At 73.0% G+C, this 55,155-nt stretch carries 51 protein-coding genes (2 of these 51 only partly in view); 29 read left to right on the plus strand and 22 right to left on the minus strand.

Annotation, left to right across the window (positions count from 1 at the left end; translation table 11 throughout):
• Positions 1–217, plus strand: the final stretch of a protein-coding gene (locus tag ACWENQ_RS31615) for a sigma-70 family RNA polymerase sigma factor (protein WP_452417447.1). The gene continues 890 nt to the left of window position 1, outside the view; only the last 217 of its 1,107 coding nucleotides appear in the window; its start codon lies beyond the left edge, outside the window; its stop codon occupies positions 215–217.
• A 173-nt stretch (positions 218–390) separates the two neighbouring features.
• The gene (locus tag ACWENQ_RS31620) at positions 391–663 is read left to right on the plus strand and encodes a hypothetical protein (RefSeq protein WP_452417449.1); all 273 of its coding nucleotides are present in this window, start codon (positions 391–393) and stop codon (positions 661–663) included.
• Between the two features lie 61 nt (positions 664–724).
• On the opposite strand, the gene ACWENQ_RS31625 is transcribed toward ACWENQ_RS31620, so the two are convergent.
• The 5 genes from ACWENQ_RS31625 to ACWENQ_RS31645 all read right to left on the minus strand — a co-directional run bounded on the left by ACWENQ_RS31625 (position 725) and on the right by ACWENQ_RS31645 (position 4,826).
• Positions 725–1,411, minus strand: coding sequence for a TIGR00266 family protein (locus ACWENQ_RS31625; protein ID WP_449925101.1), 687 nt, complete (start codon positions 1,409–1,411; stop codon positions 725–727).
• 42 nt (positions 1,412–1,453) lie between these two features.
• The gene (locus ACWENQ_RS31630) at positions 1,454–1,618 is read right to left on the minus strand and encodes a hypothetical protein (protein ID WP_452417451.1); all 165 of its coding nucleotides are present in this window, start codon (positions 1,616–1,618) and stop codon (positions 1,454–1,456) included.
• Between the two features lie 127 nt (positions 1,619–1,745).
• A complete protein-coding gene (locus ACWENQ_RS31635) occupies positions 1,746–3,119 on the minus strand; it encodes an RNA polymerase sigma factor (RefSeq protein WP_452417452.1) in 1,374 nt (457 codons plus the stop codon).
• 171 nt (positions 3,120–3,290) lie between these two features.
• Entirely contained in the window at positions 3,291–3,623 is a 333-nt protein-coding gene (locus ACWENQ_RS31640; protein ID WP_452417454.1) for a hypothetical protein, read from the minus strand.
• Positions 3,624–3,674: 51 nt separating this feature from the next.
• Positions 3,675–4,826, minus strand: a complete 1,152-nt coding sequence (locus ACWENQ_RS31645; protein ID WP_452417456.1) for an AMP-binding protein — start codon at positions 4,824–4,826, stop codon at positions 3,675–3,677.
• Between the two features lie 51 nt (positions 4,827–4,877).
• Here ACWENQ_RS31645 and ACWENQ_RS31650 point away from each other — a divergent pair, with 51 nt between their 5' ends.
• Both ACWENQ_RS31650 and menD read left to right on the plus strand, forming a co-directional pair.
• Positions 4,878–5,804: an o-succinylbenzoate synthase gene (locus ACWENQ_RS31650; protein ID WP_452417457.1), complete on the plus strand. Its 927-nt coding sequence runs from the start codon at positions 4,878–4,880 to the stop codon at positions 5,802–5,804.
• Entirely contained in the window at positions 5,801–7,459 is a 1,659-nt protein-coding gene (gene menD, locus ACWENQ_RS31655) for a 2-succinyl-5-enolpyruvyl-6-hydroxy-3-cyclohexene-1-carboxylic-acid synthase (protein ID WP_449925086.1), read from the plus strand. The genes ACWENQ_RS31650 and menD overlap by 4 nt, the downstream gene beginning before the upstream one ends.
• Before the next feature lie 38 nt (positions 7,460–7,497).
• Here menD and ACWENQ_RS31660 read toward each other — a convergent pair whose 3' ends face one another.
• Entirely contained in the window at positions 7,498–8,037 is a 540-nt protein-coding gene (locus ACWENQ_RS31660; RefSeq protein WP_452417459.1) for a hypothetical protein, read from the minus strand.
• Between ACWENQ_RS31660 and ACWENQ_RS31665 the strand changes: the two genes are divergently transcribed.
• On the plus strand, positions 8,027–8,365 hold the full coding sequence (locus ACWENQ_RS31665; RefSeq protein WP_452417461.1) for a hypothetical protein: 339 nt from the start codon (positions 8,027–8,029) through the stop codon (positions 8,363–8,365). The genes ACWENQ_RS31660 and ACWENQ_RS31665 overlap by 11 nt on opposite strands.
• A 100-nt stretch (positions 8,366–8,465) precedes the next feature.
• Here the strand turns inward: ACWENQ_RS31665 and ACWENQ_RS31670 are convergent, their stop codons facing one another.
• Together ACWENQ_RS31670 and ACWENQ_RS31675 are read right to left on the minus strand one after the other, a co-directional pair.
• Positions 8,466–9,431, minus strand: coding sequence for an MBL fold metallo-hydrolase (locus tag ACWENQ_RS31670; RefSeq protein WP_452417462.1), 966 nt, complete (start codon positions 9,429–9,431; stop codon positions 8,466–8,468).
• Positions 9,431–10,081: a TetR/AcrR family transcriptional regulator gene (locus tag ACWENQ_RS31675; RefSeq protein ID WP_452417464.1), complete on the minus strand. Its 651-nt coding sequence runs from the start codon at positions 10,079–10,081 to the stop codon at positions 9,431–9,433. The genes ACWENQ_RS31670 and ACWENQ_RS31675 overlap by 1 nt, the downstream gene beginning before the upstream one ends.
• Before the next feature lie 177 nt (positions 10,082–10,258).
• Here ACWENQ_RS31675 and ACWENQ_RS31680 point away from each other — a divergent pair, with 177 nt between their 5' ends.
• The gene (locus ACWENQ_RS31680) at positions 10,259–10,846 is read left to right on the plus strand and encodes a TetR/AcrR family transcriptional regulator (protein ID WP_452417466.1); all 588 of its coding nucleotides are present in this window, start codon (positions 10,259–10,261) and stop codon (positions 10,844–10,846) included.
• A gap of 232 nt (positions 10,847–11,078) precedes the next feature.
• Here ACWENQ_RS31680 and ACWENQ_RS31685 read toward each other — a convergent pair whose 3' ends face one another.
• The gene (locus ACWENQ_RS31685) at positions 11,079–11,474 is read right to left on the minus strand and encodes an NUDIX hydrolase (RefSeq protein WP_449925068.1); all 396 of its coding nucleotides are present in this window, start codon (positions 11,472–11,474) and stop codon (positions 11,079–11,081) included.
• 135 nt (positions 11,475–11,609) lie between these two features.
• Between ACWENQ_RS31685 and ACWENQ_RS31690 the strand changes: the two genes are divergently transcribed.
• Entirely contained in the window at positions 11,610–12,263 is a 654-nt protein-coding gene (locus tag ACWENQ_RS31690; protein ID WP_449925065.1) for a DedA family protein, read from the plus strand.
• Here the strand turns inward: ACWENQ_RS31690 and ACWENQ_RS31695 are convergent.
• The 6 genes from ACWENQ_RS31695 to ACWENQ_RS31720 all read right to left on the minus strand — a co-directional run bounded on the left by ACWENQ_RS31695 (position 12,207) and on the right by ACWENQ_RS31720 (position 19,555).
• Positions 12,207–12,947, minus strand: a complete 741-nt coding sequence (locus ACWENQ_RS31695) for a GntR family transcriptional regulator (RefSeq protein ID WP_449925062.1) — start codon at positions 12,945–12,947, stop codon at positions 12,207–12,209. The genes ACWENQ_RS31690 and ACWENQ_RS31695 overlap by 57 nt on opposite strands.
• A 261-nt stretch (positions 12,948–13,208) precedes the next feature.
• Positions 13,209–14,267, minus strand: a complete 1,059-nt coding sequence (locus ACWENQ_RS31700; RefSeq protein ID WP_449925059.1) for a DUF917 domain-containing protein — start codon at positions 14,265–14,267, stop codon at positions 13,209–13,211.
• Positions 14,260–15,777, minus strand: coding sequence for a hydantoinase/oxoprolinase N-terminal domain-containing protein (locus ACWENQ_RS31705; RefSeq protein WP_452417468.1), 1,518 nt, complete (start codon positions 15,775–15,777; stop codon positions 14,260–14,262). Before ACWENQ_RS31705 ends, ACWENQ_RS31700 begins: the two co-directional genes overlap by 8 nt.
• Before the next feature lie 14 nt (positions 15,778–15,791).
• The gene (locus tag ACWENQ_RS31710; RefSeq protein ID WP_449925054.1) at positions 15,792–17,102 is read right to left on the minus strand and encodes a purine-cytosine permease family protein; all 1,311 of its coding nucleotides are present in this window, start codon (positions 17,100–17,102) and stop codon (positions 15,792–15,794) included.
• Between the two features lie 51 nt (positions 17,103–17,153).
• Positions 17,154–18,455, minus strand: coding sequence for a hydantoinase/oxoprolinase N-terminal domain-containing protein (locus tag ACWENQ_RS31715; RefSeq protein WP_452417469.1), 1,302 nt, complete (start codon positions 18,453–18,455; stop codon positions 17,154–17,156).
• On the minus strand, positions 18,452–19,555 hold the full coding sequence (locus tag ACWENQ_RS31720; RefSeq protein WP_452417471.1) for a DUF917 domain-containing protein: 1,104 nt from the start codon (positions 19,553–19,555) through the stop codon (positions 18,452–18,454). Before ACWENQ_RS31720 ends, ACWENQ_RS31715 begins: the two co-directional genes overlap by 4 nt.
• Positions 19,556–19,642: 87 nt before the next feature.
• Here ACWENQ_RS31720 and ACWENQ_RS31725 point away from each other — a divergent pair, with 87 nt between their 5' ends.
• Positions 19,643–20,956 carry a PucR family transcriptional regulator gene (locus ACWENQ_RS31725; protein WP_452417472.1) on the plus strand — a complete coding sequence of 438 codons (1,314 nt, stop codon included), beginning with the start codon at positions 19,643–19,645 and terminating at the stop codon, positions 20,954–20,956.
• Between the two features lie 3 nt (positions 20,957–20,959).
• Positions 20,960–21,724 (plus strand): inositol monophosphatase family protein, encoded by a 765-nt coding sequence (locus tag ACWENQ_RS31730; protein ID WP_449925044.1) that lies wholly within the window; start codon positions 20,960–20,962, stop codon positions 21,722–21,724.
• Positions 21,725–21,842: 118 nt separating this feature from the next.
• Here ACWENQ_RS31730 and ACWENQ_RS31735 read toward each other — a convergent pair whose 3' ends face one another.
• Entirely contained in the window at positions 21,843–22,478 is a 636-nt protein-coding gene (locus tag ACWENQ_RS31735; RefSeq protein ID WP_452417473.1) for a GntR family transcriptional regulator, read from the minus strand.
• A gap of 21 nt (positions 22,479–22,499) precedes the next feature.
• On the opposite strand from ACWENQ_RS31735, the gene ACWENQ_RS31740 reads away from it, so the two are divergent.
• Together ACWENQ_RS31740 and ACWENQ_RS31745 are read left to right on the plus strand one after the other, a co-directional pair.
• Positions 22,500–23,687 (plus strand): CaiB/BaiF CoA transferase family protein, encoded by a 1,188-nt coding sequence (locus ACWENQ_RS31740; protein ID WP_452417475.1) that lies wholly within the window; start codon positions 22,500–22,502, stop codon positions 23,685–23,687.
• Complete coding sequence (locus tag ACWENQ_RS31745; protein ID WP_449925036.1) at positions 23,684–24,637, plus strand: HpcH/HpaI aldolase/citrate lyase family protein; 954 nt, start codon at positions 23,684–23,686, stop codon at positions 24,635–24,637. The genes ACWENQ_RS31740 and ACWENQ_RS31745 overlap by 4 nt, the downstream gene beginning before the upstream one ends.
• Before the next feature lie 184 nt (positions 24,638–24,821).
• On the opposite strand, the gene ACWENQ_RS31750 is transcribed toward ACWENQ_RS31745, so the two are convergent.
• Positions 24,822–25,460: a TetR/AcrR family transcriptional regulator gene (locus ACWENQ_RS31750; RefSeq protein ID WP_449925033.1), complete on the minus strand. Its 639-nt coding sequence runs from the start codon at positions 25,458–25,460 to the stop codon at positions 24,822–24,824.
• A gap of 131 nt (positions 25,461–25,591) precedes the next feature.
• On the opposite strand from ACWENQ_RS31750, the gene ACWENQ_RS31755 reads away from it, so the two are divergent.
• From ACWENQ_RS31755 to ACWENQ_RS31810, 12 genes are all read left to right on the plus strand, one after another.
• A complete protein-coding gene (locus ACWENQ_RS31755; RefSeq protein WP_452417476.1) occupies positions 25,592–26,929 on the plus strand; it encodes a purine-cytosine permease family protein in 1,338 nt (445 codons plus the stop codon).
• A gap of 41 nt (positions 26,930–26,970) precedes the next feature.
• The gene (locus tag ACWENQ_RS31760; protein ID WP_449925027.1) at positions 26,971–28,548 is read left to right on the plus strand and encodes a hydantoinase/oxoprolinase N-terminal domain-containing protein; all 1,578 of its coding nucleotides are present in this window, start codon (positions 26,971–26,973) and stop codon (positions 28,546–28,548) included.
• Complete coding sequence (locus tag ACWENQ_RS31765) at positions 28,548–29,666, plus strand: DUF917 domain-containing protein (protein ID WP_452417478.1); 1,119 nt, start codon at positions 28,548–28,550, stop codon at positions 29,664–29,666. Before ACWENQ_RS31760 ends, ACWENQ_RS31765 begins: the two co-directional genes overlap by 1 nt.
• 238 nt (positions 29,667–29,904) lie before the next feature.
• A complete protein-coding gene (locus tag ACWENQ_RS31770; RefSeq protein ID WP_354916298.1) occupies positions 29,905–30,894 on the plus strand; it encodes a sugar ABC transporter substrate-binding protein in 990 nt (329 codons plus the stop codon).
• Positions 30,891–31,919 carry an ABC transporter permease gene (locus ACWENQ_RS31775; protein ID WP_452417479.1) on the plus strand — a complete coding sequence of 343 codons (1,029 nt, stop codon included), beginning with the start codon at positions 30,891–30,893 and terminating at the stop codon, positions 31,917–31,919. The genes ACWENQ_RS31770 and ACWENQ_RS31775 overlap by 4 nt, the downstream gene beginning before the upstream one ends.
• Positions 31,916–32,674 (plus strand): ATP-binding cassette domain-containing protein, encoded by a 759-nt coding sequence (locus ACWENQ_RS31780; protein WP_449925015.1) that lies wholly within the window; start codon positions 31,916–31,918, stop codon positions 32,672–32,674. Before ACWENQ_RS31775 ends, ACWENQ_RS31780 begins: the two co-directional genes overlap by 4 nt.
• Positions 32,675–32,764: 90 nt before the next feature.
• Complete coding sequence (locus ACWENQ_RS31785) at positions 32,765–33,451, plus strand: polysaccharide deacetylase family protein (RefSeq protein ID WP_449925012.1); 687 nt, start codon at positions 32,765–32,767, stop codon at positions 33,449–33,451.
• 70 nt (positions 33,452–33,521) lie between these two features.
• Entirely contained in the window at positions 33,522–33,890 is a 369-nt protein-coding gene (locus ACWENQ_RS31790; RefSeq protein WP_449925009.1) for a nuclear transport factor 2 family protein, read from the plus strand.
• 140 nt (positions 33,891–34,030) lie between these two features.
• Positions 34,031–35,338 (plus strand): MFS transporter, encoded by a 1,308-nt coding sequence (locus tag ACWENQ_RS31795; protein WP_452417481.1) that lies wholly within the window; start codon positions 34,031–34,033, stop codon positions 35,336–35,338.
• A gap of 632 nt (positions 35,339–35,970) precedes the next feature.
• A complete protein-coding gene (locus ACWENQ_RS31800) occupies positions 35,971–36,771 on the plus strand; it encodes a hypothetical protein (RefSeq protein WP_449925004.1) in 801 nt (266 codons plus the stop codon).
• A gap of 85 nt (positions 36,772–36,856) precedes the next feature.
• Entirely contained in the window at positions 36,857–37,930 is a 1,074-nt protein-coding gene (locus ACWENQ_RS31805; RefSeq protein WP_449925001.1) for a DUF917 domain-containing protein, read from the plus strand.
• Positions 37,931–38,081: 151 nt separating this feature from the next.
• Positions 38,082–40,187 (plus strand): helix-turn-helix domain-containing protein, encoded by a 2,106-nt coding sequence (locus ACWENQ_RS31810; RefSeq protein ID WP_452417483.1) that lies wholly within the window; start codon positions 38,082–38,084, stop codon positions 40,185–40,187.
• Positions 40,188–40,248: 61 nt separating this feature from the next.
• Here the strand turns inward: ACWENQ_RS31810 and ACWENQ_RS31815 are convergent, their stop codons facing one another.
• Positions 40,249–43,185 carry a BTAD domain-containing putative transcriptional regulator gene (locus ACWENQ_RS31815; protein WP_449924996.1) on the minus strand — a complete coding sequence of 979 codons (2,937 nt, stop codon included), beginning with the start codon at positions 43,183–43,185 and terminating at the stop codon, positions 40,249–40,251.
• Positions 43,186–43,237: 52 nt separating this feature from the next.
• On the opposite strand from ACWENQ_RS31815, the gene ACWENQ_RS31820 reads away from it, so the two are divergent.
• The gene (locus tag ACWENQ_RS31820; protein WP_452417484.1) at positions 43,238–44,080 is read left to right on the plus strand and encodes an NAD(P)-dependent oxidoreductase; all 843 of its coding nucleotides are present in this window, start codon (positions 43,238–43,240) and stop codon (positions 44,078–44,080) included.
• A 37-nt stretch (positions 44,081–44,117) separates the two neighbouring features.
• Here ACWENQ_RS31820 and ACWENQ_RS31825 read toward each other — a convergent pair whose 3' ends face one another.
• Together ACWENQ_RS31825 and ACWENQ_RS31830 are read right to left on the minus strand one after the other, a co-directional pair.
• Positions 44,118–45,734: a hydantoinase B/oxoprolinase family protein gene (locus tag ACWENQ_RS31825; RefSeq protein WP_452417486.1), complete on the minus strand. Its 1,617-nt coding sequence runs from the start codon at positions 45,732–45,734 to the stop codon at positions 44,118–44,120.
• Between the two features lie 8 nt (positions 45,735–45,742).
• Positions 45,743–47,764 carry a hydantoinase/oxoprolinase family protein gene (locus ACWENQ_RS31830; protein WP_449924987.1) on the minus strand — a complete coding sequence of 674 codons (2,022 nt, stop codon included), beginning with the start codon at positions 47,762–47,764 and terminating at the stop codon, positions 45,743–45,745.
• Positions 47,765–47,931: 167 nt separating this feature from the next.
• Here ACWENQ_RS31830 and ACWENQ_RS31835 point away from each other — a divergent pair, with 167 nt between their 5' ends.
• Complete coding sequence (locus tag ACWENQ_RS31835) at positions 47,932–48,870, plus strand: RNA polymerase sigma-70 factor (protein ID WP_452417487.1); 939 nt, start codon at positions 47,932–47,934, stop codon at positions 48,868–48,870.
• A gap of 308 nt (positions 48,871–49,178) precedes the next feature.
• Here ACWENQ_RS31835 and ACWENQ_RS31840 read toward each other — a convergent pair whose 3' ends face one another.
• A complete protein-coding gene (locus ACWENQ_RS31840) occupies positions 49,179–49,826 on the minus strand; it encodes a TetR/AcrR family transcriptional regulator (protein ID WP_452417489.1) in 648 nt (215 codons plus the stop codon).
• 349 nt (positions 49,827–50,175) lie between these two features.
• Here ACWENQ_RS31840 and ACWENQ_RS31845 point away from each other — a divergent pair, with 349 nt between their 5' ends.
• From ACWENQ_RS31845 to ACWENQ_RS31855, 3 genes are all read left to right on the plus strand, one after another.
• Entirely contained in the window at positions 50,176–51,702 is a 1,527-nt protein-coding gene (locus tag ACWENQ_RS31845) for an alpha/beta hydrolase family protein (RefSeq protein ID WP_452417491.1), read from the plus strand.
• A gap of 535 nt (positions 51,703–52,237) precedes the next feature.
• Positions 52,238–52,993 (plus strand): SDR family oxidoreductase, encoded by a 756-nt coding sequence (locus ACWENQ_RS31850; RefSeq protein WP_452417492.1) that lies wholly within the window; start codon positions 52,238–52,240, stop codon positions 52,991–52,993.
• A gap of 19 nt (positions 52,994–53,012) precedes the next feature.
• Positions 53,013–53,423 (plus strand): cupin domain-containing protein, encoded by a 411-nt coding sequence (locus tag ACWENQ_RS31855; protein ID WP_449924979.1) that lies wholly within the window; start codon positions 53,013–53,015, stop codon positions 53,421–53,423.
• Between the two features lie 203 nt (positions 53,424–53,626).
• Here ACWENQ_RS31855 and ACWENQ_RS31860 read toward each other — a convergent pair whose 3' ends face one another.
• Positions 53,627–54,571, minus strand: a complete 945-nt coding sequence (locus tag ACWENQ_RS31860; protein WP_452417573.1) for a LysR substrate-binding domain-containing protein — start codon at positions 54,569–54,571, stop codon at positions 53,627–53,629.
• 81 nt (positions 54,572–54,652) lie between these two features.
• Between ACWENQ_RS31860 and ACWENQ_RS31865 the strand changes: the two genes are divergently transcribed.
• Positions 54,653–55,155: the 5' portion of an NAD-dependent epimerase/dehydratase family protein gene (locus tag ACWENQ_RS31865; protein WP_449924976.1), read on the plus strand. The gene runs 394 nt beyond the window's last position; only the first 503 of its 897 coding nucleotides appear in the window; the start codon lies at positions 54,653–54,655; its stop codon lies off the right edge, out of view.

The following is a 55,155-nucleotide window of genomic DNA, read 5'->3' on the forward strand; positions in this document are numbered from 1 at the left end:
CTGGCTCCTCAAGGAGGTCGCGGCCAACGGCGGCCAGCCCGGATTCGCCGCCTATCAGCGCGTCGGCGACGGGTACAACCTGCACACGCTCCAGATCTTCACCGTCACCGACGAGGGCATCACCCGGAACTCGGTCTTCCAGGACCCCAACGTCTACGCGACTTTCGGCCTCGCGGCCGAGCTCGACGATCAGGGACTTCCCATCGCCGAGGCCTAGTACTACAGCCATAAGTCTGTCTTATCCGGCGCGGCCGCTCGGCGCGCTTGACCGGCTTGACGATCAAGCGCTGACGAGGGCCCGAGGGGAAGACCGGCGATGGCACGACGACGGACCCGCCAAACGCAGCCGCGCCGCATCGCGTCGGCCCGCTGCGCTTCGATGACTTCGAGTTGGCGGCGATCAGGATCGCCGCCAACCGCTCCGGTCTGAGCGTCATCGCCTACGTCGCCGAGACGGCGGTGGCGGTTGCTGAGGAGCGCCTGGTGCCCGTTCCCGTCGACCGGCGCGGGCAGATGGCCGAGTTCGTCCGAGCCCGCGTCGAGCTCAACCGGATCGGGCGGGCGCTCGAGTCCGGCCGCGACGCCGAGCTGCTGCAGTGCCTGGCGGACGTACGGGTGCAGGTGACGCCCGCCGTATGGCGTGTGGAGGCCGGCCGCTGCTGACACTGTGGCCGGTTTCCGCCGGTGAGCACCAGGGCTTCCCGGTGTGGCTCCGCCGGCCTGCTCAGTCGCGGCTGAACGGCAGCACGGCCGTCAGCCAGTTGGTCAGCTCGGTGGGATTCCTGGTCTGGGTGTAGACGCGTCCGGGCCCGGTGAACTCGAAGACCAGCCCCTCGCCCGACTTGAGCGACTGGATCGTCTTGCCCTCGACGGCACGGCGCAGATCGCTCCGCACCGTCTCCTCATAGGCCACGACGTGCCCCGAGTCGACGATCACCGACTCTCCAGTGGCCAGTTCGACGGCCTGAAGCGCTCCGTAGCAGCCGAGGATCACCTGTCCCGAGCCCTCGGCGCGGATGAGGAAGCCGCCCTCGCCGCCGATCAGGTTGGACATGCCACCCCATTTGGTCTTGATCTCGACCTGGTCGGTCGAGGCGAGCCAGGACCCTCGGGTCAGCATGAGGGCGACGTCGGGCCGGACGGGGACGGCCATGGTGTCGCCGGGTAGGTGGTGGGCCACATCGACCCAGCCGCCGCCGGGCGGCGCGATGTAGCGGGTGACGAACAGCGATTCGCCGCCGAAGGCGGAGCGCGCCAGGCCGCGCAGGAGGCCGCCTTCGACTTTGGCTTCGAGCTCGACGCCCTTGCTCGTCATGAGCATGGCGCCGGATTCGACGCGAATGGTTTCGCCGCTGGCGAGATGGCAGCGGGCGACGGCGAATGATCCAGGGAATCTGATATCGATCTGCATGCCGTCAATCTGGTGTGGCCGCCTAATGAGCGCGTTGACGATCTATATACAAGACATCGTCATCGCGGCGGCGATCGCCGGACTCATCCCCGAACGTCCAGACGGAAACCGCGTGACATAGCCCACCTCGACGCCCGGCACGTCGGTGATCGCGTTCCAGCGGCCGGGCCGACCGTCCAGGACGATCGGCAGGTCACGGGCTCTCATCCGGTTCGCCTCAGGTCCAGACCGGCGGGGCCGGTACGGGCGTCCGGGAAAACCGGTACGGGCGTCCGGGAAAAAGGGAACGCCCGGCACCTCACGGGTAGTGCCAGGCGTTCGCTCGTGGTGGGGGTCAGCTGGCCCAGTCGAGCAGGGGCCGGGTGTTGCTCGGGTGGCGCAGCTTGGACAGGGACTCCTTCTCCAGCTGGCGGATCCGCTCGCGGGTGAGGCCCAGGTGCTTGCCGATCTCGTCCAGGGTGTGCGGCTTGCCGTCCACCAGGCCGAAGCGCAGCGCCATGATGCGCGCCTCGCGCGGCGACAGGTTGTCCAGCACGCCGCGCAGCTGGTCGCCCAGGAGCTGGCGGTCGACGATCTCCGACGCCTCGGGAGAGTCGACGTCCTCGATCAGGTCGCCGATCGTCGTCTCGCCGTCCTCGCCGATCGTGGCGTTGAGCGAGATGGGCTGGCGGCTGGTGCGCAGCAGCTCCTCGATCTGGTCGGGCGTCTTGTCCAGCTCGACGGCCAGCTCCTCCGGCGTGGGCTCGCGCCCGAGACGCTGGTGCATGTCACGCTCGACGCGCGACAGCTTCGACAGCATCTCCAGCACGTGGACCGGCAGCCTGATGGTGCGCGCGGAGTCGGCGAAGCCACGCTGGATGGCCTGCCTGATCCACCACATCGCATACGTCGAGAACTTGAAGCCCTTGGTGTAGTCGAACTTCTCCACCGCGCGGATCAGGCCGAGGTTGCCCTCCTGCACCACGTCAAGCAGGGCCATGCCCCTGTCGGTGTACTTCTTGGCCACCGAGACGACCAGGCGGAGGTTGGCCTCCAGCATGTGGTCCTTGGCGCGCCTGCCGTCCTCGACGACCATCTCCAGGTCGGCGCGGTAGGCGGGGGGCAGGTCCGGCTCGCTGTCGAGCTTGTACTCGGCGTACAGGCCTGCCTCGATGCGCCTGGCCAGATCGACCTCCTCGGCGGCGGTCAGCAGCGTGCGGCGGCCGATCGACTTGAGGTAGGTGTGGACCGAGTCGCCCATCACCGACTGGTTGTCGTCGAGGTCGAGCGACTCCTCCTCCTCGAGCTCCACGTCCTCGGCGGCCAGCTCGAGGTCCTGCGGGGCGTCGAGCTCCTCGGCGGGCAGGTCGGCCTGCTCGGGCACGGCGACGGCCTGCTCGTCCGACGTGGCGGCCTTCGCGCGGGTCTTGGCGCCCGTCCTGGTGGTGCCGCTCTTGGTGGGGGTGCTCTTCGCGGTGGCGCTCTTCTTGCGCGTGGTGGTCGCCTTCTTCGCGGTGGCTGTCGTGCCGAGCGCCGGCTCGTTCTCGGCGGCCAGGCTCACCCCGGCCTCCGTGAGCCCGCGCAGGATGGAACGGCCCTCGTTCGGGCTGATCCCCGCTACGGCAAAAGCCTCCCGCAGCTCCGCCAGCGAAAGGTGACCCTGAGCTCGCCCTCGGTCAAGGAGCTGGTCGAGGGTCGCGGGCGAGGTCGCCACGGCGGTTCGGGGCATGAGGACACCTCCTCCATACGGAGTCGCAGTCAGTTCAAAGTTTGTGGTGGGGCGGCTCTGGCCGCTCTGCGCACCAGTATCAATAACGCCATCCCCGGCCATTTGTTCCCGCGAAGGAGGAAAAAACGGACGACCGCCGGAGCCGGCGGCCGCCCGTCGGACACCTATCGCCTAGTTGTCCACGTCGTTGAGCTGGCCGGTCGCCTCCGGCATGGGCATCGGCTCCGCGCCCTCCATGCGGCTTTCGGTCCAGTAGTCGACGGCCTCCTGCGGATTCTGCTCGACCTCGTGGGAGACCACCGTGTCGTCGGTCGTCTCGTTGGTGGTGTCGTTCGTCTCAGCGGGCCGGCCGGAGGGCGCCGGTGTGTTGTTCACCACGACCGTCGTCTCCTGACTCACCTTCTCGAGCCTGCCCGCGGAGGCGGCCGCCGCGATGGAGACGCCACCGGCGACGATCACGCCGACGGTCACCGCGGACACCCACGTCTTGCGGGATGGGTTCATGAAGGTCTCCTCCTTCTTCCAGCTGCTCCTATAAGACGCAGCCGGCAGGCGTCAGGTTCCGGTGCGAAGCGCCGCGAGATCGGTTTTACCATTCGGCAGCAGCGGAAGTGCGGACACAAGCCGCAGCTCGCGTGGCGCGGCGTAGGCGGGGAGCCGATCGCGGGAGAAAGCGCGCAACTCGGTGAGCGTCGGCGGCCGGCGAGGGTCGGCGGGCACGACGACGGCGACGACCGCCTGCCCCCACTCCGGATGCGGGCGGCCCACCACGGCCACGTCGGCCACCTCGGGATGCAGGGCCAGGACACCCGCGACCGAGGCGGCCACCACCTTCTCGCCGCCGGTGTTGATCACGTCGTCGGCCCGCCCGAGCACGCGGAGCCCGCCGTTCTCGATGGCGCCCAGATCGGAGGTGACGAACCAGCGCCCGTCGAGCGGGCTGTCGCCGAAGCGGTATCCGGCCAGCAGGACGGGGCCCGCCACGAGGATCCTGCCGTCCTCCCGGATCTTCAGATCGACCCCGTCGAGCGGCCGGCCGTCGTAGACGCAGCCGCCGCTGGTCTCGCTGCTGCCGTACGTCGTGACGACCCTGGCGCCCGACGCCCGCGCTGCCTCCAGCAGGCCCGGCCGCGGCGCGGCACCGCCCAGCAGGACGGTCTCGAAGACGCCCAGATCGGCGCCGAGCTCCAGCAGGCGGTGGAGCTGGGTGGGGACCAGCGAGACGTGCGCGGCGCCCGAACCGGCCACCGCCCCGGCGTCGAAGCGGTCATGGATGATCGGCTCGGTGCCGTTGAGCAGCGACCTGACGAGCACCTGCAGGCCGGAGACATGGGAGGGCGGCAGGCAGCACAGCCAGCGCCCGCCCGGCCCCGCCTCCAGCCTGCGCAGGGACGCGGCGGCCGAGGCCTGGAGCGCGGCGGCGGTCAGCATGACGCCCTTCGGCGTTCCGGTGCTGCCCGAGGTGGCGATGACGACGGCCACCTCGGCGGGCACGCCGGGGCCGTCCGCCTGCCGTACCCCGTCGACGGTCTCGATCTCGCTCGGCCGCAGGGCGGCCAGGGCCGCGCCCGCGTGATCGGGGGACAGGGGCAGCACGGCGGGCCCCTCGCCCGACAGCGCCGCGGCGACCGCCTCGAACAGCCTGCGCCCCGGCGGGAGCACGAGCGCCCGCAGGGGGCGGTCCGGATGCGACGGGTTCCTCCACATGCTCGTAAGGTTAGTGGCGACGAACGAGGTGACAGCGGGGAAGGTGCGTGGATGGGTTCTGGGCCGAGGGTCTTCCGGATCCCGATGCGCACCCGCTTCCGCGGCCAGACGGCACGCGAAGGCGTGCTGATCGAGGGCCCCGCCGGGTGGGGCGAGTTCTCCCCCTTCCCCGAGTACGGGCCGCGCGAGTGCGCCCGCTGGCTGGCCTGCGCCCGCGAGGCCGCCTTCGACGGCTGGCCCGCGCCCGTGCGTTCCCGTGTCCCGGTCAACGCCACCGTCCCCGCCGTCTCCGCCGAGCGCGCCCACGAGCTGGTACGGCAGGCGGGATGCCGCACCGCGAAGGTCAAGGTGGCCGAGCATGGCCAGAGCTTCGCCGACGACCTCGCCCGCGTCGAGGCGGTCCGCGACGCGCTCGGTCCCTCCGGCAGGATCCGCGTCGACGCCAACGGCGCCTGGGACGTGCCGACGGCGGTACGGCACCTGCGCGCGCTCGACGCCTTCGACCTGGAATACGCCGAACAGCCCTGCGCCACGCTCGACGAGCTGGCCGCCGTCCGGCGGGCCGTCGACGTGCCGATCGCGGCCGACGAGTCGATCAGGCGCGCCGACGACCCGCTGAAGGTGCGCGCCGCCGAGGCCGCCGACATCGCGGTGGTGAAGGTGCAGCCGCTGGGCGGCGTGCGCGCCGCGATGCGGGTCGTGGAGGCGTGCGGCCTGCCGGCGGTGGTGTCGAGCGCGGTCGAGACCTCGGTCGGACTGGCGGCGGGCGTCGCCCTGGCCGCCGCGCTGCCCAGCCTGCCGTACGCGTGCGGGCTGGGAACCATGTCGCTGCTGTCGGGAGACGTGGTGGAAGACTCCCTGACCCCCGTCGACGGGTTCTTGCCGGTCTCCCGCCCGTCAGTGGATCATTCGCTCTTGTCGAAGTTTGAGATCGAGTCGCCGTCGTGGCTGCGGCGGATGCAGGAGGCGGACCTGTGAACCCGGCTACCGCGCTCGCCACCGTGCTGGTGGACGAGCTCGTCCGGTGCGGCCTGACCGATGTCGTGATGGCACCCGGGTCCCGTTCGGCCCCCCTCGCGCTGGCCCTCCACGCCGAGTCGCGGGTGCGGCTGCACGTGCGCATCGACGAGCGGTCGGCGTCCTACCTGGCGCTGGGCCTGGCCCGCCGGTCCGAGCGGCCGGTGGCGCTCATCTGCTCCTCTGGCACCGCGGTGGCCAACTTCCACCCCGCCGTCATCGAGGCGAGCGAGTCCGGCGTGCCGCTGCTGGTCCTGACCGCCGACCGGCCGCCCGAGCTGCGCGGCACCGGCGCCAACCAGACCATCGACCAGCTGAAGGTCTTCGGCGCCGCCGCTCGGTGGTTCGCCGAGGTCGGAACGCCCGAGGAACGCCCCGGGCAGGTCGCCTACTGGCGCTCGCTGGCCGCCCGCGCCTACCAGCGCGCGCTCGGGCCGTCCGACCCGGGCCCCGTGCACCTGAACCTCGCCTTCCGCGAGCCGCTCATCCCCGACGGCGACACCTCGTGGGTCGAGTCGCTCGACGGCGACACCGCCGGCTCGTGGGTGCGGGCCCGCGTCGCACCGCCGCCCGTGGCCCTGCACCTGCCGCCGACCAGGCGCGGCGTCCTCGTCGTTGGCGACGGGGCGCCCAACGTGCGGCGCTACGTCGCCGCCGCCGGCATGGCGGGCTGGCCGGTGCTGTCGGAGCCCAACGGCGGCGGCCGCTACGGCGACCACGCCATCTCCACCTACCACTTCCTGCTCGGCACGCCGTCCTTCGCCGACGCCCACCAGCCCGACGTGGTGGTGACGCTCGGCCGTCCGGGGCTGTCCAGGCCGCTGCTGTCGTGGCTGCGCCGGGCCGAGGAGCACATCGTCGTGGCCACCGACCTGGCGCGCTGGCCCGACCCCACCCGGTCGGCCACGCAGGTGGCGCAGGCCGTCGAGATCCCCGTCGCCGCGGGCGACGACGCCTGGCTGCACTCCTGGCGGCGCGCCGACGCCGCGGCCAGGACCGCCATCGACGCCCTCCTCGACGACAGCGGCATGACCGAGCCGCGCATCGCCAGAGACCTGGCCGACTCCCTGCCGAACGGCGCGCTGCTGTTCTGCGGTTCCTCCATGCCGATCAGGGACCTCGACCAGGCGATGCGGCCGCGGCGCGGGCTACGGCTGCTGGCCAACCGGGGCGTGTCGGGCATCGACGGGCTGGTCTCCACCGCCATCGGGGCGGCCTTGGCGCACAACGGGCCCTCCTACGCGCTGCTCGGCGATCTGACGTTCCTGCACGATCAGAACGGCCTGATCCTCGGGCCCCGGGAACCGCGACCCGACCTGTGCCTGGTCGTGGTGAACAACGACGGCGGCGGGATCTTCTCGCTGCTGCCCCAGGCGGGCATCCGCGACCCGTTCGAGCGGGTGTTCGGCACGCCGCACGGGGTCGATCTGGAGTACGTGGCCGCGGCCACCGCGACGCCGTACCAGCTGGTCGAGGACATCTCCGACCTGCCCAAGGCGATCCGCGGGGAAGGGCTGCGCGTGGTGGAGGTCCGCACGCGCCGGGAGGCGAACGCGGTGCTGCACGCGCAGCTGAGAGAGGTCGCGCAGGCGGCCGTCCGCGACGCCGTCGGCTGATCGGGTGCCGCGTGACGCCGTCCAAGGCCACCAGGCCGTCACCGCCGCGTCAGCCCCCGCACCACCGGCACACCCGTACCAGAATCGAGCACCAGGCGGTCGCCGAGCGGTCGCGCGAGCGTGACGGTGATCGTGGCCGTCTTGAGTATCGCGGGGCAGACCCCGCCGGAGCCCTCCTCGTCCACGTCAACCACCACCAGGTGGTCGGTCTCGTAAGCGCGCGCCCCGTGAATGCTGTCGCAGGCGCCGTAGCCGTACTGGAGCAGCAGTTCGTGCGGCCTGTCGGGCACGAGGTCGAACGCCGTCACCTCTTCGATCCCTCCCGGCAGGCGTTCGGGGCGGGCGGTGACGGCCGACGGGGCAACCGCGACGTGCACGTACTTCTGCTCGACCCCCTTGACGGTGAACAGCCAGGCCGGCACCCGGATCGTGCCGCGGCTGGTCTTCAGCGGCACCTCGCCCAGCTCCGCGCCGGTCACCAGGAGGGGGCGGCATCCGTCGGCCGGGCACTCCTCCTCGATGAGGTCGGCCGGCTTGCTGAACTTCGCGTACGCGCTCGCCGCCGTGATGAGTGGCACCTGCGAGAGCGAGCCGTCCGGCCATCGCACGCCGGCGTGGGCCGGGGAGCCCGCGGGTAGCGGGGTGCCGCCCCGCAAACTGCACCTCATCTACCGGACGCACGTCACTTCCGTGGTCCGCGCACGGATGGCCGGTGAGGAATACGACGAACTGCCTGATGGTGGGCGGGAGGTCGGCGTCATCGAATGGATCGACTACCGCGAGACCGCCGACCTGCCGATCTTCCCTCCGATCGGGCCGGCGCTGGCCGCGCTGCCCTCGCCGCGCGCCGCCGTGCCGGACGCTGCCCTGCCCGCCGTCGACGACGCCAACTACACGTGGGTCTGATCACCGCGACCTGGCCGTCGACGTCGACCACCCGACGGTCGCCGAGAATCGGCCTGCGCTTGCGCCGGTGGATCAGCCGCGGCGTGGCGGCGATGGTCGGTCAGGCGGCGACGCGGGCGATCTCGCCGGTGAGCCAGCGGTAGGTCAGCAGGATGTTGAGCCGGTGCAGGGAGCGCATCAGCGCGGTGAACGCCTCCGGCAGGCCGGGCAGGAAGTCGATGCCCCACAGCGGGGCGTCGTAAAGCGTCTCGATGGGCCGCCCGGCCTGGTGGTGACGGGTGACGGCGGCATTGAGCTGCTCCAGGTAGCCGATGAGCACGCCGATCCCGGGCTCGGCGGGACCGAGGAAACCGTGTCCAGGCACCAGGGTGTCGACTTCGAGGGTGGCGCGCATGGTGCGCAGCGACGTGACGTAGGCGGCCGGGTCGCCGACCAGGCACATGGGCACGATGCCGCCCGCGGGTCCGGCGAAGTTGCCGGTCCAGGCGATCTTGGCGTCAGGGACGTGCACGATGGTGTCGCCCGAGCCGTTGCCCGGTCCGAAGTGCCACAGGTGGACCACCCGGCCGCCCAGATCGATCTCGCAGAAGCGGTCGACGACCACGTCGGGCCGCCGCCAGGTGATGACCTCGTCGAGCGCGGCGGCGTCGCCGTACATGCTCTCGGCGCGGGCACGCTTGGCGGCGGCCAGGTCGGTCATGGCGGCCTTGTTGGCGCGCGAGGAGTAGATCGTCACCTCGTCGCCGAAGGCGGCGTTGCCGAAGGTGTGATCGCCGTGGTAGGTGGTGTTGACCAGGTATCGGATGGGCACGTCGGTCAGGCCCGCCGCCACCTCCTGGATGTGCCGGCCGATGCCCGGCGTGACGCCCGCGTCGACGACCAGCGCCGCCTTCTCGCCGACGATGAGGCCGTTGTTGTCCTTGGGCGGCTGGTTGGCCATCAGCGCGTACACGCCGCGGGCCAGTTCGGCCGGGTGCAGCCGCAGGCCGACGGGGCTGAGGTTGGGCGCGATGAAGCCGGGGGGACGTTCGGTGATCTCCTGGCTGATCACGGGGGCACAGAGCATTACCGCTCTCCTTCGTGCGTGGTGACGCAGGTGAGAAAGAAGCCGACATGGTCGGCGATCATGTCGCGGGCGGTGTCCGGGTCGGTGTCCGGTGTCTGGCCGCGCAGATAGAGCAACCGCACCACGTGCAGCGGGGCGAACAGTTCCCAGACCAGTTGCCTGACGGGCACGTCGGCCCGCATGAGGCCGTCCTCCTGCCAGCGGCGGAAAGGCTCTTCCAGCCCGGCGCGGGCCTCGTCGATCGCCGCGGCGAGGGCGCCGGTGCCGCCGGCGCCGGCGCCCTCGCGCGCCATGACGGCGGCGAAGAGCATGGCGCGCGGCTGCGTCCATGCCTCGACCAGGCGTTCGGCCAGCACGTGTACGGCAGCGCTCGGCCCCATCTCCGCCAGCGCCGCGGACTCCACGCCCAGCACGGAGAACGACAACGGGCCCATCCCCGCCAGCAGGGCGTCGTAGATGGCCTGCTTGCTGGAGAAGTGCGCGTAAATGGCGCTGTCACGCACGCCGACGGCCCCACCGATCTGCCGGACGGTGGTGGCGGCGAAGCCTTGCCTGGCGAACAGCTCCAAAGCGGCGTCCAGCAGCCGGTCACGTGTGGCCGGCCCCTGACTGCGGGGTGGCCGCCCTGGCCTGCGCGGTGCGGTGTCCATGCAATTAACTTAATTAGCGCTCATTTAATTAGTCAAGAGCCTCGCGATCACGGCGGGCGGAAGCCGTCGCTCGACCGAAGCGGACCGGATCTCCCATAGGTGGGGGTTAGGCGACGCCGTACAAACCCATCCTGTGCCGGTCAGCATAAGATGTGAGCGATAGCATAGGAGGGTGGCGTGACAACGCGACGAGAGCAGACTAGCCAGGAGAGCCGTGAGCTGATCCTCTCGGCCGCGGCGGAGTTGTTCGCCGAGAAGGGGTACCGGCAGACCACGTTCGCCGACGTGGCGGAGCGGTCGGGGATCAGCAGGGGCTCGATCCCGTGGCACTTCGGCAGCAAGGAGGGGCTGCTGCTGGCCGTGCTCGAACGCTCGGTGGACCTGGTCCGTAGCGGGTTCCCGGCGGAGCCGGAGAAGGGAGAGGTGGGCTTCGACCGCCTGGGTGAAGGCGTCGACCTGCTCCTACGGCTGCCCACCTCGAGGCTGTTCGTCACGCTGCTGGTGGAGGCGCTGGAGCCTGGGTCGCCGATCCAGGGCCGCTACGTCGAGATCCACGACACGTTGCGCGACCATTGCAGGAGATGGCTGGAGCGGTTGCCGTTGCCGCCCGGCATCTCGGCCGAGACGCTGGCCGTCACGCTGGTGGGCGCCGTGATCGGCATCCACCAGCAGTGGCTGCTCGCGCCCGACCGCGTCGACCCGCAGGCGGCCGTCGCCTGCCTCGGGCTGCTGGTCACCGGCATGCCGCCGGGGCCCTCCGCCTGAACCGGCACTCGGCATGGGTGAACCTCGAAGTCATGCTGTCCCACGCCGGTCTGGCCGATGACCTGCCTCGCCGGCGGACCCCGGATCGCGAAGACCCCTGGCGGCGCACTGTCGGGGCATGGCTTGACGGAGATCACGCTGCCGCGGCGCGGCGGCCGGCGCAGGCGGTCGGCGCGCACGCCGCCCTGTTCCGTGCCGTGCTCGGGCACGTGGGGTGGGCCGTGGTGGTCCGTCAGGGGATCAGCAGGCCCTGCGTGTGGAGGGTGTCGAGGACCAGCCGGTTGGCGGCGGAGACGCGGTCGCGGTCGGCGTGGGTGAGCCAGGCGATCTCCGCGATCTCTGCCTGCGGCGTGAGGGTGCCGGAGTAGTCGGCGGTGTAGCAGGTCATCCGTACGGTGACATCCGTCTTGCCGTGCGCCGGCGCCTCGTAGGTGCCCACGTGGTGAAAGGTCTCGGGGACCAGCGCGACGGTCAGCTCCTCGGCGATCTCGCGCAGGAGAGCGTCGACGTCGCTCTCGCCGGGCTCGCGCTTTCCGCCGGGCAGGTAGAAGGCGTCCATCCCGTGGGAACGGGCGCCCAGCAGCCTGCCGTCCTCCAGGAGGACCCACGCGACCTTGTCGATCACCATCTGTCCCCTCCCCGTGATCGTCGTGCTGCGAGGGTTTGCGCAGCTGGCCGACCTGTTCCGCTCGTCACCAGGGTAGTCCCTGCCCGGTGCGCCGGCCTGTGCCGACAAGTTCTCTCCACTGGTTAAGGTGGCCGGATGCATATCGACGAGTGGCTGCAGGCGATCCCGCCGGTGTGGATCTGTGCGTTGGTCGGCGTGGTGATCGGGCTGGAGAGCGTGGGCATCCCGCTGCCCGGGGAGATCGTCCTGGTCAGCTCGGCCCTGCTGTCGGCCAAGGGCGTGGTGGACCCCGTCTGGGTGGGAGCGTGCGCCAGTGTGGGGGCGATCGTCGGCGACTCGATCGGGTACGCCGTCGGCCGCAGGGGCGGCAAACGGCTCTTCGTCCGGCTCGGCAGACGCTTCCCCAAGCACTTCGGGCCGCACCACATCGCCAAGGCCGAGCACTACTTCCACCGGTACGGCATGTGGACGGTGTTCTTCGGGCGCTTCATCGCCCTCCTACGCATCCTGGCCGGGCCACTGGCGGGGGCCCTGCGCATGCCGTACTGGAAGTTCCTGGTCGCCAACGTGCTGGGCGGCGTCGTCTGGGCGGGCGGCACCACGGCGGTGATCTACTACCTGGGGATCGTGGCCGAGAAGTGGCTGAAGGGGTTCTCGTGGGCGGGGCTCGGCGCGGCCGTCCTGTTCGGGATCGCCACCACCTGGTACGTCAAGAGGAAGGCGAGCAGGGCGTCAGCGCTCGATGAGGGTGACCTCGAGGGAGTAGTGCGAGGCCCGGTAGACGTGTGAGCCGTGCTCGACGGCCTTGCCCTGGTCGTCGTAGGTGGTGCGGACCATGGTCAGCAGCGGCGCGCCCCTGCGCTCGTCGAGCAGCTTGGCCTCGGTCGTCGAGGCGGCGCGGGCGCCGATGCGCTGGTTGGCGACGCGCATGCGCACCCCCGCGGCGCGCAGCAGCTCGTACAGCCCGCGACCCTGCAGGTCGTCGGGAGTGAGCGAGGCCAGGCCGACGGGCAGCCAGTTGTGCAGCAGGGCCAGCGGCTCGCCCGCGGCGAAGCGGAGCCGTTCGAGATAGAGTGCCTCGTCACCGGGGGACAGGCCGAGGACCTGGGCGACCTGCTCGTCGACCGGTCGCGGCTCCAGGGCGAGGACCTCTGTCGCGGGCTCCTGCCCGGAGCGGCGCAGGTCGTCGTAGAGGCTGGTCAGCTCGACCGAGCGCTTGACCTGGCCATGGACGACCTGGGTGCCGACGCCGCGCTTGCGGACCAGCAGGCCCTTGTCGACGAGGTACTGGATGGCCTGGCGGATCGTCGGCCTGGACAGGCCCAGCCGGTCGGCGAGCAGGATCTCGTTGTCCAGCCGGGAGCCGGGGGCGAGGTCGCCTCGCCGGATGGCCTCGGCGATCTGCTCGGCTACCTGGAAGTACAGGGGGACGGGGCTGGAGCGGTCCAGATCGATCGCCAGGTTCGCGGTCATGTGATCAGGTTAGCGAGGTCAGAATGTCCTGACAAATCTTTCCTCGATAGCGCGGGCACCCGGCGGGTGCGCGCCCGGCCGGGGGCGCGCCTGGTGGTCCGGCGCGGGGCCGGGGTCGCGTGGAGAAGAAGCGGGCACGCGACCCCGGCTCCGACAGCCCCGGCCCTGACGGCACCGGCCCGCCACCGTCCGGCCCGGATGGTCCCGGTTCGGACGGTGGCGGGGCGGGGAGGGCGCCGAGCGGTAGTCCGGTGAAGGGGGTCAGGCGGCCGGCAGCGGCCGGTGGTCGCAGTCGTAGCCGAAGTAGCGCGGCCCCGCCAGCTCGAGCCCCGCGGGTGTGGTCCACCGCGGGTCGCAGGGGGCGCCGATCACGGTGACCCGCAGGCCGTACCGCATCGACTCGGTGGTCACCGGCTCGCCGGTGTCGGTGTCGAGGACGCAGATCAGGTCGGGGGTGGTCGCGACGATCTCGCCGTCCCTGCGCGCGAGCAGGTGCTCGTTCTGGAAGCTGAGCTCGAAGTCGCCCTCTCCCGACAGCAGCGCCCTGCCGCGGGCGAACCCGCCGGTGGTGCGCCGCTCGACGTCCACGACCTTGCCGGTGAACAGCCGGACGCCGCCGAGCGTGGACGTGGCCGCCGCGACGGGGTCGGTGTGGGCGGCCCGCGCCTGCCGTACGGCCCGCCCGAGGTCCTCCGCCAGCGTCAGCGTGGCGGGGACCAGACCGTCGGCGAGCTGGTCGCCGCGCAGCACCGTGTCGGCGGAGGAGATCTGGCAGCCCATCTGGACGCAGGCGGCGCGCGCGATGCGCTCGGCCCAGTGGTTGGAGACGGCGTCGAGCACCAGCGTGTTGCCCTTGTCGTCGGCGAGGGCCATGGGCGTGTTGGACACGCCGATCAGGGTGGGCAGCACCATCTGCGCCTCGGGGAAGGCGCGGCCCATGGCGTCGCCGTCGACCAGCGGCAGCCCGGCCTGGGCGGCCGCGGCGATGGGGATCATCGAGTTCACGCCGCCGATCTCGATGGGCACGATGTGGGTGGCGGGCCGGCCGATGACGGCCTCGAGGGCGCGTAGCGCGGCCAGCTCCTCGGTGCCCGCGGGCAGCTTCTCCAGCAGCACGGTGGGCGCGCCCATGCTGGAGACGGGCACGACCGTGGCGTCGGCGGGGACCTCGTCGATGTCGTAGAGCGTCACCGGGCCGTGGCGCCTGATCGCCTCCCTGGCCAGGAGCTTGCCGACGTAGGGGTCGCCACCGCCACCGGTGCCGAGGATGCCCGCGCCTCTGGCCATGTCGTCCAGCTGCTCGATGCCGATCTCACGCATTGATCTTCTCCAAGTCCAGGTCGCCGACGGCCTTCACCCTGATGCGGGTCGCGTCGCCGGGCAGGTAGGCCAGCGGGACCTCCTCCACCTCGGCGATGCGCACGCTGCCGGTCCGCGCGCCCGCCCGTTCGGCGCGGGCGACGGCCTCGGCCTTCGCCTCCTCGAGGACGACCTGGCGCGGGCCCGCGTAGACCTTGTCCACCTCGCCGCCGACCTGGGCGATGGCGGCGCCGACGGCGTTGGCCACGGCGAAGTGGTCGGGCCTGCGCACGTCGTCGAAGCCCGGCAGGTCGGAGATCAGGACGCTGCCGCCGCCGACCAGCACGACCGGCAGCGGCGCGGGGGAGGTGCGCATCCGGTCGACGGCGTCGGCCACCCGTTCCGCGATGACCTTCAGCGACCTGGTCGGATCGACGCCGGCCACCAGCGAGGGGTCGCCGATGTCGGCGTACCCGGCGGCGACCGCCAGGTCGGTGGCGGTCAGCGTGCCGCCGCCGAACACCAGCGCCTCCTCCGGCAGCCGGAAGCCGACGCTGCGCGGGCCGACGGAGCCGTCCCCGGCGACGACGGAGCCGCCACCGATGCCGATCGACAGCACGTCGGGGATGCGGAAGTTCGTGCGGACCTCGCCGACCATCGCCTCCCCGGCCGCCTCGCGGGGGAAGCCGCCGACCAGGATGCCGATGTCGGTGGTGGTGCCGCCGATGTCGACGACCGCGCAGTCGCTCAGCCCCGACAGGTACGCGGCGCCCCGCATCGAGTTGGTCGGCCCGGAGGCGAAGGTGGCCACCGGGTAGCGCAGCGCCCGGGAGACGTCCATGAGCGTGCCGTCGTTCTGCGACAGGAACAGCGGCGCCTCGATGCCCGCCACCCGCAGCGCCTGCCCGAAGGCGGCCACCGTCCGCTCGGCGAGCGGGCGCAGGGCGGCGTTGACGATGGTGGCGTTCTCCCTGGCCAGCATGCCCACGCGGCCGATCTCGCTGGACAGCGAGAGGTGGACGCCGGGGCCGAGCTCGGCGGCCAGGATGTCGGCCGCGGCCCGCTCGGAGGAATCGCTGACGGGGGAGAAGACCGAGGAGATCGCCACCGAGCGCAGGCCCCTGTGCCTGATGTCGGCCGCGACCCGCTTCAGCTCGGCCGGGTCGAGGGCGGAGATCGGGCTGCCGTCGTACTCGTGGCCGCCGTGGCACAGGTGGACCGCGCCCTCGACGACCTTGCGCAGGCGCGACGGCCAGTCGACCATCGGCGGCAGCGCGGCCGTGGCGGGCAGGCCCAGCCGTACGGCGGCGACCGGTTCCAGGCGGGCGCCCTCGACCAGCGCGTTGACGAAGTGGGTCGTGCCGATCATGACCGCGGACACCTGGGTGGCGCCGAGGCCCGCGAGGGCCGCGGCGACCCCGCCGGTGACGTCCTCGGTGGTGGGGGACTTGACGGTGGCCAGCACGTCGCCGCCGTCTCCGATGAGGGCGGCGTCGGTGTTGGTGCCGCCGACGTCGATGCCGATGCGCATGGAGTGGGATTCCTTCAGACGGTGAGGAGTTCGCGGGTGCCCCGGACCAGGCCGAGCTTGCCCGCGACGATGTAGGCCAGACCGGCCAGCAGGAGGGAGTTGAGCGCGGGGATGCCGATCCACTGGTGCTGCTCGCTCAGCCAGCCGACCAGCGCCGCCGCCCCCCAGATGACCAGCGTCGCCGGCACCCAGGTCGGTTCGGTCGCCGGCAGCGCGCCCTCGTCCCGCGAGGCGTCGAGCGCCGGCCGCCAGCGCTTGACGACGAAGTACTCGGCCACCATGATCCCCGCGATCGGCGGGGTGATGACGCCGAGGACGAGCAGGAAGTCGGTGAAGCGCTCCAGGATGCCCATGGCGGCCAGGACGCTGCCGAGCACGCCGATGCCGACGGTCACGGCGACCCGGTTGAGCCTGACGCCGACCGTGGACTCGACGGCGCTGAGCAGGCCCAGCGCCGAGGAGTACAGGTTCCAGTTGTTGATCTTCACGGTGGCGGAGATCAGCACGATCACGCCGATCACGCCGGAGGAGGCGGTGATGATGGCGATCACGTCGGACGACTTCACCGCGTAGGCCAGCAGCACGCCGGCCAGGCCGAGCACGTACTCGCCGAGCGAGATGCCCACCAGCGTCTGCTTGATCACATCGCCAGTATTGCGGTTGAAGCGCGTCATGTCGGGCGTGGTGACGGCGCCGACGATGTAGGAGCCGGCCACGATCGTGGCGCCGGTGGCGATCGAGATCGGTTCGCCGAAGGGCGGCGACGCGACGAGGGTGCCCAGGTCGTGGCGGGAGATCTCCACCCACATCGCCCATCCGGCCAGGCCGAGGAAGGCGGGCACGGTGATGAACGCGGTCAGCCCCATGGCCTTGAAACCGCGGACGACCAGCGCGGTCACGCCCAGGCCCGCGATCAGCGACCAGGCCCACAGCGGCAGCCAGCTCATGATCGAGTGCAGCCCGGCGGCGAACACCGCGGTCTGCACGCCGAACCAGCCGAACAGGCTGAGGGTGATGATCACGCCGATCAGCGTCGCGCCGTAGCGGCCGAAGCCGGTCCACCGGGCCAGCATCGAGGTCGACAGGCCCTCGCGCATGCCGGCGATGCCGACGAAGATGCAGACGATCTCCAGGATCACCGAGCCGAGCGTGAAGGCCCAGAAGGCGTCCCAGAAGGACAGCCCCGCGCCCAGCGTGGCGCCGAGCAGGAACTGCGTCAGGTCCGACAGCTGGCCGAAGCGCTGCACCGCCACGTTGAACCAGGGGTAGCGGGCGCCCGGTGGCACCCGCTCCAGCGGGTAGTCCTCATCCGTCGTCGTTGCCATGGGGGAGACGCCTTTCACAGGGGGGTCACAGGGGCAGAGGGGGTCACAGGATCACAGCCGCGCGGGCGGGCCGGCGGCCCTGGCGCGCAGCCGTACGAAGGGGCCGGGCAGGTAGTCCAGCGGGGTGTCGGCCGCCTCGACGATCCGCACGTGGAGAGGGTCGGCCCCGGCACGGACAGCGCTGGCCCTGGCCTGCTCGACCACCGCCTCCATCGCCGCCGGCAGGTCCGCGCGGCCGGCCAGGCGCACGATGCGCTCGTACTGGCCACCCACGGGGCTGGTGGCCGCGCCGATCGCGCCGACCGCGGTCGCGTGCTCGGGATGCAGCCCGTCCGGTACGGCATGCGCCCCGCCGCCCACGACGACCAGCGGCAGCCGTCCCGCCCCGGGCTGCATCCGGTCGACGGCCTCGGCCAGTTCGGCGGGCTCGACCGGCCTGGCCACCCTGACCAGCTCGGGGATGCGCAGCCCGACGGGCACGCCGCCGATGAGGGCGCCCGCGACGGCCTCCTCGGGGAAGCCGCCGGCCAGCGCGCCCACCCTGACGCGGCGGGCGCCGACGTCCGCGACGACGGCGTCGGCCAGCCCGGTCAGCGCGCCCGCGCCGCGCAGCATGCTGGCCGGCCCGCTGCCGAGGCTGAGCCCCGGATGCCGGGCCAGGTGTTCCAGGCTCATCAGCGTGCCGTCCCCGCGGGTGACGTGGACGGCGGTGACGGGGGCCAGCGCCGAGGCGAGGCGCGCGGCCACGTCCGCGGCGAAACCGGACAGGGCGGCGTCGAGGACGGTGGCGTTCTCGCGTTCGAGCAGCCCGAGGCTGCCGAGGTCGGCCGACAGCGCGATCGGTAGGTCGCCGAGCTCGGCGCGGACGATCTCGGCCGCCTGCTGTTCCTGCTCGGCGTCGAGCGGCGAGAACAGGCCGGTGACGGCGACCGCCTGGGCCCGGCCCGCGACGGAGGCGGCGAAGCGGGCGACGGCGTCGCGGTCGAGCGGGGTCCAGTCGGCGCGGTCGAGGCCGCCGCCCCCGTCGACGACCGCGCTGCCCGCCTCGACGGCGCGGCGCAGGTCGTCAGGCCAGCCGAACAGCGGCCTGATCGCCTGCGCCTCCTGGCCGCCGATCCGCAGCGCGGCCACCCTGCACAGGCCGCGCCTGCCGGCGACGGCCGAGGCGGCGCCGTGCAGGCCGACGGCCACCTGGGCGAGCGGCGGGGCGGCCAGCCGGCCGAGGGCGGCGGTGACGCTGGCCACCGGGTCGCCGGCCACGGAAGCGACCTTGACGGTGGCCAGGACGGCGCCCGCGTCGTCGAGCAGGGCGGCGTCGGTGTTGGTCGGCCCGATGTCGACGCCCGCCTTCACCGCGCCACCTCCCCGGCCCCCGGCCGGCGCGGTCCGCCGGAGGCGGGCGGCGCGCCGACCGCCGACGAGCGCGCCCGGACGCGAGGCGCTCCGGGGGCGGCGCCCGGCCCGGAAGGGGGGAGACCGCGGGCGGGAACGGCCAGGCCGGTGAGGCCGAAGGCCTCGGGGCCGGCCAGGCGCAGCCCCTCCTCGGTGTACCAGACCGGGTCGCAGGGCACCCGCACCACCGACACCCGCAGGCCGTACCTGACGTGCTCGGTGTCCACGACCTCGCCGGTGCGGGCGTCGAGCAGCGCGATCACGTCGGGCACCACCGCCAGCGGCGCGCCGTCCTCCAGGACGGCCAGGAACTCGGTGCCCGCCTCGATCCGCACCAGCCGGCCGAGATCGGCGCCCAGGCCCTCGATGACGATCGAGCCGGTCTCGGCGATCTTCCCGGAGACGAGGGGCGCGGGCAGCTCGGTGCCCAGGCGCAGCGCGCGCGTGACCGAGCCGAGCGCGGTGGCCGACGCGACCTGGTGGCCGCGCATGACGTACTCGGTGGTGGCCGCCTGGCCGCCGAACGGCTCGAGCGCCGCGCGCACCAGCCGTTCCAGCCAGCGCCCGTCCACGTGCTCGATCACCACGGTCCTGCCCCGGCCGTCGCACATCACCGCGGGGGTGGCGGAGATGCCGCGCAGTTCCATCACGGTCTGGTTCATGCGGGGGAAGGCGCGGCTCATCCCGTCGGCGTCGACCAGCGGCAGGCCGAGGCGGGCGGCCCAGGCGAGCGCCAGGCAGCCGTTCGCGCCGCCGATCTCGCTGGCCAGCACGGCGCCGGCGGGCGTGCCGTACCGCTGCTCGATCTGCCGGCGCAGGTGCACGGGCTCGTCGGTGCCGCCGACGCGCTCGGACATCACCGCGGAGGAGCCCGCACTGCCGACCGGCATCACCAGCAGCTCGGGGTCGAGCTCGCCGGGCTGGACGACACGGACCGGCCCGTGGTCATACAGCGCCTGGAGCGCGGCGGCCCTGGCGATCGTCACGGGGCCGCCGCCGCCCGAGCCGAGGACGGCGCATCCCCTGGCGTAGGCGGGCAGTGACCCGGTGTCGATGCGCATGCCCCCACAGTAGGAACTCCCAGGCCATGCATGGTGTGCCGGCAGAACCTCATTGGATGGTCAGTGTGCCCGTGGCACACTTCAGGGATGGACGGGGTGGACGGCCTGCGGCATCTGGCCGGGCCGATGCGCGGCCGCCGGGCCACCGGTGTCCGGCTGGTGGAGGACCTGCGGCGGATCGTGTCGCAGCCGGCCGGAGCCGTGCTCGTGCTGACCGCCGCCGCGGCGCGCGAGGCGGCCGGATACCGCCTGGAGGTGGCGCTGCGGGACGCCGGCGCGGCCGGCGCGGCGGCGCTCGTGCTGACGGCGCCGGTGGAGGTGGGACGCGGCGCCGCCGCGCTGGCCGAACGGGCCGGGATCGCCCTGCTGGCGGCGGAGGGCGACCTGGCCGAGCTGGTGGTCGCCCTCGACAGGGCCATCGCGGGCGACGCCGCCGACGCGCTGGTCCGGGCCGACAAGGCGGTGCGCGGCGTGCTCGGCGCGGGCGGCGTGCCCGCCCGGATGGCCGAGGCGGCGGGGGCGGCGCTCGGCGTCGAGGTGGGAGCCGACTTCTCCGCGCCCGAACGGGACGACCACCTCGGGCGGGCGACCAGGATCGTGCTGCGGCTGGCCGAGCTGGCCGCCGCCGCCGGACCGGCCGAGGAGCCGCCCGCCCGCTCGCGTGCCCAGGTGCTGACGGAGCTGCTGATCGCCCCGGAGAAGCAGGCCCAGGAGCTGGCCCCCAGGGCGCGGACGCTCGGCCTGCCCGTCGACGGCTGGCACGTGGTGCTGCGTGTGGAGGGGCCCGAGCCGTACGCGCTGCTCGACACCGTCGCGGCGCGGGCCGGCCGCGTGGTGCGGGACCTGGTCGGTCCCGAATGGAGCGTCGCGATGGCCGACGGCGCGCTGATCGTGGTCCGCACCACGCCCCGCGACCAGGGGCGGGCGGGGCTGCGCGCCGCCGCCGCGGACGCCGCGCTGCTCCTCGAGCGGGTACCTCCGGCGGGCGCCCGGTTGCGCTGCGGCGTCAGCACCGCCCACCAGGGCCTGCTCGGGCTGCGCACCTCCGCCTCGGAGGCCCGTACGGCGCTGCGCCGCAGCCCGGCCGCGCTGGCCACCTACGACCTGGCGGGGCTGGACCGGATGCTGGAGGAGTGGTACTCCTCCGACGCGGCCCAGCAGGCGGTGCGGGAACTGCTGCAGCCGATACTGGAACAGAAGAGGGCGGGACTGCTGCTGGACATCCTGAGGGCCTACCTCGACCACCACGGCTCGCCGGCCAAGGCCGCAGAGGAGGTGCGCATGCACCGCAACGCCGTGAGCAGGAACATCAGGCGCATCGAGACGCTGCTGCAGGCCGACCTCGACGACCCGCAGCAGCGTCTGGCGCTGCAGCTGGCGTGCCGAGCGGCAAGGATATGAGACATGACCGAACTACTGGACATCGCGTCGGAGGCGGCCAGGGCGGTCGGCGGGCCGCTGCGCAAGGCGTTCCGCTCCCGCCCGCCCGTCGAGACCAAGCGCGACTTCCACGACCCGGTGACCGAGCACGACCGCGCCGCCGAGGAGACGATCCGCGAGGTGATCCTCTCGCACCGCCCCGACAGCGTGATCGTGGGCGAGGAGGGCGGCACCACCGGATCCGGCGAGGTGACCTGGTACGTCGACCCCATCGACGGCACCGCCAACTTCGCCGCCGGCATCCCGTTCTTCTGCGTGTCGATCGCCGCCGCGGTGGAGGGCGAGCTGGTCGCGGGCGTCGTCTACGACCCGGTGCGGGAGGACGAGTTCACCGCCTCCACCGAGGGCGCCTGGTGCAACGGGGTCTCGCTGCGCTCGCGCGGCGCCGTGCGCGACCGTGAGGCGATGCTGCTGAGCAGCTACCCCACCCCGCGCGACCTCGACCAGGACGGCCAGGCCGCGCTCGACCGCTACGCGGCGGTGGTCCGCTCCTTCGCCGCGGTCAGGCGGCTGGGGAGCGCGGCGCTCAAGCTGGCGCACGTGTCCGGCGGGTGGGCGGACGTGGCCTACGGGAGGCTGTCGAACCCATGGGACGTGGCGGCGGGGGCGCTCCTGGTACGGCAGGCGGGCGGCGTCTACCTCGGCGACCCCCTGGTGCCGGGGGACTACCTGGCCCACGTGGGCGGCTTCGACCTCGCCGCCTCGGCCCTCGCCGACGTGGCCGCCTGACCGCGCGGGCCCGGTCTTCTCCGGCGCGCGCCTCGCGGACCCGGACAGTGGCGACCGCTTCGGCGCGCGGGCTCCGGCCCCGCCCGTCCGCTCGACGCGGCGCCCGCCGGGCCCGCCGTCAGGCCCGGCGGTGGGCCGCACCCGCCTTCACGTGCTCGATCATGATCTGCTCGGCCGTCTCCCCGTCGCCGCGCTCCAGCGCCATCAGGATCCGCTCGTGCGCGTCGAGCTGCCGCTCGGCCACCTCGGGGTCCAGCCACAGCGACGCCCCCGGCGGCACGGGAAAGCTGGCCCTGACCCCCCTGGCGTGGCGGCCCAGGAAGGCGGGCCCGCCGATGTCGGCGATCCGCAGGTGGAACTCCTCCGACTGTCCGCCCAGCAGGTCGTGCCGCCCGGCCGCGGCGTCCGCGACCATCGACTCGTGCAGCCGCCTGAGCTCGGCCAGCTCCGCCGCGGCGATGCGCCCGGCCGCCAGACGTGCGCCCAGGCCCTCGACCACGGCCCGCACCCCGTAGAACTCCTCCAGCGCGTCGTCGCCGAGGTCGACCACGGTCGCCCCGTGATGGGCCTCGTAGCTGATCAGCCGGTCCTTCTCCAGGCGGCGCAGCGCCTCCCTGACGGGCGTCACCGACACCCCGAGCCGGGTGGCGACGGCGGCGGCGCGCAGGGCGGTGCCACCGGGGATCTGCCCGGTGCGGATCTCGTCCAGCAGGACCTCGTAGACGTAGTCCGCCTTGCTCAACGGGTGACGCATAACTTATAAGATATAGGACTTATGACCAGTCTTGCCGATATCCGGGTGATCGACGTCGCGACGTTGTTCGCGGGGCCGTCCGCCGCGATGATGCTGGGCGACTTCGGCGCCGACGTCATCAAGATCGAGCATCCCCGCCGCGGCGACCCCTCACGCGGGCACGGCGCCGCCAAGGACGGCGTCGGCCTGTGGTGGAAGTCGCTGTCACGCAACAAGCGCGCCGCCGCCGTCGACCTGTCCGCGCACGAGGGACAGGAGATCCTGCGCCGCCTGGCGCGCGGCGCCGACGTGCTGGTGGAGAACTTCAGGCCCGGCACGCTCGAACGCTGGGGCCTCGGGCCCGAGCACCTGATGGAGCTCAACCCGCGCCTGATCGTGGCCAGGATGACGGGGTTCGGGCAGGCCGGGCCGATGGCGGGGCGGCCGGGGTTCGGCACGCTGGCCGAGGCGATGAGCGGCTTCGCCGCGATGACCGGCGAGCCTGACGGCCCGCCGACGCTGCCGCCGCTGGCCCTCGCCGACGGCATCGCCGGCCTGGCCATGTCCTATGCGATCATGGTCGCCCTGCACGCCCGCGAGCGGACCGGCCGCGGGCAGGTCGTCGACATGGCGATCATCGAGCCGATCCTCGGCCTGCTCGGCCCGCAGATGACCGCCTACCAGGCGCTCGGCGTGGTCCCCCGGCGTACGGGCAACCGGTCGAGCAGCAACGCCCCGCGCAACACCTACCGCACCCGCGACGGGCGCTGGCTGGCCGTCTCCACCAGCGCGCAGACCATCGCCGAGCGTGTGGTCACCCTGGTCGGACGGCCCGACCTGGTGGCCCAGCCGTGGTTCGCCACCGGCGCGGGCCGGGTCGAGCACGTCGACGAGTTGGACGAGGCGGTCGGCTCCTGGATCGCCGAACGCGACGCCGACGAGGTCGTCGCCCGCTTCGAGGAGGCCCAGGCGGCGATCGCCCCGATCTACGACGTGCGCGACATCGCCGAGGATCCGCAGTACGCGGCGCTGAACACCTTCATCGAGCTGCCCGACGAGGAGCTCGGCTCGGTCACCGTCCAGAACGTGCTGTTCCGGCTGTCGGAGACGCCGGGCGAGGTGCGCTGGACGGGCCGCCGCCTCGGCCAGGACACCGACGAGGTGCTCGGCGAGCTCGGCTACGCGCTCGAGGAGATCGCGAAGCTGCGCGAGAACGGGGTGGTGGCGTGACGCTGACCTGGCTGTACGTGCCGGGCGACCGGCCCGAGCGGTTCGACAAGGCCATGGCGTCGGGGGCCGACGTGGTCATCGTCGACCTCGAGGACGCGGTCGCGCCCGCCCGCAAGGACGCGGCCAGGCGCAACGTCGTCGACTTCCTGCGTACCGGCCCGTCGTCCCCGCGAACGCGCGCCGACGATGCCGCCGGTGCCGCCGGGGACCGCGGCGGGCCCGGCGCGGGTGCGCGTGCCGGCGATTCCACCGGGGAGCAGGGCGCGCCGGTGGTGGGCGCGCGGGTCGACGGCGCCGGCTGGGATCAGGGCGGGCCGTCCGTGCACGTGCGGGTCAACGACCCCGCCACGGACCACGGGCGGCGGGACCTGCGGGCGCTGGCCGGCCTGCCGCTCGCCGCCGTGCGGGTCCCCAAGGTGCACTCGGTCGCGACCTTGGACCTGGTGGATCTCGACGTCCCTGTCCACGCCCTGCTGGAGTCGGCCGCCGGCGTGGTGAACGCGGCCGCCGTCGCCGCCCATCCCAGGGTGGCGGGGGTGGCGCTGGGGGAGCAGGACCTGATGGCCGAGCTGTCCATCACCGACGAGGCGGCCCTCGACCACCTGCGTGTGCAGGCGGTGCTGGCCGCGGCGGCGGCGGGGCTGCCCCCCGTGGCGATGTCGGTCTACGCCGATGTGGCCGACGAGGCCGGGCTGCTGGCCTCCACCAGGCGGGGCAGGGCGCTGGGGCTGTACGGCCGGGCGGCGATCCATCCCCGGCAGCTGCCGGTGATCCGCGAGGCGTTCACGCCCACCCCGGAGGAAGTGGCCAGGGCGCGGGAGATCGTCGCGGCCGCCGAGCTGGCCGGCGACGTGGGCGCGGTGGCGCTGCCCGACGGCAGGTTCGTCGACGCGCCGGTCGTGGCGCGCGCCCGCCGTACCCTCGACCTGGCCGACCGGCTGGCCCGCTGACGCCCCGCCGCGCCCGGACCCGTGCCCGCTGGCGCCCGGCCACGTCCCGGCCCGTGCCCGCTGACGCCCGGCCGCGTCCCGGCCCGTGCCCGCTGGCGCCCGCCCGCGTCCGCTGAACAGCCCGCCGCTCCCTGGCCCGCGCCCGCTGACGCCCCGCCGGGCCGGGGTCCGCGCTCGCCGGGCGTCAGGGGCGGGGGGCCCAGCGCCGCGACAGTTCCTCGTCCGAAGGGGCGGGGCCGGGCAGCGGCCGGTGGGCGGGCGGCAGCCGCATGGAGTCGAGCATCAACGTCAAGTAGCGGTGGCGCAGCTCCACCGTGCGCGGTTGCTCGCCCAGCTTGATCGAGGCCAGCTGCTCGAACAGCAGCGCGATGTCGGCGGTGGTGACGTCGGGGCGCAGCACCCCCGCCTCGACCGCCCGGCGGTGCACCGCGGTGGCCAGTTCCGCGGCCCGGGCGGCGTCGCGGTGGAGTTCCTCGGTGGGCTGGAAGGTGCCCGCGAGCGCGATGGTCAGCGAGCTGCTGTCGGCCTCGACGATGTCGCGCATGTAGGCCGCGAAGGCCTCCCACGGGTCGCCGTCCATCGCCAGCGACTTCTCGCAGGCGGCGATGTAGAGCTTGAGCCCGTCGCCGCAGAGCTTCTGCAGCAGCGTCTCCTTGCTGCCGTAGCGCCGGTAGAGGGCGCTGATCCCGACGCCCGCGCGCTCGGCCACGGCCGCGATCGGGGCGCCGGGGTCGGCGGTGAAGACGGCTCTGGCGGCCTGCAGGATCAGTTCGTCGTTGCGCGCGGCCTGCGCACGGCGGCCGCTCATGGGTGCTGCTGTCATGCCCCCAGCATATAGCGGAACATACAATTCCGTTCTAGATGGATGTGATCAAGCCTCTTCCCAATGATCGCCGGGGACCTTAGCGTCGCAGCAGACACCCCATACATCGCCTGACGGGAAGGGGCGGCTGGATGTCCGATGCGGCGATCACCCCCGCGTTATCCGACGAAGGCCTCGCACGTGACGACTACGCGCTCCAGCGGGTGCCCGCCTCGGCCCGCTACGGCTGGCTGACGGTCGCGGTCCAGCGCTTCGGCATGCTGAGCGCGCTGAGCCAGTTCCTGCTCGGTGCCACCCTCGGCATGGGGATGACCTTCTGGGACGCCGTCCTGGCCATCACCGTGGGCGCCGTCATCCTCGAGATCGTCGCGATCGCCGTCGGCATCGCGGGCATGCGCGAAGGTCTCTCGACGACCGTGCTGGCCCGGTGGGCCGGGTTCGGCCGCTACGGCGCCGGCATCGTGGGCATGGTCGTCGCCGTCTGCCTGCTCGGCTGGTTCGGCGTGCAGTCGGCGGTCCTGGCCCAGGGGCTGGCCTCGCTGCTGGGCGGGCCGCCGGTGTGGGTCTGGTCGATCATGGCAGGGCTGGCGGTGACGGCGATCGTGGTGCACGGCTTCGCCGGGATGGCCTGGACCGCGTGGATCACCGTCCCGGCCTTCCTGGCCCTGGCCGGCTGGGCGATCGCGGTCGAGCTGTCGAAGCAGCCGCTGGGCGCGCTGGTCGCCTCGGCCCCGCCGGGACCGGCCCTGAGCCTGGCCGAGGGCGCCACCATCGTCGCGGGCGGCTTCATCGTCGGCGCGGTCATCTCGCCCGACATGTGCCGGTGGAACCGCAGCGCCGCCGACGTGGTCAAACAGACCGTGCTCGGCATCACGCTGGGCGAGTACGCCGTGGCCCTGGTCGGCGTGCTGCTCGCGCACGCGCTGCGCACCGGCGACGTGATCGCCATCGTCACCAGCACGTCCGGAGCGGTGGGCACGATCGTCCTGGTCACCGCCACCCTGAAGATCAACGACTGGAACCTCTACGCCGCCTCGCTCGGCATGACCAACACCCTGTACACCGCCTTCGGCCTGCGCACCGGCAGGGCCGCGGTCACCGTGGCGCTCGGCGTGATCGGCACCGGCCTGGCCGCCGCCGGCATCCTCGACCATCTCGTCGACTTCTTCGTCCTGCTCGGCGTGGCCATCCCGCCGGTGGCGGGCATCATGGTCGCCGAGTACTTCGTGGTGCGCCGCTGGCGTCCCGCGCTGGACGCCTCCCGGCAGGCGGGCACGCTGCCCGAGACGGCCCCGGGGTGGGCGCCCGCCGCCCTGGCCATCTGGCTCGGCGCCGCGCTGGTCGGCAAGTACGTCGCGTGGGGCATCCCCGCGCTCAACGCCCTGCTGGTGGCCTTCGCCGCCTACGCGATCGCGGGCAGGCTCGGTCTCACCGCCGCCGCCCCGAAGGGCACCACCGGCCCCGCCTGACATCCCCTCCCACCCCTCTCCGCGTAGACAGGAGCTCCTCTGTGCGTGTCGGGATCGACGTGGGCGGCACCCACACCGACGCCGTCCTCATGGACGGGACCACCGTCCTGGCCGAGATCAAGACCGCGACCACCGTCGACGTGACCGGCGGCGTCGTCACCGCCCTGCGCGAGCTGCTGGCCGCCTCGGGCGTCGACCGCGCCCGCGTGACCGCCGTGATGATCGGCACGACGCATTTCACCAACGCCCTGGTGACCGGGCGCCGGCTGGCCCGCACCGCGGTGGTACGGCTGGCCCTTCCGGCGACGGCGGCGCTGCCGCCGCTGGCGGACTGGCCCGAGCGGCTGGTGCGAGCCGTCGATCCCAGCGTCCACCTGTGCGACGGCGGGCACGAGTTCGACGGCCGGCCGATCTCCCCGCTCGACCCGGACCAGCTCAAACGCGTCGCGGCCGAGCTGGCGGCCCAGGAGATCGACACCGTGGCCGTCACCTCGGTGTTCTCGCCCGTCAACGCCGAGGTCGAGGAGACGGCGGCGGGCATCCTGCTCGCCGAGCTGCCCCACCTGCGGATCAGCCTGTCCCACCGGATCGGCAGGGTGGGCTTGCTGGAGCGTGAGAACGCCACCGTCGTCAACGCCTGCCTGCGCGACCTGGCCGACGAGATCGTCGACGCCTTCACCGGGGCGCTGCGGGCCGTCGGCATCCACGCGCCCCTCTACCTGTCGCAGAACGACGGCACGCTGATGGACGCCGAGCACACCCGCCGCTACCCGGTGCGCACCTTCGCCTCGGGGCCGACCAACTCCATGCGCGGCGCGGCCTTCCTGGCCGACCTGGCCGACTGCGCCGTGGTCGACATCGGCGGCACGACCACCGACGTCGGCGTGCTCAGCGGCGGCTACCCCCGCCAGGCCACCGGCGAGGTCGACATCGGCGGCGTGCGCACCAACTTCCGCATGCCGGACGTGCTGTCGATCGGGCTGGGCGGCGGCAGCCGCGTCACCGCCGAGCCCGCGCTGCGGATCGGCCCCGACAGCGTCGGCTACGAGCTGACCGGCCAGGCGCTGGTCTTCGGCGGCCGGGTTGTCACCGCCACCGACCTGGCGGTCGCCGCGGGCATGGCCGAGATCGGCGACCCCTCCCTTGTCCGGCACCTCGACCGCGAGCTGGTCAGGCGCGGCGTGGCCTGGATGGCCGGCCGGGTGAGCGAACTGGTCGACCGGATGCGCGTCTCGGCCAGCCCGCTGCCGGTCGTCGTGGTCGGCGGCGGCAGCGTGCTGATGCCCGACCGCCTGGAGGGCGTGCCCGCCGTCCACCGGCCCGAGCATCACGCGGTGGCCAACGCCATCGGCGCGGCGACCGGCCAGATCGGCGGCGAGGTCGACCGGCTGTTCGCCATCACCGCCACCTGCTCGCGCGCGGACGTGCTCGATCAGGCCCGCGCCGAGGCCGTGGAACGGGCGATCGCGGCGGGCGCCGACCCCGGCACCGTCGAGGTGGTCGACATCGACGAGATCCATGTGGCCTACCTGCCGGGCAACGCCGTACGGGTCAGGGTCAAGGCGGTCGGCGAGCTGCGCCTGAGCGGCCCGGCCGGCATCGAGGAGGTGCGGGTGTGATGGGCGAGAACCTGACACTGGAGGGGCTGCGGGACCTGGCTGAGGGGGCGGCGGTGCTCGGCACGGGCGGCGGCGGCGACCCCTACATCGGCAGGCTGCTGGTCGAGCGGCAGTTGCGGGCGGGTCGCCAGGTGACGATCATCCCGGTCGACGAGCTGCCCGACGACGCCCTGGTGCTGCCCTCGGCGATGATGGGGGCGCCCACCGTCTTCGTCGAACGGCCGCCGTCCGGCCAGGGCAACGTCGCCGCGCTGCGGGCGCTGGAGAAACACCTCGGCCGCACCGCCGCGGCGACCATGCCCATCGAGTGCGGCGGCCTCAACAGCATGATGCCGCTGCTGCTGGGCGCCCAGCTCGGGCTGCCGGTCATCGACGCCGACGGGATGGGCAGGGCCTTCCCCGAACTGCAGATGGAGACCTTCGCCGTGTACGGCGTGCCGGGCTCGCCCATGTCGATCGCCTCCGACCACGGCGACGTGGCCATCATCGACGCCCGCGACGACAACGTGCGCATGGAACGGCTGGCCCGCGTCATGACGGTCGAGATGGGCGGGGCCGCCTACATCTGCGACTACCCCATGGACGCGGCCACCGTGCGCCGCACCGCCGTACCGGGCACGCTCGGCCTGGCCGAACGGATCGGGGCCGCGCTCCGGCAGGCGCGCGCCCGGCACGACGACCCGTTCGAGGCGCTCACCGCGGCGCTGGCCGGCACGATCTACAGCCACGGCCTGGTCCTGTTCCGCGGCAAGGTCGTCGACATCGACCGCAGGACCGTCGCCGGGTTCGCCCGCGGCCAGGTGACGCTGGCCAGTCTGGACGATCCGGGCGACCGGATGGTGATCACCTTCCAGAACGAGCACCTCGTCGCCCGCCGCGACGGCGAGGTGGTGGCCATCGTCCCCGACCTGATCTGCACGCTCAACACCGACACCGGGGCGCCGGTGACCACCGAGGCGCTGGCCTACGGGCAGCGCCTGACGGTCTACGCCATCTCCACGCCCGAGATCATGCGCACCCCGGCGGCGCTGGACTGCTTCGGCCCCGGCGCGTTCGGGCTCGGCGAGCCGTACGTGCCGGTCGAACGGCTCGCCGCCAGGTCGGCCGCGGGAACGTGATCCGTACCCCGGTGTAGGTGCCGGCGGACCGGAGCCGGCGACCGCGATCGCGGTGGCGGCTTCGGTCCGCAGCAGGTCACGGCGGAGAATGGCGACATAGGGGACGACGATCCGAGGCCGCCGAGGCAACCCGGGGTAACAAGAACATCTATAAGTCCTAATGTCACGACAAAGTGTTGACGCAGGGGTAATGCGGCGGTTACATCGAGGACGAGCCAGATGGTCATGGAGGTGTCGCATGAACCGGACCCCGATAGTGCTGGCCCTGCTGGGGGCGCTGACCCTCACGGGATGCTCGGCAGGCGGCGACCAGGCCGCCGCCACCGCCTCGGCGAGCGCCTCGCCGACCACCGCACCCGCGCCCGCCGGCGGGATGAACTTCGCCGTCATCACCCACGCCGGACCCGGCGACGCCTTCTGGGACGTGGTCAAGAACGGCGCAGAAGCGGCCGGCAAGCAGTACGGCGTCACCGTGACCTACCAGGGCGACGGCGACGCGGGCAAGCAGTCGCAGCTCATCGACCAGGCCGTCTCCCAGAAGGTGGACGGGCTCGTGGTCTCCATGGCCAACCCCGACGCGCTGAAGGAGTCGATCGGCAAGGCGGTCGCCGCCAAGATCCCCGTGATCACCATCAACTCCGGCCTCGAGCGCTCCAAGGAGTTCGGCGCCCTCACCCACGTCGGCCAGTCGGAGGACGTGGCCGGCCGCGGCGCGGGCGAGCAGCTCAAGGCCGCGGGCGTCACCAAGCTGCTGTGCGTGATCCACGAGGCCGGTAACGTCGGCCTCGACCAGCGGTGCAAGGGCGCCGAGGCGACGCTGGGCGGCTCGGTCGAGCGGCTGCAGGTCGACGGCTCCAACCAGGCCGACGTCAGCTCCAAGGTGGCCGCGCGCGTCCAGGCCGACGAGTCCATCAACGGCGTCCTGACGCTGAACCCCGGCGTGGCCGTCGCCGCCCGCGACGCGCTCAAGGACGCGGGCTCGCAGGCCAAGCTGGCCACCTTCGACCTGTCGGGCGACGTGGTGACCGCCATCGAGGACGGGGAGATCCTCTTCGCCGTCGACCAGCAGCAGTACCTGCAGGGCTACCTGCCGATCACGTTCCTGTACCTGTACAAGACCAACCTCAACACCGTCGGCGGCGGCCTGCCCGTCAACACCGGGCCGGGGTTCGTCACCAAGGACAACGCCGCGCAGGTCGCCAAGCTGGCAGAGAGCGGCACCAGATGAGTTCGGTCACCGCCGACGAACGGCTGGGCGAGGTCGGCCGGGTCCGCCGCCTGCTGATCAGGCCCGAGCTGGGCGCGGTGGTCGGCGCGATCGTGGTCTTCTCCTTCTTCGCGAGCCAGTCGGCGGTCTTCCGCTCGGTGCGCGGCATCGCCAACTGGCTCGACCCGGCCGCCACGCTCGGCATCATGGCGGTGGCGATCGCGCTGCTGATGATCGGCGGCGAGTTCGACCTGTCGGCGGGCGTGATGACCGGCACCACGGGGCTGGTGCTGGTCACGCTGGCCACCCGCTTCGGGTTCAACGTCTGGCTGGCGATGCTGGCCGGCCTGGTCGTCGCGCTGGCCGTCGGCTTCGCCAACGGCCTCATCGTCACCAGGACCAGGCTGCCCAGCTTCATCGTCACGCTGGGCACGTTCCTCATGCTGCAGGGCATCAACCTGGGCGTCACCAAGATGATCACCGGTACCGTGCAGGTCAGCGGCCTGCGCCGGGCCTCCGGCTACGAGTCGGCGCGGACGGTGTTCGGCGGCACCATCGGCGACAGCGGGTTCAGGGTCGCGATCCTGTGGTGGATCCTGGTCACGATCGTGGCCACGTGGGTGCTGATGCGCACCCGCGCCGGCAACTGGATCTTCGCCGTCGGCGGCAACGAGCAGGCGGCCAGGGCCGTCGGCGTGCCGGCCGCCCGTACCAAGATCGCCTTGTTCATGACGACGGCGTGCGCGGCCTGGCTGGTCGGCTCGATCATGGCGCTGCGGTACACCTCCGTGCAGGCCAACGCGGGCATCGGCCAGGAGTTCATCTACATCATCGCCGCCGTCATCGGCGGCTGCCTGCTCACCGGCGGGTACGGCTCGGCGATCGGCGCCTCCATCGGCGCGGTCATCTTCGGCATGGCCGACAAGGGCATCGTCTTCCTCGGCTGGGACGCCGACTGGTTCATGTTCTTCCTCGGCGCGATGCTGCTGCTGGCCACCCTCGCCAACAACATGGTCCGCCGCTACGCGGAAGAGGTGAAGCATTGATCCTGGAAACACGGGACATCGGCAAGAGCTTCGGCAGCGTGCTCGCGCTGCGGAACGTCTCGATGGGCGTGACGGCTGGACAGGTGACGTGCGTGCTCGGCGACAACGGCGCGGGCAAGTCGACGCTCATCAAGATCCTGTCGGGCGTCCACCAGCACGACTCGGGCACCCTGCTCATCGACGGCCGCGAGACGCGGCTGACCAGCCCGCGCGACGCCCTCGACCGGGGCATCGCCACCGTCTACCAGGACCTGGCGATGATCCCCCTGATGTCGGTGTGGCGCAACTTCTTCCTCGGCTCCGAGCCGGTCAAGTCGCTGGGCAGGTTCGACGTGGCCACCGCCAGGAGCGTCGCCCGTGAGGAGCTGCGGGCGATGGGCATCGACATCCGCGACGTCGACCAGCCGGTCGGCACCCTGTCGGGCGGCGAACGCCAGTCGGTGGCCATCGCCAGGGCCGTCCACTTCGGCGCCAGGGTGCTCATCCTCGACGAGCCCACCTCCGCGCTGGGCGTCAAGCAGGCGGGGGTGGTGCTGCGCTACATCGCCAGGGCCCGTGACCGCGGCCTCGGCGTGGTGTTCATCACCCACAACCCGCACCACGCCTACCCGGTCGGCGACCGCTTCCTGCTGCTCAACAGGGGCACCAGCCTCGGCGAGTACGGCAAGGCCGACATCAGCCGGCAGGAGCTGACCTCCCTCATGGCCGGAGGGGCCGAGCTGGAGCAGCTGGAGCATGAGCTCACCAGAGAGTGATACACCTGATGCGGTAATAGAGATCTTATGCCCCGTTCGTATGCGACAGGATGGATAAGCGAGATACGTAACTGGGGGCGAGGGGGGACGATGGTGGGCTGGCGTGCGCTGGTGCCGGTCGTGGCCATGACGACGATGGCGACGACGATGGTGACGGCGGGACCGGCGGTGGGCCTGGGCCCGGCGCCCGCCGCGCACGCCGCGGTGGCGCCGGAGCAGAAGGTGGTCTACCTCACCTTCGACGACGGGCCGTCGGAGTACACGGGCAAGGTGCTCGACATCCTGCGCGCCAACGACGTGCACGCCACCTTCTTCCTGCTCGGCGCCAACATCAAGGAGCACAGGGCGCTGGCCGGGCGGATCTTCAGCGAGGGGCACAGCCTGCAGAACCACAGCTGGTCGCACCCCGACCTGCGGCTCCTGCCGTGGCCCGTCTTCAAACGCCAGGTGCTCCGCACCGACGCCGAGATCAGGAAGCAGACCGGCTACACGCCGGGATGCCTGCGCCCGCCGTACGGGGCGGTCAACAAGAAGGTCCGCAGGGAGGCCGCGGCGCTGGGCAAGCGGGTGCGGCTGTGGACCGTCGACCCGCAGGACTGGGCCAGGCCCGGCGCCAAGGCCATCGCCAGACGGGTGTTGAAGCAGGTCGAGCCGGACGGGATCGTGCTGCTGCACGACGGCGGCGGCGACCGGCGGCAGACCGTCGCCGCCCTCCCCAAGATCATCAAAACGCTGAAGGAACGCGGCTACGTCTTCCACCGCCTGTGGTGCGGGTGACCCGCCGGTTCCCGGGTCGCTCTAAAGTGTCTGGGTCTACCGGATACCGAGCAGGAATGAGAGGCCAACGATGACACGCCAGGCAGTGTGGGCGGTTGTGACCGGCATGTACGACGCCTACACCAGAGGCGACAGGGCGGGCATCGACCGCCTGCTGCACCCCGAGGCGACGATCTTCGACTCGGCCGCGCCGGACCTGATCACCAGCAGGGCCCAGCTGGAAAAGGTGCGCGACGCCCGGCCCACCGACGGCCCCCAGGAGACGGGCGTGACCGCCTACGACGAGGTGGTCGACGTGTGGGGCGACACCGCGCTGGCCCGCTACCTGCTGCGCGTCGACTACGCCACCGGCGCGTCGGAGACCGTGCGCACGACCACCGTGCTGCGGCGCTCCGACGACGAGTGGCTCATCGTGCACGTCCACGAGAACACCCTCTGACCTGGGCGTATCCTGAAGCGCGAGGGCGTGGTGCACAGGCCGCGCCCGCCCGCATGGGCGTCGTGCACACGGAGAGCGAGAGGGGGCGGTCCTATGGTGCGCCATATCCGTGCAGCGCCCCCCTCCTCCGAGGAGCACCCATGACCGCCACCGACGCCCGGACCCTGCCCATCGGGTCCGCGTTCGACCGCATGCCGTTCACCCGACGGCACGTGCTGATCGCCCTGGCCCTGTTCATCGCCTTCGTCATCGAGTCGTGGGAACAGCTCGCGCTCATCTACGTCTCCGGCGACCTCGGCGAGGAGTTCGGAATCGGGCAGGCGGGCGTCGGCGTCGTCCTGTCGGCCGTGGCGTTCGGCATGATCCCTGGCGCGCTGGTGTGGGGTCCGCTCGCCGACCGCATCGGCCGCAAGCCCACCTGCTTCTGGTCGCTGCTGTCCTACGGCGTGATCGCCCTGGCCTCCGCCTTCGCCCCGAACCTGGCCACCCTCGTCACGCTGCGCGTCGCCTCCGGGCTCGCCCTCGCCGGCGTCTACACCGTCACCTTCCCCTACTTCCTCGAACTGCTGCCCACCAGGAGCCGCGGCAGGGCGGCGGTCTACCTGTCGATCGGCTGGCCCGTCGGCATGCTCGCCGCCATCGGCGCCTCGGTCGCCCTCGGCGACCTCGGCTGGCACGTCGTCGTCATCGCCAGCGCGGCGGCCGGGCTGTGGGCGTTCGCGATCAGGGCGTGGGTGCCCGAGTCGCCGTACTGGCTGGCCGCCCGCGGCCGCCAGCACGAAGCCCGCCAGGTGCTGCGCACCCTCGGCAGCCCCGACACCGACGCCACCTTCACCGTCGCCGCCCGGCGTGTGGGCAACCCGCTCGACCTGCTGCGCGGCGGGCTGACGAAGATCACCGTGGCGATGCTGCTGCTGAACTTCGCCTTCAACTGGGGCTACTGGGGCCTGCAGACCTGGCTGCCCACGCTGCTGCAGGAGAAGGGCCTCACCCTCGACGCCTCGCTCGGCTTCGCCGCGCTCAGCGCGCTGATGATGATCCCCGGCTACGTGAGCGCCTCCCTGCTGACCGGCCGCTTCGGACGCAAGAAGGTCTTCCTCGTCTACGTCGTGGCGGCGGCGCTCGGCGGCCTGTGGTTCGCCCTGGCCGACTCCACCTTCGAGCTGTACGCGGGCAACTTCGTGCTGTCGTTCTTCAGCCTGGGCGCGTGGGGCGTCTGGAACACCTGGAACGGCGAGTTCTACCCGACGGCGCTGCGCGGCACCGGCTACTCGTGGGCGACGGCAGCCCAGCTGATCGCCACCACGCTGGCGCCCTCCGCGGTGGGCGCGCTGCTGGCCAACGCCACCGGGTTCACCGCGACGATGCTGGTGATCAACGCGTTCATGGTGGTCACGGCGTTGCTGGCGGTGCCGCTGCCGGAGACCGAGGGGCGCGAGCTGGAATGATCCTCGGCGTCGCGCTCGGGCGGCACGCGACCACCGTCGTGGCCGTCCGCGACGGCGTCCCGATCGCCTCGTGGTCATCCTCCGGTACGGCCGGCCCCGATCCCCGCGTTGTCGCCCCCCACGTTGTCGACCCTCACGCTGCCGGCCCTCACGTTGTCGACCCTCACGCTGTCGATCCCCCCGCTGCTGGCCCTCACGCTGTCGGCTCTCACGAGTTCGGCCCCTTCCTGCCCGGTCTTGCGGACGTCTTCGTGCTGTCCGGTCTTGCCGGCGCATCCGGTCTTCCGGGCGGGCCCGGCCCTGCTGGGGCATCCGGTCTTGCCGGCGCCCCTGGTCCTCCTGGCACCTCCGGTCTTCCTGCCGCGCCCGGTCTTCCTGGCAGGCCCGGTCTTCCCTGGACGCCCGGCCTTCCAGGGGCTCCCGCTGATCGGGGGACGCCCGGCCGGGCCGGCGATCCCGGCCGTCGCGCCGCGTCCGGCCCGACCGGCGCCGGAGGCTCCCCCGGCGGGCGCCGCGGGAACGAGCGCCCTGGAAGCCGGACGGGCCACCCCGAGACCCGTATCACGATCCGACCGGAAGAGATCCGCGCGGCCTGCCTGGCCATCGACCTCGCCGACGTCCCGGCCGCGCCGGTGGCCGCCATCAGGGTCGGCGGACCGTGCCCGCCCGTCCTCGGCCCGCACGTCCCTCACCCCAGAGGCAGGGCGACGATCGTCCGCGGCGGCCACAGCCTGACCGGCCGCCCACTCGCCCCTCTCGACACCGACGCCGTCCGCCTCTTCGCCGCCGGCTGCGGTCTGCTCGACTTCGCGGTGACGGCGACGGGCTCGCCCACTCTCGCCGACCACGAGCTGGCCGTCGCCGACCTCGTGGCCGCCGAGGTTCCGGGAGCGCGCATCACGCTGTCGTACGAGTTCGGCAGGCCGGGGCTGCGGGAGAGGGAGCGCGAGGCGATACTCAACGCGTCGCTGCGACCCGAGGCGGAACGGGTGGCCGACGCGCTGGCCGCATGGCTGCCCGGCATCCCGCTGTACGTGGCGCGGACCGGCGAGGGGCTGGTGTCCTCCTCCTACTTCCGCCGCTACCCGCTGGTGTGCGCCCGTGGGGGCACCGCCGCCGCCCTGCGCGGCCGGCCGGCCCCGCCCACGGTCGCCGGTGGTGACCCGTCTCCGGACCCCGCAGGGGAGGCGGCGGCCTACGGGGCGACGCTGGCGGGTCCCGTGGCCGGGGTGGAACGGATCGTGCGGGCACGGGGCCGGGCCGAACTGGACCGGGAAGTGGACGACGCCCGCGACGAGGCGCTGACACGGGTGGTGAGCGCCGGGGCCGCCCCGGGTTCGGCGCGGATCGAGGCGCTGACGGTGAACCCGCTGTCGTACCTGCCCGACGGCCTCTACCGGGTACGCGTCACCGCCGAGGGGACCACCCCATGACCGCCGCGCCGTCCGCCCTCGGCCGGCGGCTGCGAGCTCGGGCGGGTCGTGCCTCGCACGTCCGGCCCTCCGTGCAGTTCTTGGGTTGGCAGCGGACCGCGTGGCGGAGGCGGCCGTGATCGGGCGGTCGGACATGATCGGGCGGGCGGAGCTGCCGGTGTTCGCCGCGGGGTCGCGGCTGTTCGCCACCGGCGCCGCCGAGTCCGCCTTCCACCTGGCCGTCGACTGGGCCGGCGCCGTCCTCGACACGCCGGTGCGGCTCGTCCCGGCCACCGACCTGCCGCCCGACACCCTGTGCGTCGCTGTCACGCTGGTCGGCTCGACGACGGCCATGGGGGAGCAACTGCCCGAAGGCGGTGAGCCCGCGCGAGCCGTACAGGCCCTCGAACGCCGGCTCGGCACCCGCGCCGGCGCCGTCGTGGCGCTGAACCTGGCCGCCGAGAACGCCCTCCTCCCGCTGATCGCGGCGGCGGCGCTCGGCCTGCCGCTGGTGGACGGCGACGGTTCCGGCAGGGTGTTCCCGCTGGTGGAGCAGACCACCTACACCCTGGGCGGCATCAGCCCCACCCCGCTGGCGCTGGCCGGCCCCGCCGGGGAACTGGTGCTGCTGGAGACCGCGCCCGGCAGGGTGGAGGAGACGCTGCGGCCGCTGGTGTTGTCGTTCGGCGGGTGGGGGCTGGCCGCCTGCTACCCGATGCGGGCCGCCGACCTTTCCGGGGTGCTGGTTCCGGGCACGGTGTCGATGCTGATGGCGGCGGGGCAGCCGGGTGCGCCGCGTTCGGCCGCCGCCCCGTACGGCGTGCGCCGGTTGTGCGTGGGACGGATCGTCGCGGTCGAGGGCAGCAGCGGACATGGCGCGGACCTGGCGATGCCGTCGCTGCCGTCGAGCATCGTGGTGGAGGAGAGCGAGGGACTCGGCAGGCTGGTACGGCTGGAGGCGCACAACGAGATCGTGCTCGCGCTGGCCGACGGGGCGCCGGTGGCGATGGCGCCCGACCAGATCTGCATGATCTCCTCGGCCGACGGGATGGTGGTGGACGTGGACAAGGCCAGGCCCGGCATGCGGGTGGAGGTCCTGGTGCTGCGTGCCGCTCCTGCCTGGCACACCGACGAGGGGCGCGCGCTGGGCGGGCTGCGGGCGTTCGGGGTCCCGCTATGACGCCGTCGGCGTGCGTCACCGACTGCCCGGTGGAGGTGCTCGGGGTCGTGAAGGCGAGGTGCCCGGGGCCGGTGCTCAGGGTCGTCAGGGGCGCGGTGGGGTCGTGCGGGTACGAGGCGCACGGCGCCGGGCGCGGAGGCGGGAGATGCAGGTGAGTGGCTCTCAGGGGCGTGAGGTGCGGGGCTGGGAGGCGCCGGTCACCGTGGCCGAGCTGGTCAACGGCGGGCCGCTGGCGGGTGCCCGGATGTATGGCAGCGGCGAGCACCCCGTCCACCAGGTGCGCATCGTCGACGACCTGTCGGTGTTCTCCAGCGTGGCGCCGCACACGGCCGTGGTGCTCATCGGGGCGGCGGCCAGCGGCGGCTGGGCGGTGGAGATGGCGATGCGGCGCGCGTGGGAGCAGGCGGCAGCGTGCGTGATCGCGCCCGCCGAAGCGGCAGGGACGGGATCGAGCATGGGATCGAGCGCGGTGCTCGCCGAACGCCTCGGCATCACGCTGATCGTCGTGGCCGCCGATCCGCTGGTGACGGCCGTGGAGGTGGCGTCGGCGGCGGCGCGTCCCTCTGCCGCGCGTACCCAGCTCGTCGCCCGCTGCGCGACCAGACTGGCCGAGGCGGGTGCCTCGGCGCGCCGGGTGCTGGGCGTGCTCAACGCGGAGCTGCCCGGCACCTCCGTGGCCTTCGTCGACCCGTACGGCACGCGCCTGGCCGGGCGTGCCGCCGCGCTGGCGCCGGCCGGTCAGGGGCCGTGGCCGGTCGAGGTCGAGGTCACCGGCCCTGAAGGGACGGCGCTGGGCAGGCTGGTGGCGGCCGGGCCGGCACGGTCGGCGGGGTGGCCGGCGGTGGTGCGCGCGGTGCTCGGCCTCGCCGTCGCCCCAATGACGGCGTGGGCCGCGGCCGAACGGCTGGCGGCGTCGAGCGACTTCGCCCTCCAGTCGGCCCTCGCCGACCGTCTCCTGACCGAGTCCGCCATCACGGGCGCAGAAGGCGCGCCGGCGGGCACCGAGGCCGCCACGACGGCGACGGGTATCCAGGCCGCCATCAAGGGCACTGAGGAGGGCATGCGGACGGGCAGCGACGCCGCCACCACGGCGACGGGCACCGAGGCCGCCACAGGAGCGACGGGCACCGAGGCCGCCACCGGAGCGACGGGCACCGAGGCCGCCATCACGGGCATCGGGGGTGTCGCCACAGGCACCGAGGAGGCATTCCCTCGCCCCGAAGAACACGGCGCCGGTGGTGTCCGTCAGGAGGCCACGGGCAGAGCCGGTGCGTCTCCGGCCGGCGCGGGCCCGGGTCGTGGCATCCGGAAGGGCGAGGGCGGGAGTAGCGCCATCCGTAAGGACGAGAGCCCGGGTGGTGCCTGGCCGGCAGGCGAGAGCCCGGGTGGTGCCAGGTCGGCAGGTGCGGGCAGGGGTGGCGCCTGGTCGGCAGGTGCGGGCAGGGGTGGCGCCTTTCAGGGTGGCGCGGTCCGGGGAGACGCGGGTCGGGGTGACGCCTTCCAAGCAGGCCCGGGTAAGGGAGGCGCCGTCCAGGGAGGCGCGGGTCGCGGCGGTGAAGGGCAGCAGGAGCCCGCGGGTGAAGGGGTGTGGGCGAGGGCGGTGGCGCTGGGATGGGCCGTGCGTGGACCCATGGCGGCGTTCATGATCAGGCCGTCGGGCCGCGCGCCGAGCCCCGGCGACGCGGAACGGGCACGCGCCGTGATCGTCGCGACCGTCGGCCAGGTACCGGTCGTCGCCAGGGGCGGAGGCTGGGCGGGCTGGTCCGCGCTGCCTCCCGAGCACCTGGCCGAACGGCTCGGCCGGGCCGTACAGGCGCTGCCGTGGCCGTGCGCGGCAGGCGTCGGCACTCCTGTCGCCGACCTGCGGGCGATGGGGGAGTCGCTGCTCGGCGCCGAGGCGGCGGCGTTCCTCGCGCGGGCGGGAAGCGTCGCGCGCGCCGACCGGATGGGCCCCGCCGAGCTCCTGGCCGCCATCCCGGCCAGCGCGCTCATGGCCCCCGCGACGGTGGTGCTCCAGCCGCTGCTGGCCATGGACAGGGACGGCACGCTGCTGGAGACGCTCGGCGCGGTGCTGGGCGAGGGCGGCGCGGTGCGGGCCGCCGAACGCCTCGGTGTGCACCGCAACACCGTCACGGCCCGCCTCGACCGGATCAGGGAGGCGGGTTACGACCTCGACGACCGCGCCACGAGGCTGGCGCTGCAACTGGCCTGCCACGTGCTCGGCTCCACCGCGCCACCGCCCCGGCCGGCCACCTGACCCCTCCGACCGAGCCCCCACCAGAGCCACCAAGGGCCGCCGCGCCGCCTGGTCCGGTGCGCTACGCCTGCTCGACGAGCATGAGCATCTCGTCGAGCGGAAGCTCCTCCACCCGCGCGTCGCCCAGCGCCTGCCGTACCCGGGACTCGATCCTGTCGACGTCGCCGCGCTCGGCCGGTGGCAGTGGCGCGCCGACGGCGCGGCGGGTGGCGGCGGCGGTGGCGAGCAGGCGGGCGGCGAGGTGGTGGCGCCCCGCCAGCGAGTGGGCGCCGGCCAGGCCCTCGAGGGCGAGCGCGACCGCGCGGGGGTCGCCGCTGGCGCGCGCGGCGGTCAGACCCTGCAGGTGCAGGTCGAGGGCGCCGGCGGCGTCGCCGCGCTGTTCGGCGACGAAGCCGAGCTCGGCCATGACCAGCGCGGTGCCCGGTCTGGCGTCGAGCAGGCGCATCCAGTCGAGCCAGGTGCGCAGGTGGGCCTCGGCCTCGTCCAGGTCGCCCTGGCGCCTGGCGGTGAGGGCCAGGCCGGTCTGCGCGAACTCCTCGGCCGGCTTGCTGGCCTGCTCGGCGGCCAGCTGCTTGGCGCGGGTGTGGAGCTCGCGGGAGCGTTCGTGGTCGCCGCGCAGCAGGGCCAGCCGGCCGAGCCCGGACAGGCGCCAGGAGACCTCACTGGTGAGGCCGAGCTCCTCGATGAGGCGCAGGCCCTCGGTGCGCAGCGCGGTGGCGCGGGCGTAGTCGCCGGTGATCTCGGCGTGGGTGGCCAGGTGGTCGGCGGCGCGGGACTGCCCCCACCGGTCGCCGAGCGCCCGGAACGCCTCGAGGCCGGCCGTGGCGTCGTCGTGGAGGCTGGTGAGGTCTCCGGCGAGCAGCGCCTTGCCGGCACGTGTGCTGAGGGCGGCAGCGGCGCCCCACCGGTCGCCGAGCGCGCGGAAGCCCGTCAGGGCGGTGTCGGCGAGCGGGCCGGCCTCGCCGATGCCGCGCTGGGCGGAGGCGAGGAACCACTGGGCGCGGGCGAGCCCGGCGGGATCGTCGTGGAAGAGGGCGAGGGCGGCGCCGGGGTCGGCCGGTTCGCCCGCCAGGAGGGCGAAGCCGGCCTGCCAGGCGGCGGTGCGCGCGTCCGCGCCCCGCCGGAGTGCGTGCGCCAGGTGGCGGCGGGCCTCGGTGAGGTGTCCGCGCAGGAACCAGTACCAGGCGAGGGCGTCGACGAGCCGGTGGGCGAGGCCGGCGGGCGCGTGGTCGAGCGCGGCCCGCAGGTTGGCCGCCTCGGCGTCGAGGACGGACAGCCACGCGCGCTGCTCGGCGCCACGCAGGTGCGGCTCGGCCCGTTCGGCGAGCGCGGTGTAGTAGGCGGCGTGACGGGACCTGATGGCCGCCTGCTCGCCCGCCTCCTCGAGGCGTTCGAGACAGTAGGTCTTGACCGTCTGGAGGAGGCGGTGGCGCGGGCCGGGCGTCACCAGCGAGCGGTCGACGAGGCGGGCGAGGCAGCCGGCGACGTCGATGTGCGGCTCGGCGCAGGTGTGCTCGGCCGCCTCCAGCGTGCACCCGTCGGCGTGGACGGCCAGGCGCCGCAGCACCGTGCGTTCGGGTGCGGTGAGCAGGTCCCAGCTCCAGTCGATGACCGCGCGGAGGGTGCGCTGGCGCGCCGGGGTGCCGCGCTGCTCGGCGGTGAGCAGGTGGTGGTCGAGGCGTTCGGCCAGGGCGTGGCCACCGAGCGCCCGCGCGCGGGTGGCGGCCAGTTCGATGGCCAGCGGGATGCCCTCGAGCCTCGGCACCAGGGCGGCGGCCTCCTCGCCGGTCAGGCCGGGGGCGAGCGTGGTCAGCAGCAGGGTGGCGGCGCCGGCGTCGAGCGGCGGTACGGCGTAGGCGCGCTCGCCGGGCACGGCCAGCGCCTCCCTGCTGGTGGCCAGGACGCGCAGGCCCGGAACCTCGCGCAGCAGCGCGGCCGTCAGAGCGGCGGCCGGCTCCACGAGGTGCTCGCAGTTGTCCAGGACGAGCAGGGAGGCGCGCTGGGCGCGCAGCGCGGCGGCCAGGTCGCTCTCGTCGCGCAGGCCGAACGCCCGGCTGACGGCCTGGACGGGATCGTCGCTGTCGGCCAGCTCCACGAAGCGGGCGCCCGGGTGGTCGCCGGCCGCCTCGAGAGCCAGGCGCGTCTTGCCGACGCCGCCGGGACCCGTGAGCGTGACCAGCCTGGCCCGCTCCAGGATCGAGCGGACCTGCCGCAGGTCGGACTCGCGACCGACGAGCCCGGTCAGCGCGGCGGGCAGGGCCGGCGACGGGGCTACGGGCGGGTGGATGCGCGGCGGCGGGTCGAGCGAGGGGTCGTGGCGCAGGATGGCCTCGTGCAGCGCGGCCAGCTCGGGGCCCGGGTCGAGGCCGAGCTCGTCGGCCAGCAGGGCGCGGGCCTGGGCGTAGGCATCCAGCGCCGCGCTCTGGCGGCCGGCGCGGTAGAGGGCGCGCATGTGCAGGCCGCGCAGCCGTTCGCGCAGCGGATGGGCGGCCACCAGCGCGGCCAGCTCGACCGGCCGGCCCTCCAGGAGGCGCCGCTCGGCCTGGTCCTCGAGCGCCGTGAGGCGCAGCTCCTCCAGGTGGGTGATCGTGGCCGCGGCGAACGCGGCGTCGGCGAAGTCGGCCAGCGCGGGCCCGCGCCACAGCGCGAGCGCCTCGTCGAGGCGGCCGTCGGCCAGCAGGTCCTGGAAGCGGGTGGCGTCGAGCTCGGGGGCGTGCAGCAGGTAGCCGGGCGGCCGGGAGACGACCAGGTCGCGGGCGCCGGGCTCGGCGCCGTTCAGGGCCCGGCGCAGGTGCCAGACCCTCGTCTGCAGCGCGGCGTGGGCGTCGGCGGGCGGAGTGTCGCCCCAGAGGTCGTCGATGAGGCGGTCGGCGGGGACGACCCGGCCCTCGTGGGCCAGCAGGTCGGCCAGCAGGGTGCGGACCTTGCGCTCGCGGACGCGGACGGGAGCGCCGGCGTCGGTGCGGACCTCCAGCGGGCCGAGGATGGCGAAGCGCATGGCGACACCGTATCGAGAGCGGATCGAGAGGGCGGTGCCGCACGGTGGAGGCATGACTACGGTAACGGTGATCGGGCTCGGCCTGATGGGGAAGGCGCTCGCGGGCGCCTTCGTGCGTGCGGGGCATCGCACGACGGTGTGGAACCGTACGGCGGGCAGGAACGTGGACGGCGCGGAACACGCGACCGACGTCGCGGCGGCGGTCGCGGCGGCTCCCCTCGTGGTGGTGTGCGTGGTGAACAACGACGCGGTGCGCCAGGTGCTGGAAGAGGCCGGGTCGCTGGCGGGCAAGGTGCTGGTGAACCTGACCAACGGCACCCCCGCCCAGGCGCGCGAGGTGGCGGCGAGGGTGGCCGAGCTGGGCGGCCGCTACGTCGACGGCGGCATCATGGCGGTGCCGCAGATGATCGCCGGCCCCGGCGCGCTGGTTCTTTACAGCGGCTCGGCGGAAGCCTTCCACGAGCACGCGGCGACGCTGGAGGCGCTGGCGCAGGCGCGGTTCATGGGCACCGACCCGGGCCTGGCCGCGCTGTACGACCTGGCGCTGCTCAGCGGGATGTACGGCATGCTCGGCGGGGTCTTCCACGCGTTCGCCATGGTGCGGGCGGCCGGCGAGGACGTGCGCGAGTTCGCGCCGATGCTGGGCGCGTGGCTGTCGGCCATGATGGCGGGCATGCCCGAGCAGGCCGAGCAGATCGTCTCCGGCGACTACGCCACCGACGTGTCGGCGCTGGCGATGAACCAGCTGGCCATGCCCAACTTCGTCGAGGCGGCCAAGGAGCTGGGACTGCGCCCCGACGTGCTGCTGCCGATCCAGCGGCTGATCGACAGGGCGGTCGAGGCGGGGCACGGCGCTGACAGCCTCACCCGGCTGGTGGAGATGATCAAGGAGTAGGGGTGGCGGCCCCGCCACGCGGCGGGGCCGCCCTTCGCTAGCGCGTCACCATGCCCTGGGCGAGGTCGTCGGCGGCGGCCTCGGGGTCGCGCAGCTCGGCGGGGCCGTACCCGCCGCCGCCGCCCGACTCGCAGCGCAGGACGTCGCCCGCCCGCACCGGCAGGGCGTTGACCTTGAGCATCTCGCGCTGCCGCGGGGAGCCGGGGTTGAGCGTGACGCGGGGCGGCGCGCCGGCCGTACCGCCGGCCAGGCCCCAGGCGGGGGTGACGGAGCGCTCGAACCACAGCGACAGGGAGGTGTCGCCGATGAACTCGTACTCGCGGACGACGCCGTTGCCGCCGCGCCACTGTCCCAGCCCGCCGGTGTCTGGACGGACCTCGTAGCGGGTGACGCGGACGGGGAAGAGCGTCTCGAGCACCTCGATCGGCATGTCGCGCAGCGCGCCGTTCACGTTGTTGATCAGGCACGTCTCGCCGTCGCCGCCCTCCCACGCGCCCCAGCCGCCGACGGTGGCCTCCTGGGAGACGTACAGCTTGCCGGTGCGCGGGTCGGTGCCGGTGAACTGGACGATGAGCGAGTCGCCGTAGGAGGCGGCGGCCGCCCGGTCGGGCACGACCGGCGCCAGCGCCTTGACGACCAGGTCGATGAGCAGGCCGAGGTGGGAGTAGTAGTACTGGCAGGCAGCAGGTGACTGGGCGGCCAGCATGGAGCCGGGCCTGGTGACGACGTCGAGTGGGCGGAAGGAGCCGCCGTTGAGCGGCACGTCGGCGCTGACGAGGAGCTTGTAGGCGACCCTGACGGCGGCGACGGCCTGGGCCGCCCCGCAGTTGACCGGGCCGGTCGCCTGGTCGGCGCAGTCGGTGAGGTCGACGTGGACGCGCTCGCCCTCGACGGTGACGGTGACGTTGACCGGCAGCGGGGTGTCCAGGTCAATGCCGTCGTTGTCGAGGAAGCCGCCCGCGGTGTAGGTGCCGTCGGGGATGGCGGCGATGGCCTGCCGCTCGAGGCGCTCGGTCTGGGCGAAGATCTCGTCGCGGGCCGCCATGACGGTCTCGATGCCCCAGCGCCCGACGATCTCGGCCAGGCGGCGCTGCCCGGTCATCGCGCAGGCGACCTGGGCGCGCATGTCGCCCAGCGTGGCGTGCGGGAAGCGCACGTTGCGGGCGATGACCTCGTGCAGGTCGCGGCACGGCCGGCCGTTGTCGTAGATCTTCGTCGGGCCCATGCGCAGGCCCTCCTGGAAGATCGAGGTGGAGTCCATGGAGCCGCCGGGGTCCTTGGAACCCATGTCGAGCCAGTGCGCCCTGGAGGCCGCGAACCCGGCCAGCTCCCCGTCGACGAAGATCGGGCCGTAGACGGTGACGTCGTTGAGGTGGGTGCCGCCGATGTAGGAGTCGTTGAGCACCCAGACGTCACCCTCCTGCCAGACGTCCCTGCCGAGCAGACGCTCCGTCTCGCGCGTGCAGACCTCCAGGTTGCCGAGGAAGATCGGCAGGCCGCTCGACTGGCCGAGGACGTTGTGGTCGCGGTCGAGCAGCGCGACGGCGCAGTCCTTGGCCTCGTAGATGACCGGCGTGTAGGAGGAGCGGATGAGCGTGGTGTTCATGTCCTCCGCCGCCTGCAGGAGCGCGCAGCGGATGATCTCTGTGGTCACGGGGTCGATCATGAGGTCACCTTGATGATCAGGAATCCGTTGGCGTCCACGGCGGCCAGGCAGCCGGGCGGGATGACGGTGGTCGCGGTCTCCTCCACCACGATGGCGGGGCCCTCGATCTCGCCGTCCAGGGCGCTCCTGCGCAGCACGGGCGTGCGGTGCACCCGGCCGTCGAAGATCACATCCCGTACGGCGGGCGGGTGCGTCTCGCCGGCCGGCGGCGCCGTCGCCGTCCTGGGGAAGGTGCCGAAGCCGGTGCTGCGCAGCATGACGAACTCGACCGGCGCCTCGGGGGTGGCGTGGCCGTACCTGCTGACGTGGGCCTCGGCGTAGCGCTCGGCGACGGCCCGCAGGAAGCCGGGCGTGGCGGGCTCGGCGGCGTCTCGCAGCGGGATGGTGAGGGTGTAGTCCTGGCCCTCGTAGCGCATGTCGACCGCGTGCTCGACCCGCCGCCGCCCGGACGGCACGCCCTGGCCGTCGAGCGCGGCCAGCGCGTCGCGTTCCAGGTCGGCCAGCCGGGCGGCCATGTCGCCGCCGTCGAGGTCGTCCTGCGGGCGGAAGTACGGGTGCGTCAGGTCGCGCCGCACGTCGGCCTCCAGCATCCCCCACGCGGAGAAGGCACCGGGGAAGCGCGGCACGACGACCTCGCCGATGCCGAGCTCGCGCGCGATGAAGACGGCGTGCATGGCGCCCGCGCCGCCGAAGGCCACCAGCGCGAACTCGCGCGGCTCCACCCCGTGCTCGACCGTGAGGGTGCGGATGGCCTGGGCCATCTTGGCGTTGGCCACGTCGCAGATGCCCTCGGCCAGCTGCAGCGGATCCATGTCGAGCGTCTCGGCGAGCGTGGCGACGGCCGTCCCCGCCGCCTCGACGTCCAGCCGCATCAGGCCGCCGGCGAACCAGGCCGGGTCGACGCGGCCCAGCACCACGTTGGCGTCGGTCACCGTCGGCTGCGTGCCGCCCCTGCCGTAGCAGGCCGGCCCCGGTACGGCTCCCGCCGACTGCGGTCCGACGCGCAGCGCGCCCGCCTCCGTGTAGGCGATCGAGCCGCCGCCCGCGCCGATGGTGTGCAGGTTCACGATCGGCATCAGGACAGGGAAGCCCTCGATCCTGGCCTCGGCGCTGACGTCGGGGCGCCCGTTGACGACGAGGGAGACGTCGAAGGAGGTGCCGCCCATGTCGACGCAGATGGCGTTGTCGCGGCCGAGCAGGCGGGCCGCGGCCACCCCGCCCATGGTGCCGCCGACGGGCCCCGACAGCAGGGTCTGCAGCGGTCGTCTCATCGCGTATCCGGCGTTGACCAGGCCGCCCGACGACTGCATCACGTGCACCGGTACGGCCAGCCCGCGCTCGGCGAAGCGCTGCTCGATCCGCGACAGGTAGCGGCGCACGACCGGACCCGTGTAGGCCTCCAGGACCGCCGAGGAGGTGCGCTCGTACTCCCGCCACTCTCGGGCCACCTCGTGGCTGAGCACGACCAGCACCTCGTCGCCGAGCTCCTGCCGGAGGATCTCGCCCGCCCGGATCTCGTGCGCCGGGTTCACGTAGGAGAACAGCAGCGTGACGGCGATCGCGTCGAACCCCTCCGCCTTCGCGCGGTGGGCGGCCCGCCGTACGGCCTGCTCGTCGAGCGGCTGCAGCTCCTCGCCGCGCCAGTCGAGCCGGCCGGCCGCCTCCATGACGTCGCCGCGGGGGACCAGCGGGGCCGGTTTGCGGTAGCGCAGCTCGAACATGCGGTCGCGGTTGCCGCGGGCGATCTGGTAGACGTCGCGCGCGCCCTCGCTGGTCAGCAGCAGCACCCTGGCGCCCTTGCGTTCGAGGAGTGCGTTGAGACCCTGCGTGGTGCCGTGCACGAAGAAGGAGATGAGGGACGGATCGTCGACCACCCGGCCGAGCGCGGCGAAGACGCCCTCGGCCAGGTCTCCTGGGGTGGTCGGCGCCTTCGAGGCCAGCACCGCACCGCTCTGCTCGTCGTAGCAGACCACGTCGGTGAAGGTGCCGCCGATGTCCATGGCGACGCGATATGTCATGGTGGCACCGTATGCGGTGGCGGGCCGTCGCGGGTGTGCGAGGCGCACGGCCACGGCCCCGCACCCGTGCGTCCCGCACCCCGTTCCTCGCAGGCGCGCCGCCGGCGAACCGTCCTGGGTGCTCGACGGAGAGGCGGCAGGTGGCGGTCCAGGATGGGGGAGCGGCGATGGCGGACGGCGAAGCGGCTGACGCGCGGGATCTCGAACAGGCCGCGGCGGTCTTCGACAGTGTGCGGCCACGGCTGTTCGGGATCGCGTACCGGATGCTGTCCAGCGTCACCGAAGCCGAGGATCTCGTGCAGGACGTCTGGCTGCGCTGGCAGAGCTACGACCGTGCCACGGTCGGCCATCCCGCCGCGTTCCTGGCCACGACGACCACGCGGCTGGCCATCAACGCCGCCCGGTCCGCACGCGTCCGCCGCGAGACCTACCTCGGCCCATGGCTGCCCGAGCCGGTCGACACCGGTGCGGACCCGCACCTCGGCGCGGAGCGAGGCGAGGCGCTGGAGCTCGCGGTCCTGCTGCTCCTGGAGCGGCTGTCTCCCACCGAACGCGCCGCGTACGTTCTGCGGGAGGCGTTCGACTACCCCTACCGGCAGATAGCCGAGATCGTCCAGCTCAACGAGGCGGCCGTCCGCCAACTGGTCAGCAGGGCCCGCAAGCGGGTGGTGGTCGAGCGTCGCTCGCCCGTGACCACGGGCGAGCAGCGCAGGCTGCTGAAGGCCTTCGTCGCCGCCGCCCGCTCCGGCGACCTGACCGCGTTGGAAGAGCTCTTCGCCGCGGACGTGACCAGCTACTCCGACGGCGGCGGCGCCGTACGCGCCTCCCGTTTCCCCGTGGTGGGCGCGTCTCGGGTGGCCAAGTACGTCAGGGCGTTCGCGGGTCACTTCTGGACAGGGGTCGACGTGGCGTGGGCGAGCACGAACGGGCAGACCTCCGCCCTGCTGAGCCGCGACGGCCAGGTGTTCGCCGTCCTGACGGTGACCGCCTCGGCCCAGGGCATCGAGCAGGTGTTGTGGATGATGAACCCGACCAAGATCACCGCTGTGTCCGCCACGTCTCCTCGATGCACGGGCGGGTGCGAACCCGGACCTCGCGCCGTTTGAACCGGCTCGCGACGTGGGCGAATGCGTCATCCGGGCAGGACTGCCGGCGGGCCGCGGCAAAGTGCTCCACTCTGCCCAACGCGGCCATCACACGATCTCCAGTTCCATCACACCTGGTTGATCACAGCGGTGGCCGTATCGATCGAGGCCCTGATGACCGTTCACCCTCGATCACCGCGCGGCGGCCGCTCCTCGTGATCTTGTAAGGGCCTGGGGAAGGCCCCTGCGTCTGCCCAGGTCAAGGTTGCTCCGACCTTCGGGGGCGTCGTCACGGGCGGCGCCCGTGTACGCGCCGTCGTGCTCCACGCTCAGCGGGTCCCCTGCCGATTGGCCTGATCCCGGATTCCGCCGAGTACGGTGTCGAAGATCCGGTCGAACTCCTCCACAGACCCGAAGCCGGCCTGCAGGGATGCGAGGGCCGCCATCGTCGGGTACGCGGTGGCGTTGATCGCGGGCATGTCGCCGACCTTGTCGGATCCGCCGCTGAGGACCGCCAGCAGGTATCCGTTGAGGAAGCCGAACAGCATCAGCGGCGCATCGGCGATCACCTGGTCGGGTAGGCCGGCCTCACGCATCGCGGTGACCAGTCGTTCCAAGGCGGTGAGGGCTACCGGCGACGTCTGGGCGCGCGTGGCCAGCAGCGGGAACACCCGGGGGTGCCGGTAGGCCATTTCCCGGTAGCCGTGCGCCGTACGGCGGGCGACTTCTTCCCAGCCGTGGGGGGCGTCGTCCGCGACGGCCGCCACCTCGGCGAGTACGGCCTCGGATATCGCGTCCAGCAGTGCCGCCTTGCCCTTGATGTGGTGGTAGATCGACATCGGGTCGACCTCGAGTTCCTCCGCGAGGCGCCGTACCCCGAAGCGTTCAAGGCCGTCGCGGTCGACGAGCGCGACGGCGGCGGCGGCGATGCGCTCGCGGTCGAGCCCCGCTGAGGTGCCCTGTGCGCGTCTGGCCATATCCATTCCTCCCGCTTGTCAAACCTACACCGTAGAATCTATCGTGAGGCGAAAACCTACGATGTAGGTTTCGGGAAAGCGGCGGTCATGGCCACAATCACCAACCGTCCACCGTCGACACGCTCCGGCCACGTCCGCGACGCGTACCCCGACCGGGGTCAGTCACCGATGCACGGCAGCCATCGGCGAGCATCCGGTTGCGGCGGCGGGCCCCATACAAAGCCCCATGCGAACAGGAGACCCGCATGCCTAAACTGCCCGAGCCGCAGCTCGCCGACGATGTGTTCCGGCTCGACCCGGTCTCCACCCGAATGGCCGTCGGCGCCAGCCGCAACCTGAGGAGCACCTGATGAGACCCCTGGAGATCCTGTCGTCGACTGTCAACCTGCTGGGGCTCGCGATCGTTGCGATCCCCCGGCTGCGCGCGCTGCGCTGGCCAGGCTTCGCGGTGCCCGTCGCGCTGCTCCTGGCGGCGGCGCAGGTCCTCGTCGAAGGCCCGCGCTGGCAGATGGCCCCGGCCTACGCGCTGACCGCGATCCTCTTCCTGACCTGGCTGACCGGCATCATCCGGCCGAGTGCCGTACACGTCAACCGGCTGGTCGCCGGCTCGGGCGCCGGACTCGGTGTGCTGGCGACCCTCGCGTCCGTCCTGCTGGCAACGGTGATGCCCGTGTTCCGTTTCCCCACGCCGACCGGCCCGTATGCGGTCGGCACGACGACCTACCACTGGGTGGACGCAGGCCGTCCGGAGCTGTTCAGCGACACCCCCAATGATCATCGGGAACTCATGGCGCAGGTCTGGTATCCCGCCGAGCCTCAGCCCTCGGCACCGCGCGCCCCCTACATTCAGGACGCCAAGGCGGTGACGCCGGCGATGACGCGCCTGGCCGGCTTTCCGGAGCCCATCTTCAGGCAGCTCAGGTACGTGACCACCAACGCCGTCGCGTCCGCTCGGATGGCGGCCGACAGCCCCCGCTACCCGGTGCTCATCTCCCTCACCGGGCTCAGTGGGTTCCGCGCCGCGAGCACCTTCCAGATCCAGGAGCTGGTTTCGCACGGCTACGTGGTCGTCGGGCTCGACCAGCCGGGCGCCGCGGCCATGACACGCTTCCCCGACGGGCGGGAGATCCCAGGATGGCCCAGGGACAAGATCTATCCGCTGATCGACCAGAGCTGGACGCCGCGGCCCGACGCGCCGACCCTCCAAGGGGAGGCGCTTCCCGACGGGATCATCCCGTACTTCGCGCAGGACGTCAGCTTCGCGCTCGACCGGCTCGCGGGGCTGAACGAGGCCGACCCCACCGGCATCCTGACCGGCCGCCTCGACCTCAGGCGCGCCGGCGTCTTCGGGATCTCGTGGGGCGGCGCGACCGGGGCCGAGGCGTGCGCGAACGATCAGCGCCTCAGGGCGTGCTTCATCATGGACGTGCAAATGACGGCCCACGTCGTCAAGGTGGGCTTGCAGCAGCCAGTCATGTTCATGACCCGCGATGCCGAGACCTTCCGTCTCGAACGGGAGCGCAGCGGCGGCTGGCCGGAGGGGGAGATCTCCGGGACCATCGAGACCATGACCGACGTGTACCAACGCCTGCCGAGCGCCGGCTACTACGTGGAGGTCCCCGGGTTGTTCCACGTCGACTTCACCGACGTCCCGGTCTGGTCACCGATCACACCGCAACTTGGCCTGAACGGGACGATCGACGCTCGGCGAGCACACGACATCATCAACGCCTACTCGCTCGCGTTCTTCGACAAGCATCTCATGGGACGGTCACCGTCACTGCTCGAGGAGCCGTCGAGCCGCTTCCCGGAAGCGCGGTTCATGCATCGCCAGGGCGGGCCAAAGCGGCTGTCAACCACCGCGCACCCTCGGTGACCGTGTCCATGCCGCCAGGTGGCGCGCTGGCCGCAGCCGCGGCGCAGCGCCTCGCGCTTGAACTCCGGGGCAGGAACAACCCTGCCGACAGCGCCTCCAGCGTCGCCACCAGCCCGACCAGGCCAACATGCCTTCGATCACCGGCGGCGTTCCACCGGCTGACCTCAGCGAACGGGTGCCCTGCCGCTGACCGGGATGAGGCCGGACACACCCTCGTTGGGGTGCCGTTGAGAAGTGTGATGAACCGCCAGACATGGCCTGACCTCGGAAGCCGGTGAACTGCCGGGCGAGGCGAGGTCGGCATCGCGGCACCTAGGTCGAAAGCACGGAGACCGGCCCGCCCACGAAGCCGCACCGGGTGGGGCCGCGCCGACCTGGTCCGTGACGAACGCGCAGGTCAGCGGGCACGCGCAGAGAAGAGATCTCGACCGATGCCGATTGAACAGCGCGGTAGCGGTCACAAACCCTGGGGGCTGTCCTGTCGTGACCGGCGACCGAGGGCGACCGAGTGCCCCGGCGGCAGGGAAGGTTCGTTATGAAGATCGTGGTAATCGGCGGGACCGGGCTGATCGGCTCGAAGCTCGTGACGAAGCTGGCAGAGCACGGGCACGAGGCGGTGGCCGCCGCGCCGGACACCGGAGTCGACACCCTCACCGGCGAAGGGCTGGCCGAGGTGCTGACCGGCGCGTCCACGGTGGTCGACGTGTCGAACTCGCCGTCGTTCGAGAGGGCCGCGGTGCTGGAGTTCTTCGAGACCTCCACCGGCAACCTGCTCGCGGCGGAGGCGGCGGCGGGCGTGGGTCACCACGTCGCGTTGTCGGTCGTGGGCACCGAGCGGATGCCGGACAACGGCTACTTCGCGGCGAAGATCGCCCAGGAGAGGCTGATCGAGAACTCCCCGATCCCGTTCTCGCTCGTGCACGCGACGCAGTTCTTCGAGTTCGTCCGCAGCATCGCCGACGAGGCCACGGTCGATCGCCAGGTGCACGTGGCGCCGGTGCGCTTCCAGCCCATCGCGGGTGACGACGTCGCCCAGGCGGTCGGCCGGGTCGCGGTGGGGTCGCCGCTGAACGGCAGGGTGGAGGTGGCCGGGCCCGAGCAGTTCCGGATGGACGAGTTCTTCCGCGAGGCCCTGGCCGCCTGGGGCGACTCGCGCGAGGTGGTCACCGACCCGCAGGCGCGCTACTTCGGCAGCGTGCCGGGCGAGCGGACGCTGGTGCCAGGGGAGGGCGCCACCCTCGGTCAGACCAGATACCGCGACTGGCTCGACCGGACCGCCACCGGAAAGTAGATCAGCGAAAGGCTCTTCCATGTCCATATCGAGATCAACCGCGTGGCAGACGGCGCTCACCGTGCTGCAGGAGGCCGAGCCGCCGTTCATCCCCGACGGGGCGAACGTGATGACCGTGATCGTCGAGTATCCGCCCGGCGACCCGGGGGCGCCGCCGCACCGGCATCCCGGCCCCGCGTTCGGTTACGTCCTGGACGGCGAGATGCTGCTGGAACTGGAAGGCGAGCCAGAGCGGGTCGTCCGCGCCGGCGAGGCGTTCTGGGAGCCGGGCGGAGACGTCATCCACTACCAGGACGGCAACAACCGCGCCGACATCCCGCTCCGCTTCATCGTCACCATGCTGTGCGAGCCCGGCAAGCCCATGCTCGTCCTGGTCGACGACGAGGAACTCGAGCAGCGCAAGGACCGCCGCGCCCCTCGCCCGTCCTGAGCCCGGTCCCATGGCCGGCCTCCGCGCCGGCCTGGTGACGCTGGCCGCGCGCATGCGGCGGCACGGACGCCTGCCGGCCACCGCCGGCGCCACGCTTCTGCGCATCGTGCCCGGCTTCCTCATCCGGTTCCTGCTCCTGGGGGACGCGCGGACACTCCAGGCCGGCCTCGACACCCCCGACCTCACGGCGGTCAGGCGACGGGTCAGACTGAAGCCCGGGGGCGTGGCGCCGCGGCGGGGCCCGCGGGCACCAAGGTCGCGGCGGGCGGCCGGCGCAGCAGCTCGACCAGGAGGTCGACGTACGGCTGCGCCGCCCCCCGGTCACGCCGCGAGGTGGCGAGGCCGATGAAACGGGACGGGCTGGGCGCCTCCAGCGGGATCGCCACCAGCTCGGGCGAGGGCAGCAGCGCGATCTCGGGGATCAGGGCCACGCCGACCCCGGCGGTGACCAGCGACTGGGCGAAGAAGTAGTCGGTGGCGCTGCACGAGACGCGCAGCTCGAAGCCGGCCAGCTCGCTGTAGTGCCGCAGCAGGTCCACGGTCTTCAGGCAGCCCAGCACCCAGCGCTCGCCCGACAGCTCGGCCAGGTGCACGGCCGCGCGCCCGGCCAGGCGGTGGGCGCGGGGCAGGACGACGCGGAACGGATCGGGCCGCAGCGGCGTCCAGTCCATGCCCGAACGGTCGCCCGGCCTGGCCGGGGGCGGCCCGTCGAAGTGGTAGGCCAGGGCCAGGTCGGCGCGGCCCTGGCGGACGAGCGGGAGGCTGTCCTCCGGCTCGCGCTCGAGGATCGTCAGCTCGACGCCGGGATGGTCGGCGGCCAGCCGGGCCAGCGCGGGCGGCAGCAGGGGACGGCCGCCGCTGGCGAAGGAGGCGATCGTGAGCTGGGCACGGCCCGCCGCCAGCCGGTCGATGCGCTGCTGGGCGTCGCTCAGCTCGGCGGCGATGGCCTCGGCCGCCGCCACCAGCAGGCGGCCCGGCTCGGTGAGGGTGACGCCGCGGGTGCTGCGTTCGACCACCTGGGTGCCGAGCGTGCGTTCGAGCGCGGCGATCTGCTGGGAGACCGCCGAGGGCGTCAGGCGCAGCGCGGTCGCGGCGCGGTTGAAGCTGCCGTGGCCCGCCACCTCGCGCAGGATCCCGAGCCGGTGCACGTCGATCAACAGCTCTCCTTATGACTGGTTAAGCAAGTCGCCACTACCGGTGATGACTATAGGGCGGGCACGCTGGCTCGCATGAACGAGTTGTGCGTCATCGGCGGCAGCCGGTACTTCGGCAGGCGCCTGGTCGAGAGCCTCCACGCCCAGGGAGTGGCCGTCACCGTGGTCAACAGGGGGTCGGCGCCCGCGCCCGAGGGCGTGACCCACCTGGTGGCCGACAGGGACGACGAGGCGGCGCTGCGCCGCGCGCTGGCGGGCCGGAGCTTCGCGGCCGTCATCGACCAGATCTGCTACACGCCGGCCCAGGCGGAGATCGCCGCCCGGGTCTTCGCCGGCCGGACGGCGCGCTACGTGATGACCTCCACCATCGAGGTCTACGCGGGCCTCGACGGCGCGCCGTTCGCCGAGGACGCGGTCGACCTCGCCGAGCAGGGGCCACCCGCCACCGGGTACGGCCCCGCCAAGCGCCAGGCCGAGGCGGTGCTGGCCGCGCAGCCGGACTTCGCCTTCGTCAGCGTGCGCAGCGGCCACGTGCTCGGCGGCGCCGACTTCACCGGCCGCCTGGAGCACTACGTCCG

It is taken from the genome of Nonomuraea sp. NPDC004354 (genome assembly GCF_053602555.1).

What these genes read in the sequence shown, in the direction of transcription:
- ACWENQ_RS31625 (WP_449925101.1), bottom strand. Translation starts at nt 1,411, where the DNA reads ATGCAGATCGATATCAGATTCCCTGGATCATTCGCCGTCGCCCGCTGC.
- ACWENQ_RS31730 (WP_449925044.1), top strand. Translation starts at nt 20,960, where the DNA reads ATGACCGAACTACTGGACATCGCGTCGGAGGCGGCCAGGGCGGTCGGC.
- ACWENQ_RS31740 (WP_452417475.1), top strand. Translation starts at nt 22,500, where the DNA reads ATGACCAGTCTTGCCGATATCCGGGTGATCGACGTCGCGACGTTGTTC.
- ACWENQ_RS31640 (WP_452417454.1), bottom strand. Translation starts at nt 3,623, where the DNA reads ATGAACCCATCCCGCAAGACGTGGGTGTCCGCGGTGACCGTCGGCGTG.
- ACWENQ_RS31650 (WP_452417457.1), top strand. Translation starts at nt 4,878, where the DNA reads ATGGGTTCTGGGCCGAGGGTCTTCCGGATCCCGATGCGCACCCGCTTC.
- ACWENQ_RS31630 (WP_452417451.1), bottom strand. Translation starts at nt 1,618, where the DNA reads ATGAGAGCCCGTGACCTGCCGATCGTCCTGGACGGTCGGCCCGGCCGC.
- ACWENQ_RS31775 (WP_452417479.1), top strand. Translation starts at nt 30,891, where the DNA reads ATGAGTTCGGTCACCGCCGACGAACGGCTGGGCGAGGTCGGCCGGGTC.
- ACWENQ_RS31720 (WP_452417471.1), bottom strand. Translation starts at nt 19,555, where the DNA reads ATGCGCATCGACACCGGGTCACTGCCCGCCTACGCCAGGGGATGCGCC.
- ACWENQ_RS31750 (WP_449925033.1), bottom strand. Translation starts at nt 25,460, where the DNA reads ATGACAGCAGCACCCATGAGCGGCCGCCGTGCGCAGGCCGCGCGCAAC.
- ACWENQ_RS31645 (WP_452417456.1), bottom strand. Translation starts at nt 4,826, where the DNA reads ATGTGGAGGAACCCGTCGCATCCGGACCGCCCCCTGCGGGCGCTCGTG.
- ACWENQ_RS31765 (WP_452417478.1), top strand. Translation starts at nt 28,548, where the DNA reads ATGGGCGAGAACCTGACACTGGAGGGGCTGCGGGACCTGGCTGAGGGG.
- ACWENQ_RS31690 (WP_449925065.1), top strand. Translation starts at nt 11,610, where the DNA reads ATGCATATCGACGAGTGGCTGCAGGCGATCCCGCCGGTGTGGATCTGT.
- ACWENQ_RS31705 (WP_452417468.1), bottom strand. Translation starts at nt 15,777, where the DNA reads ATGCGCATCGGCATCGACGTCGGCGGCACCAACACCGACGCCGCCCTC.
- ACWENQ_RS31820 (WP_452417484.1), top strand. Translation starts at nt 43,238, where the DNA reads ATGACTACGGTAACGGTGATCGGGCTCGGCCTGATGGGGAAGGCGCTC.
- ACWENQ_RS31670 (WP_452417462.1), bottom strand. Translation starts at nt 9,431, where the DNA reads ATGCTCTGTGCCCCCGTGATCAGCCAGGAGATCACCGAACGTCCCCCC.
- ACWENQ_RS31830 (WP_449924987.1), bottom strand. Translation starts at nt 47,764, where the DNA reads ATGACATATCGCGTCGCCATGGACATCGGCGGCACCTTCACCGACGTG.
- ACWENQ_RS31675 (WP_452417464.1), bottom strand. Translation starts at nt 10,081, where the DNA reads ATGGACACCGCACCGCGCAGGCCAGGGCGGCCACCCCGCAGTCAGGGG.
- ACWENQ_RS31710 (WP_449925054.1), bottom strand. Translation starts at nt 17,102, where the DNA reads ATGGCAACGACGACGGATGAGGACTACCCGCTGGAGCGGGTGCCACCG.
- ACWENQ_RS31735 (WP_452417473.1), bottom strand. Translation starts at nt 22,478, where the DNA reads ATGCGTCACCCGTTGAGCAAGGCGGACTACGTCTACGAGGTCCTGCTG.
- ACWENQ_RS31855 (WP_449924979.1), top strand. Translation starts at nt 53,013, where the DNA reads ATGTCCATATCGAGATCAACCGCGTGGCAGACGGCGCTCACCGTGCTG.
- ACWENQ_RS31665 (WP_452417461.1), top strand. Translation starts at nt 8,027, where the DNA reads ATGAGTGGCACCTGCGAGAGCGAGCCGTCCGGCCATCGCACGCCGGCG.
- ACWENQ_RS31635 (WP_452417452.1), bottom strand. Translation starts at nt 3,119, where the DNA reads ATGCCCCGAACCGCCGTGGCGACCTCGCCCGCGACCCTCGACCAGCTC.
- ACWENQ_RS31770 (WP_354916298.1), top strand. Translation starts at nt 29,905, where the DNA reads ATGAACCGGACCCCGATAGTGCTGGCCCTGCTGGGGGCGCTGACCCTC.
- ACWENQ_RS31790 (WP_449925009.1), top strand. Translation starts at nt 33,522, where the DNA reads ATGACACGCCAGGCAGTGTGGGCGGTTGTGACCGGCATGTACGACGCC.
- ACWENQ_RS31695 (WP_449925062.1), bottom strand. Translation starts at nt 12,947, where the DNA reads ATGACCGCGAACCTGGCGATCGATCTGGACCGCTCCAGCCCCGTCCCC.
- ACWENQ_RS31835 (WP_452417487.1), top strand. Translation starts at nt 47,932, where the DNA reads ATGGCGGACGGCGAAGCGGCTGACGCGCGGGATCTCGAACAGGCCGCG.
- ACWENQ_RS31785 (WP_449925012.1), top strand. Translation starts at nt 32,765, where the DNA reads ATGGTGGGCTGGCGTGCGCTGGTGCCGGTCGTGGCCATGACGACGATG.
- ACWENQ_RS31700 (WP_449925059.1), bottom strand. Translation starts at nt 14,267, where the DNA reads ATGCGTGAGATCGGCATCGAGCAGCTGGACGACATGGCCAGAGGCGCG.
- ACWENQ_RS31795 (WP_452417481.1), top strand. Translation starts at nt 34,031, where the DNA reads ATGACCGCCACCGACGCCCGGACCCTGCCCATCGGGTCCGCGTTCGAC.
- ACWENQ_RS31725 (WP_452417472.1), top strand. Translation starts at nt 19,643, where the DNA reads ATGGACGGGGTGGACGGCCTGCGGCATCTGGCCGGGCCGATGCGCGGC.
- ACWENQ_RS31845 (WP_452417491.1), top strand. Translation starts at nt 50,176, where the DNA reads ATGAGACCCCTGGAGATCCTGTCGTCGACTGTCAACCTGCTGGGGCTC.
- ACWENQ_RS31815 (WP_449924996.1), bottom strand. Translation starts at nt 43,185, where the DNA reads ATGCGCTTCGCCATCCTCGGCCCGCTGGAGGTCCGCACCGACGCCGGC.
- ACWENQ_RS31685 (WP_449925068.1), bottom strand. Translation starts at nt 11,474, where the DNA reads ATGGTGATCGACAAGGTCGCGTGGGTCCTCCTGGAGGACGGCAGGCTG.
- ACWENQ_RS31755 (WP_452417476.1), top strand. Translation starts at nt 25,592, where the DNA reads ATGTCCGATGCGGCGATCACCCCCGCGTTATCCGACGAAGGCCTCGCA.
- ACWENQ_RS31840 (WP_452417489.1), bottom strand. Translation starts at nt 49,826, where the DNA reads ATGGCCAGACGCGCACAGGGCACCTCAGCGGGGCTCGACCGCGAGCGC.
- ACWENQ_RS31850 (WP_452417492.1), top strand. Translation starts at nt 52,238, where the DNA reads ATGAAGATCGTGGTAATCGGCGGGACCGGGCTGATCGGCTCGAAGCTC.